Genomic DNA, 49,459 nt, shown 5'->3' with positions numbered 1-49,459 from the left:
CCAGATGGTGATCATCGCCACCGGCGGCTACGGGCGGGTCTACTTCTCCTGCACCGGCGCCCACACCCAGACCGGCGACGGCAACGCCATGGTGGCGCGCGCCGGCCTGCCTTTGCAGGACATGGAGTTCGTGCAGTTCCACCCCACCGGGATCTACGGCGCCGGCTGCCTGATCACCGAGGGCGCGCGCGGCGAAGGCGGCTACCTGACCAACTCCGAGGGCGAGCGCTTTATGGAACGCTACGCGCCTTCGGCCAAGGACCTGGCCAGCCGTGACGTGGTCAGCCGCGCCATGACCATGGAAATCCGCGACGGCCGCGGCGTAGGCGAGGCCGACGACCATATCCACCTGCACCTTGAACACTTGGAGCCGGCGCTGCTGCACGAGCGCCTGCCCGGCATCTCCGAATCCGCGCGCATCTTCGCCGGCGTCGACGTTACCAAGGAGCCGATCCCCGTGCTGCCCACCTGCCACTACAACATGGGCGGCATCCCGGCGATCTTCAGCGGCGAGGTGGTGACCGAAAGGGACGGCAACCCCAACACCGTGGTGCCCGGCCTTATGGCCATCGGCGAGGCGGCCTGCGTCTCCGTGCACGGCGCCAACCGCCTGGGCTCCAACTCGCTGCTCGACCTGGTGGTCTTCGGCCGTTCGGCGGCCAAGCGTTGCGCCGAGATCCTGACCCCCGGCGACACCCAGCGCCCGCTGCCGGAGGATGCCGGCGACTCTGCCCTCGACCGCCTCGACCGAACGCGCCACGCCAAGGGCGAGACGCCGACGGCGGAGCTGCGCCTGGAAATGCAGCGCGCCATGCAGAGCCACGCCGCCGTCTTCCGCACCGGCGAATCGCTCTCAGAAGGCGTCGGCAAGCTGGACCAGGCCTGGCAGAAGCGCGGCGACATCGCGGTGACCGACCGCTCGATGATCTGGAACTCCGACCTCGTCGAGACCCTCGAACTGGACAACCTGATGTTCCAGGCCAAGGTGACCATGGAATCGGCGGCCCAGCGCACCGAAAGCCGCGGCGCGCACGCCCGCGAGGACTTCTCCGAGCGCGATGACGCCAACTGGATGAAGCATACGCTGGCCTGGTGCGGCGAGGACGGCAAGGTGCGCTTCGGCAGCCGCCCGGTCAGCCTCAACACCCTGACAAACGAGGTCCAGACCTTCCCGCCCAAGGCGCGCGTCTACTAGGGCGCGTGCCGGGGCCGGGATCGACGGACCGCCCTTTAGCCTTTCCCGAAGTCTGAGAAGAGAAAGATTTCGATGGTCGAGTTTGCGCTTCCCGCCAATTCCAAGATCGGCAGCGGCAAGACCTGGCCGAAGCCGGCCGAGGCCGCGAAGACCAAGACCTTCCGGGTCTATCGCTGGAACCCCGACGACGGTGAGAACCCGAAGGTCGATACCTACGAGCTGGACCTGGAATCCTGCGGGCCGATGGTTCTGGACGCGCTGATCAAGATCAAGAACGAGATCGATCCGACGCTGACCTTCCGCCGCTCCTGCCGCGAGGGTGTCTGCGGCTCCTGCGCCATGAACATCGACGGCACCAACACGCTGGCCTGCACCAAGTACCTCAGCGAGATCAAGGGCGAGGTGAAGGTCTATCCCTTGCCGCACATGCCTGTCGTGAAGGACCTGGTGCCGGACCTGACCCAGGTCTACGCGCAGTACGCCTCCATCGAGCCCTGGCTGAAGACCGAGACCCCGGCGCCGGAGCGCGAGCGCCCGCAGAGCCCGGAAGAGCGCGCCAAGCTGGACGGCCTCTGGGAGTGCATTCTCTGCTTCTCCTGCTCCACCTCCTGCCCCAGCTACTGGTGGAACGGCGACCGCTATCTCGGTCCCGCCATCCTGCTGCAGGCCTACCGCTGGATCGCCGACAGCCGCGACGAGGCGACGGGCGAGCGCCTGGACCAGTTGGAAGATCCCTTCCGGCTCTACCGCTGCCACACCATCATGAACTGCACCAAGACCTGCCCGAAGGGCCTGAACCCGGCGAAGGCCATCGCCGAGATCAAGAAGCTGATGGTGGAGCGCAAGGGCTGAGGCGCGCTGGCGGTTTAGTTGTCCAGAGGCCGCGTACAATCCTGGCGTTCGGCGCTGCGGCGCACTACTTCTAGGGCATGATCCTGATCCTGCGAACGGTTCTTGCGGTGGTGATCGCCGGGGCCGCCGGGACGCTGGCCAACGCGGCGGCGGCCGGCCTGTTCCTGCGTCCCGACCTCTTCGAGCGTCTGGCCGTGGTGCCGAACCGCTACGTCATCGCCATCGCCTTCGTCGCCGCCGTGCCACTGATCTACCGCCTGCTGCGCGGCGCCTGGGGCGCCGTCGTCGCGCTGGTGCTGCTGACGCTGGCGCCCTCGCTGCTCGCCAAACTCGGCCTCGGCGCCATGACCCCCTGGTCCACCGTGCTGGCGCTGAACTTCGTCTACGGTCTCGTCGCCCTCATCGCCTACCGCCTGGTGCTGCGCTGACGACGGTGATCAGCCGAAAAGTGGTCCGCCGTGTTCGGTCTCTAGTGGCCCTTTTGCGGGACCGCCCGGCTGCCTAGTCTGCGCCGCCGCACCGCAGTCAGACCGGACCCCGTCCCATGTTCGTCCCCAAGGCTTTCCGCCTCGACGACCGTCGGCAGATCGCCGCGGTCATCGAGGCCTTCAACTTCGGCCTCCTGATCACCGCCCCCGACGGCGTGGCGCAGGCAAGCCACCTGCCGTTCCTTTATGACCCGGCGCCCAATCCCGACGGCGGGCCGGAGGGCACGCTGCTGGCCCATCTCGCCCGCGCCAATCCGCAGTGGCGCGACTTCGAGGCCCTGGCCGCCCGCGGCCAGCAGGCGCTGGCGGTCTTTCAGGGCCCGCACAGTTACATCTCGCCGACCACCTACGGCGGTGGGCCGCCGACGGTGCCGACCTGGAACTACGTGGCAGTGCATGCCTACGGCATCCCGCGGATCGTCGACGACCCGCTCGCCCTGCGCGGCATGCTCGACCGCCTGGTGGCCCTGCATGAGGACGGAGCGCGGCAGCCCTGGTCGACGCAGGGCTTGGAGGACGGCTTTATGACGGCCATGATGCGCGGGGTCGTCGCCTTCGAGATTCCGGTGGCGCGGCTTGAGGCCAAGGCGAAGCTCAGCCAGAACAAAAAGCCGGAGCAGCTTGCCGCCGCGACCGCCGTGCTGGAGACGGCGGAGGACCCGCTGGCACGCCAGACCGGCGCCTGGATGCGCGCCGCCCATTCGCGCCTTGAGGAGAAGGTCCGAGCCGAGCATGACGCCAAGCGAGACCCCGAGCGAGAACAGGGAGCCGAAGGACCCGGCTGAGCCGCCCCGCGAGCGCCTGTCGCGCGCCTCGCGCTTCTGGCTGGGCTGCACCCTCGGCCTCCTGGGCCTCGCCGCCGTGGCGTTCTTCTTTCCCGGCGACCCGCCGGAGGCGGGACTGGGCCGCATCGCCGCGTCCTTCGATCTTCAGGGCCATCGCGGCGCCCGCGGACTGATGCCGGAGAACAGTCTGCCGGCCTTCGAGGCGGCGCTGGCGCTGGGCGTCACCACCCTGGAACTGGACACGGTGATGACCGCCGACGGCGCGGTGGTGGTGCATCACGACCGCCGCCTGATGCCGGAGCGCACCCGCGATGCGGCGGGCAACTGGCTGGAGGAGGAGGGCGCCGCGCCGGTGATCGGCCTCACCCGGGCAGAACTGGCGGCCTACGACATCGGCCGCGCCCGCCCGGGCAGCCAGGTCGCACGGCGCTATCCCGAGCAGCAGGGCATGGACGGCGTCGCCATTCCCAGCCTGGCCGAAGTGCTGGCCCGGGCCGAGGCGCTGAGCGGCGGTCAGATCCGCTACAACATCGAGACCAAGATCTCGCCGCTGTCGCCCGACGATTCGGCGGAGCCGGCAGCCTTCGCCGCCGCGCTGGTGGAGACGATCCGTGCCGCCGGCGTCGCCGAGCGGGCGGCGGTGCAGTCCTTCGACTGGCGCACGCTTCTGCGGGTGCAGGAGATCGCGCCGGAGATCGAAACCGTCTATCTCACCGCCGAGCAGTCCTGGCTCGACAACCTGGACCGCGGCGCGCGCCAGACTTCGCCCTGGATCGGCGGGCTGGCCATTGACTGGTCCGAGGTGACGCCGCCGGCGGCGGTGAAGGCGGCCGGCGGCGCCGTCTGGTCGCCCTTCTACCGCGACCTGCGCGCGCAGGACCTGCGGGAGGCCCAGGCCCTCGGCCTGCGCGTCGTGGTCTGGACGGTGAACGATCCGGACGACATGGCGTCCCTCATCGATCTCGGCGTCGACGGCATCATCACCGATTACCCGGACCGCGCCCGCCGCGTCATGGAACAGAAAGAGATGCCGCTGCCGCCCGCCTTCCCGGCAGACTGAGCCGCGGCAAGCGGTCCTCTATCGTTTGCACCGCGGCCCGGTTAGACTCCGCGGCAGGTTTGTCGGGGGAATCGTTTTCGATGCGGGTTTTGATAACCGGTGCCAATGGCTTCATCGGTGCCCAGTTGACAGCCGCGCTCATTGCTTCGGGGCACCAGGTCGTGGCGGCGGTGCGCGATCCAGCCAAGCTCGCGGCCCGCTTTCCGGACATCGAGACGATTGCCGCCGACATGAACCACGACACCACGGCGGCTGTCTGGCGCGAGCGTTTGGGGGGCGTGGACGCCGCCATCAACTGCGCCGGTGTGCTGCAGGGCGGGCGCGGACAGGATATGGAGGCGATCCATCACCTGGCGCCGGCGGCACTGTTCGACGCCTGCCGGGAAGCCGGTGTGAAGCGCGTGATCCAGATCTCCGCCATCAGCGCGGACGCGGAGGCCGGGACAGACTATGCACTCTCCAAAAAGCGCGCCGATGACCATCTGAAGGGCCTCGATCTCGACTGGATCGTGCTGCGGCCCTCGCTGGTCTACGGCGAAGGCGCCTACGGCGGTACCGCCATGCTGCGCGCCCTGGCCGCTTTCCCCGGGGTAACGCCGCTGGTGGGCGGCGGGACTCAGCCCTTTCGACCGCTGCACGTCGAAGACCTCGCCCGGACGGTGATCGCCTGCCTGGAGCGGTCCGATCTGGCGCGCCGCGTGCTGGAGCCGGTTGGGCCCCGGATCGAAACCTTGAAGTCCATCGTCGCCCAATACCGGGCCTGGCTGGGCCGCCCACCGGCGCGGCCGCTGCCGATCCCGCTGTCCCTGGTCCGCGCGCTTTGCCGCCTGGGGGATCTTTTCGGCCGCGGGCCGCTGTCCTCCAACGCGCTGGCCCAGATGGAATACGGCAACGCCGGGCGGGAGACCGGCTTCGCAGAAGTCATCGGCTTTCAGCCGGCGCCGCTTTCTGAACGTCTGCAACAGCGCCCGGCCCAGACCCAGGACCTCTGGCATGCCCGCCTCTACCTTTTGCGCCCGCTGCTGCGCGGCGTGCTGGTGCTGCTGTGGCTGGCTTCCGGCCTGTTGGGCCTGGCAACCCTCAAGGCCTTCGCCCTTCCGTTGCTGACCGGCTTCGGTCTGCCGCCGGCGTTGGCGACGGTCACAGCCATCTCCACCTCGCTGCTCGACCTGGTAATCGCCGCCCTGCTGGCGGTCAACTGGCGCCCGCGCCTCACGGGGCTGCTGCAATTGGCGGTGATCGCCAGCTACACCGCGGTGCTGACCCTGGCCGCCCCGGCGTTGTGGGCCGACCCTTTCGGACCGCTGCTGAAAAACCTGCCGATCCTCGTGCTCGTGCTGGTGCAGATGGTCCTGGCGGAAGAGCGGTGATGGATCCCTACGTTTTCGTGCGCGGCCTGCACATCTTCAGCGCCTTCATTCTCTTCGGCACCGGTCTGGGCACCGCCTTTCACATGTATGTGGCCTGCCGCAGCGGTGCCGTCGCCGGCATTGCGCGCGTGACCCGCCAGGTGGTGCTGGCCGACAGGCTGTTCACCCTGCCGGCGGGCTTCATCCAGCTCGCGACCGGGCTGTGGCTGATCCACCTGGCCGGCCACGACCTGGCCGCACCCTGGCTGCTGCTCAGTTATCTGCTTTACGCCACGGCCGGCGCCGCCTGGCTGGTGGTGGTGAAGCTGCAGTTGGACCTGCAGCGTCTGGCCATCACCGCAATGGATCAAGATTCAGACCTGCCTGATCGCTTCTGGCGGGCTTTCGCGCTCTGGGTGCGCCTCGGCTGGGTCGGTTTTGTCAGCCTGATCGGCGTCTTTGTCCTGATGGTCGCCCGGCCCGCGCTGTGGTGACCGGCTGAAGGACCTCAGCCGAGCGAGATGTCACCGGTGATTTCGTGGCTCAGGTCCAGGCCCTCGATGGAGAGTACAATCTTGGCCTTCAGGGTTTCGGAGCCGCCGAGCTTGCCGCTGTCGATGGCGCTGCGCACGGCCCCTTCGATCTCGCGCTGGGAGGTGACGCCGACTTTCTTCAGGAACTTGCGCAGCTCCATGTTGAAGGTCTCTTCGTCCATGACCTGACGACTCCTTTTCGGAAATGAGTTTGCCTTGGTCCCCTTGATAGCGGCCCGGCCCCCAAGCGCCAAGTCTTCTCGGGCCAAGCCTTCTCGGACAAGATGCCGCGGAGCGCTTTGCCAGCAGCGGCGCTTTGAGGGATACTGGGACAAATCGAAACCAAGAGGCGCTCGCATGAAGGCGCCTTGCCCAGGGAGATGACGCATGCAGCTGACCGACGCCCAGCGCGCGGACTTCGACCGCGACGGCTATGTTTTTCTGCCCCAGGTGTTTTCGGAGCAAGAGACCGCAGTGCTGCGTTCCGAAGCGGAGCGGGTCTTCGCGCTGGAGCGCGAGGAGGTCTGGCGCGAAAGCTCCGGCGCCGCGCGCACGGCCTTCGCCGCCCAGACCTACAGCGAGCCCTTCCGCCGCCTGGGCCTGCATCCGCGGCTGGTGGAGCCCGTCATGCAGTTGCTGGACGGGCCGGTCTACCTGCACCAGTACAAGGTCAACGCCAAGGCCGCCTTCGACGGCGAGGTCTGGCAGTGGCACCAGGACTACGGCACCTGGGCGCGCGACGATGGGATGCCGGAGGCGCGGGCGATGAACATCGCCCTCTTCCTCGACGCGGTGACGGCGGTCAACGGCCCGCTGATGTTCATCCCACGCAGCCACAAGCAGGGCGTCTTCGAGGCCGGGCACGACCTGGAAACCACCTCCTATCCGCTCTGGACCCTGGACCGGGAGACGGTGACGCGGCTGGCCGAGGAGGGTGGCATCGTCGCGCCCACCGGGCCCGCGGGCTCGGTGCTGATGTTCCACTGCAACCTGGTGCACGCCAGCCCGCCCAACATCAGCCCCTGGCGGCGCACCATCGTCTATCTCTCGCTCTGCCACGTCGACAATCACATCCGCCAGTTCAAGCGGCCGGAATGGGTGGCGCACCGCGACTTCGCACCCATCGCGCCGCTGGCCGACGACTGCCTGTCCGAACTGGCGGCGGGCGCGGCGGCTGAGTAGCGCGCCAGCGACGAACCCGGCAGCGAACAACCCGAAGGAACTCTCCGATGAACCTGCACAGCCTTCTTGCCCGCCGTGCCGCGGCGGATCAGCCCTTGCGGATCGGCCTGATCGGCGCCGGCAAGTTCGGCGCCATGTTCCTCTCCCAGGCCGGGCGCACGCCCGGGTTCCATGTGGCGGCCATCGCCGATCTGTCGCCGGAGCGGGCGCGCGCTTCCTTGCAGCGCATCGGCTGGCCGGAGGAACAGGCCGGTGCCGGGACCATCGATGCGGCCCTGGCCCAGGGCACGACCTGGATTACCGACGACGTCGAGGCACTGTTCGGGACCGATGCGATCGAGGTCGTCATCGATGCCACCGGCCATCCCGCAGCCGGCATCCGCCATGCGCGCCTGGCCTTTGCCCACGGCAAGCACATCGTCATGGTGAACGTGGAGGCCGACGCCCTGGCCGGGCCCCTGCTGGCTGCGGAGGCGGAGCGGGCCGGCGTGGTCTACAGCCTTGCCTACGGCGATCAGCCTGCCTTGATCTGCGAGATGGTGGATTGGGCGCGCACCTGCGGGCTTCCCGTGGTCGCCGCGGGCAAGGGCACCAAGTACCTGCCGTCCTACCACAGCCTCACGCCCGACGACGTCTGGGAGCGTTACGGCATTTCCCCGGAGGACGCGGCGCGCGGCGGCATGAACCCGCAGATGTTCAACTCCTTCATGGACGGCACCAAGTCGGCCATCGAAATGGCCTCGGTGGCCAACGCCACCGGCCTCACGCCCGCGCCGGGCGGACTGGAGTTCCCGCCGGTCGGTGCCGACGACCTGGCCAAGGTGCTGCGGCCGGCGGCGGAAGGCGGCTGTCTCGCCCACAAAGGCCAGGTGGAAGTCGTCTCCTCCCTCGCGCGCGACGGCGGCGCAATCGACCGCGACCTGCGCTGGGGCGTCTACATCGTTTTCGAGGCGCCGAGCGACTACGTGAAGCACTGCTTCAGCGAGTATGGCCTGGCGAGCGATCCGGAGGGGCGCTACGCGGCGATGTACAAGCCCTATCACCTGATCGGCTTGGAGCTCGGCATCTCGGTCGCCTATGCCGGCCTGCTGGGGCAGCCGACAGGCGCGCCGCGCGGCTGGAACGGCGATGTGGTCGCCACGGCCAAGCGCGACCTGAAGGCGGGAGAGACGTTGGACGGCGAGGGCGGCTACACGGTCTGGGGCAAGCTGATGCCGGCGGCCGACAGCCTCGCCAGGGGATGTCTGCCGCTCGGCCTTGCGCAGGGCATCACGCTGGCGCGGCCGGTGGCCGAGGGCGCGGCGCTCTGTTGGGACGACGTGGTCGTCGATGCGAATGACCCCAGCGTCGCTTGCCGCCGCGACATGGAACGGCACTTCGCTGCGCGCGGGACACAGGCCGCGGAGTAGTCGGTGCCCTGTTCAGATGGTCGCTGCGGCTGTCGTCGGGTCAGTTCGCGCTGACAGTTTACCTAGGACAGGAGGCCTGACGGCGTCGCTCCGCAGCTTGTCCGCGGCGGCGCGGAGCCCCATATGTTTCTTAGAAGCAACAAGGCTTCTTAGGTTCGGCAGAAGCCGGGAACCTACAGCGGGTGGTCTGCTTGTGAACGGTGGACCGGACCTCGCAACGGTCGCAGATAGGGCCGGCACATAAGGGTTTCGCCTGATACCAAAGACTTAGTGCCCGTCTCCGATGGGCTCTGTGCGCCGCCGGAAGAGGCGGGGCCATGTGGCAAAACCCACCGCATCTCCGCAACGATGACGGCATGATGGGTTCTCGGTCGGGAATATACCCGCCGACTCGGCGTTGTCCCTGTGAGATCCGAACGAAGACATATCGCGGACAGGCAGGCACCGCCGAAAACGAGGAAGGAGACAGTATCATGCGCAAGAAGAACGCACATCCGGGGGGACTGATGAATCGCCTGGGCGCGTCGGTCTTCGCGCTCACGCTGTCAGCCCCTCTCGTGCTCGCGGCCCTGACTGCCGCATCCGATCCCGCCGAAGCGCAGGGCCCGCAGTGCGCGCCGCGCGAGGCGATCCTGAAGAGCCTCTCCAAAAACTATAAGGAAGCGCCGGTCAACATGGGCGTGACCTCGACCGGTTCGCTGCTTGAGGTTCTGGCCAGCCCGAGCGGTAGCTGGACCATCCTGGTGACCGTGCCCGGCGGGCCGACCTGCATGGTCTCGTCCGGCGAAGGCTGGCGTGACTCGCCCGTCCAGGTCGCCCAGGAGCCGGCGGTCTAAGACGCCGGAAAACCACATTACCGATCGAAGCATGCTTCGAGACGGCGCTTCGCACCTCCTCAGCATGAGGGCTTAGACTGATCCTCATCTTGAGGGGCGGAGCGGAGCCTAGAAAGATCGGCGGGTGGTTGCCTGATCAAGCGGCCGTGTCGTAAGCGGTGACAGATCGCGCCAAGCCATCGAAGAGGTCGAGCATGCAGCTGCGCCAGACGCGCAAGGCGCCCTCCTCTGCGGCCAGGATATCCTGGTCGCAGACGGAGCGGGCCCACTGGAACTCGGCAAAAACCAGGTAGTCGCCATAGGCCGGGCGCTCGCCGCAGAAAAACGGCGATTCGTTCAGCCGCTGGCGCAAGGGCTCCAAAACCGGATCGAGCGCTTCCAGAAAGACGGCGCGCTTGGTCGCCAGGGCTTCCAGGCTTTCGCCATAGCGCGTCTCGCGGGTCTGGCGGTAGTAGGTCCGGTCGTCCGGATGCGCCGCCGCCAGCGCGTAGGGCGCGAGGATCGGGCTCAGCGCCTTCTGCAGGCCGTGGTCCACCCAGAGGTTGACGAAGCGCGCCATGGCGCGCCCGCCCGAACCGTCGAACAGCGAGGGGGCGTCGGGGTAGGTGTCTTCCAGATAGCAGGCAATGTTCCAGGAATCGCTGACCACCGCCTCGCCATCGACCAGCACCGGCACCTTGGCCTGTCCGCTGAAAGCGATAAGGTCCGCCTCTGTGAACTTGACCGTGCGGTAGTTCGGCTTCAGGCCCTTGTGGGCCAGCGCCAAGCGCGCCCGCCAGCAATAGGGACTGGGCCGCCGGTCGTCGGCGCAAAGCCTTTCATAGAGTTCCAAAGCCATGGTCTTCGCCTGCCGCCGTCGGGAAAGGATGTCCGGCGGATCGTGGCGAAGTGAGCGAGTCTTGCCAAGCTCGATTTGGCCAAGCTCGATTTGGCCAAGCTCGATTTGGCCAAGACCGGAGTGGGCCGGCGGCGCTCGCGGTCAGCGCGCCATGGTGGCGCGGTCCCAGTCGGCGTAGTCCGGCGAACCTTCGACGCGCACGGCCCCTTCGTAGCCGAACTCGATCATCTGCACGGTCACTGAGCCGTGGTCGGCGAAGATCACGGCGTAGGACTCCGGCAGGTCGCTGTTGGAAAGAAACGTCGCTTCGCTGTAGTTCGGCCAGCCGGCGTGGTTGGTGCCGCGCGGCGCGCTGGTCGGGATACCGCGGAACGATCCCGACAGCGGCAGGTGGCAGTGTCCGTGGAAGATATGAGCGATTTTCTCACGGTGCGCGGCGACCACATCGCCAAAGGCCTCCGCGTCCAGCAGCATGATCTTGTCCATCGGCGGAATGTGGGTCGGCGCGGGATTGTGGTGCATGAAGAGGAAGACCTGGCGCTCCGCCTCGGCCAGGCGGTTATGCAGCCAGGCCAGTCGCGCCGAGTCGTAGTGCCCGGCGTGCGACTCCGGGCCCCAGGTGTCGATGACGATGGCGTCCCCTGCAGAGAGCGCAAGGACCTGCTGCACATGGCCGTCCTCGTCGGCAAGCTCCGGGAAGACTTCCAGAAAGGTCGGGCGGTCGTCGTGATTGCCGATGCAGAGGTGGATCGGCAGGGGACAGCGCTCCACATGGCGGCGCAGCAGTTCGTAGTCGGCCTTTTCGCCCCAGTCGGAAAGGTCGCCGGTGATGAACACGGCTTCGGCGTCCGGATGTTGCTCGGCCGCATGGTTCAGCGCCTTGGCGAAGTTGGCGTTGGGGTCTCGCCCGGCGATGGTCTGGCCGGGGATGGTCAGATGAATGTCGGTCAGTTGTAGAAGTTTCATGGCGGTCTCCCGGGACGGCGCTTGACAGACAGGGGCGGTCGGCCGGACCCATGGGTCCGGCCCAGTCGGCTTTTCTGCCGGCGCCCCTGCCAAGTGAAAGAGCAAGGCAACGTCTGGGTCAGTTCAGCAGGTCGCCCACTTCTTCCGAGAGTTCTTCCTGAAGCTCTGTCATGTCGTCGTGATCGCCGACGACGATCCCCTCGATGCCGTCATAGATCACCTGGGTGATCGCCAGTCCGTTGTCGCCCGGATAGGCCTGCCACTCGCGCAGCAGCGGCAACTGGTCGACGGCGGTCTGCTTGTTGGGGTTCTGCTGATAGAAGTCCGCCAGAATGATTTCGTTGGCGGCCTTGTTTGGCGGCATGTAGCCGGTGGTGCGCGCCACGTCCGCCGCACCTTCGCCTGACGTGATGAACTTCAGCCACTTCCAGGCGGCTTCCAGTTCCGCCGGATCTTCCGAGGTCGAGACCAGCATGGCCGAGTTGCCGCCGGCCGGCAGGCCCTTGGGCGTGCCCTCGATGCCGGGGAAGGGCCCGGTTTTCAGTTCGAAGTCGCCTTGGGAGCGTTCCACCGCGCCCAGCGCCGAGGTCGACCAGAACATCATGCCGATCTCGCCGGCGGAAAACGACGAGAGCGCGGCTTTCCATTCCAGGTTCTGCATCTCGCAGCCACGGAAGATCTTTTTCATGGTCTCCAGAGAAGTCAGCGCCTCGGCGCTGTCGAGGGAGACCTTGGTGCCCTCGACGGTGGGTTTCTCCTGGGTCCACATCAGCGCCTGCAGGAACCAGTTGCCGGTGATGTTCCAGCCCCAGAAGACCGGGTTTCTGACGCCATTGGCCTGCATGGTCTCGCAGGCGGCCACCACCTCGTCCCAGGTCTGCGGCAGTTTGTCGATGCCGCCGGCCTTCAGCACGTCCATGTTGTAGTAGCCGACGGGCAGGGAGACCGAGAACGGCAGGCCGTAGACCTGGTTCTCGAAGGTGCCGAGGTCCAGCATTGCCTTGTGATAGCCGTCCTTCTCGAAAGCGGCTTCTTCGGCGATGAAAGGCTCCAGCGAACGGGCGATACCCTTTTCCACCAGGATGGCCTGACGGTTCAGGCCCTGCATGGTGACGTCGGGCAGGTTGCCGGCGACGGCTTCGCGCAGAATGGTGTTGGTGCCGTCCTCGTAGGATTCGTAGGTGGCGCGGAACTTGATCTCGATGTTCGGGTTCTCGGCGTAGAACTTGGGCAGGATCCTTTCATAGGTCACATCGAAGAGATGGCTGTAGGGATAGCCGAATTCGACGACGATCTTGTCTTCGGCCAGGGCCGGTCCGCTCAGCAGTCCGACGACCGCCACGGTGGTCAACAAAGCTTTCATGCGTTATTTCTCCTCCTATCACAGAGGCGGCGGAGGGTGAGGCTGCCACTTCGCTCCCTTCGACCGCCCGATCGATCCCGCTTCGGCGGGAACCTTGCTACCCGGGGGTGCGGCTTTGCCGTACCCCCGATCTTTGTTCGGCGTCATTTCATTCCGGTCAGCGTAATCCCCTCGATAAAGCGGCGCTGGGCAATCAGAAAGGCGACGATCAGCGGCGTGACGATGATGGTCGCGGTGGCCATCATGGGGCCGAAGAAACTGCCGTCGGCGTCGCCCTTGAACTCCCGCAGACCCAATGGCGGCGTAAAGAGATCCCGATTGCCGGTGACCACGATGCGCGGCCAGAAGTAGTCGTTCCAATGGGCGACGACGGAAAAGATGGCGAAGGCCAGCAGCGCCGGCACTGCCGTCGGCAGCATGACCCGCCAGATGATGGCGAACTCGTTCATGCCGTCCATGCGCGCTGCGTCGATCAAGTCGTCCGGCACGGTCAGGAAGAACTGGCGCATCAGGAAAATGCCGAAGACCGAGATGGTCCAGGGAATGACCAGGGCGGCATAGGTGTTGGTCAGCCCGACCTTGGCGAGCATGATGTAGAGCGGCAGGGCGATGGCATGCACCGGGATCAGCAGGCAGAACAGCACCATGGAGAAGACGACCTCGCGGCCGCGCCAGCGCAGCTTCGCCAGGGCATAGGCGCAGGGCAGGGCGACGAGAACCTGGATAAAGAAGATCGAAGCGGTGACGATGACGCCGTTCAGCAGGTAGCGCAGCAGCGGCGCCTCGGAAAACGCCATGGTGTAGTTGAAAACCGCCGGGCGCCGCGAACAGGCTGCGCGCAGCTCGGCCATCAAGGCGGCCTGGATTTCCGAATCCGTGCTGCCGGGAAAGCGCTCCGCAGCGGCGGCGATGGCCGCGCGGTCCGGTTCGCCGCGCTTCACGCAGCGCTCGTCGATCATCATCGCCTGGCTGCCGAAGAAGCCGCCCTCGTTGCGCTCGATCTCGCCGGGGGACTTCAGCGAATAGGACAGCATGACGTAGAACGGCAGGATGACGATCAGCGCGCCGACGATCAGCACGGCATGCTTCCAGGTCTCGGCGGCGGAAAAGCGCGTCATGCGTAGTGCACCCGGCGTTCGATCAGCCAGCGCTGGATCAGGGTGAGGAAGAGGACGAAGACGAGGAAGATGATGGTGACCGCCGAGCCCAGGCCCATGAGGTTCTGCTGGATGCCTTTCTCGAAGATGGCGAACATCATCACGTAGACGGATTTCGAGGGGCCACCGCCCTGCGGATAGAAGGCCTCCACCGTATCGAAGACCTGGAAGCTGCGGATGCAGGTGATGGTGACGACGAAGACGGTGGTCGGCCCCAGCATCGGCCAGGTCACCAGCCGGAAGCGTTCCCAGCCCGAGCGCGCGCCGTCCATCTCCGCGGCGTGGTAGAGCTCGCGGGGCACGGAGGTGAGCCCGGCCAGATAGAGCACCATGTTGAAGCCGAAGCCCTGCCAGACGCCGATGAAGGCGACGGTCCAGATGGCGTAGTCCTTGTCGCCGAGCCAGAGCGGGAAGTTGCGCGCACAGCCCTGGGCGAAGAAGGGGATTGCCTCCAGCGCCGTGCCGCAGCTCATGGCCAGGGTCTCGTTCACCAGACCGACGGTCGGGTGCAGCGTGAATTCCCAGACGATGGCCATGGCCAGCAGCGCGGCCATGACCGGCAGGAAGTAGATCGTCTTGTAGAAGTCGCCGAAGCGCTGCAGGGAGTTGATCAGCAGCGCCGCGCCGAGACCCAGCCCGACCGCCAGCGGCACCACCACGGCTACATAGGTGAAGGTGGCAACGAACATCTTCTGAAAGGAGGAGCGGCTGACGATGCGGTCGTAGTTCTTCCAGCCGATCCAGTCGGCCGTGGTGTTGCCAAGGCTGTAGTCGGTGAAGGAAAGGGTGGCGGCCACCAGGATGGGCGCGATCAGAATCACGATCATCAGCACCACGGCCGGTGCGACGAACCAGATATGGGCGAAGGAGCGTGGCATCAGGACCCGGCCGCGGCTTCGCGCTGCGGGGCGTTTTGGGCGGTGTTGGCCGGGCGGACGAACGCCTTTGCGGCGCGCGCGACAGCCGCTAGGCCGGTGTCGGCGTCCTGGCCGGCGGTCTCGTCGCGGAAGCGCAGGCGCCGCCCGTCTTCGGCGAAGACCAGGGCCTTGTCGTGCCTGGGCACGGCGTGGACCCGCGCCCCCAGGCTGTAGTCCCGCGCCTCTTCGACGCCGGCGCGCACCACCAGCCGCAGGGTGCCGAGATCCAGGTGCAGATAGACATCGGCGCCCAGGTTTTCGCGATAAATCAGGCTGCCGGAGAGTGTGTCGCTGCCGGCCTGCGGCGACAGGGCGAAGTGCTCCGGCCGCAGGCCCGCCGTGACCTCACGGGGGGGCTGACCGGGCTCGGCGGCGAGCCGGCGCGTCAGCGCGATGCCCAGGCAGTGGACCCGCCCTTCGGCATCAGCCGCGCCGGGCAGCGCGTTGATCTTGGGCGAGCCGACGAACTCCGCCACCCGCAGGTCCGCCGGGTCGTCGTAGACGATCTGCGGGCGGTCGAGCTGCAGGATCTCGCCGCCCATCATCACCGCCATGCGGTCCGACATGGTCAGGGCTTCGGCCTGGTCATGGGTGACGTAGATGAAGGTCGTGCCCAGGCTGCGGTGCAGCTCGGCCAGTTCGGCGCGCATATGCACCCGCAGAGCGGCGTCCAGGTTCGACAGCGGCTCGTCCATGAGAAAGGCAGTGGGCTTGCGCACCATGGCCCGGCCCAGGGCAGCGCGCTGGCGCTGACCGCCGGAAAGCTGGCCCGGCTTGCGGTCGAGCAGCGTGTCGAGGCGCAGGACCTCGGCGGTTTCCGTCACCTGGCGGCGCAGGTCGGCGTACTTGGCGCGGGCCAGCAGCGGACCCAGCAGGGGCAGGCGCTCCCGGAAGGCAAGATCGCGCAGGCGCAGCGGCACCAGCATGTTCTCGGCGACGGTCAGGTGCGGATAGAGCGCGTAGGACTGGAAGACCATCGCCAGGTTGCGCTCCGCCGCCCGCACGCCGTTCACCAGCCGCTCGCCGATGCGCACCTCGCCGGCGCTCTGGGCCTCCAGGCCGGCGATGATCCGCAGCAGGGTCGACTTGCCGCAGCCGGAAGGGCCGACAAGCGTCAGGAATTCTCCAGCCTCGATGGAGAGATCGATCCCTTTCAGGACCTCGGTGCTTCCGAACGACTTCTGGATTTCAGTGAGACGAATGGTCGCCAACTGGATGCCCCCCGCGGATGGAAACGCCGTTGTTCCGATGCGCAGGGAATACCAAACTAGATTGAACTTGATGTGACATCATATTAGTCACGCTAATATGAGCTTTGAACGCGGTTTTCCCTGTCGGGCAATCCGCCGCTCGAAAGTTCAGCGGGAAGGCAACAAAGCCATGAAGCCGAGCCCCTACCAGATCACCGCCTTCACGGCGGCGGCCCGAGAGCGCAGCTTCTCCAAAGCCGCGGAGTCGCTCGGTGTCACCCAGTCGTCGATCACCCAGCATGTGGCCAAGCTCGAGAAGATCATGGGCACCCTGCTCTTTGTGCGGCGGCGCGACGGCCTGGAACTGACCCCGGCGGCGGAGGAACTCTTCCAGATCTCCGACCGCCTGCGCACGCTCGAGCAACTGGTGGACGAGAAGGTGGCGAGCTACGGCGCCCTCTCGGATGGCCATCTCAGGATTATCGCCAACGCGCCACGCCCGGCTTTGCCGGTGATCGCGGCCTACACCCGCCTCTATCCGCAGGTGCGCATCGAGTTCAGCCTCTATAGCTGGACCATTGCCATGCAGAAGCTGCATGAGCGCGACATGGACATCGCCATCATCACCGAACCGCAGGCGGTGGAAGGCGTCTCCATCCATGAGATCAACCAGACGCCCTATAAGGCCCACCTGCGGCGCGACCATCCGCTGGCCGACCGCAAGGTGTTGTCCCTGCACGACCTGGCGGAGGAGACGGTGATCATGCCGGAGGACGGCTCCTTCACCCAGCGGGTCGTCTCGGCCAAGACGCGCGAACATGGCATCGAACTCGTCCGGGTCATCAAGACCTCGACATTCCCGGTCGTGAAGGAGGCGGTTCTGCATGGCGTGGGGGTCGGCATCGTCCTGGAGGACAGCCTTTTTCCCTCCCGTCACCTCGTCACGGTGCCGCTGAAGGAAATGCCGGAGGTCTACCGTCACTGCCTGGTCACGCCGCCCTACAAGCAGGACCTGCGTCTTGTGCGCAGCTTTCTGGATGTGGCCCTGCAGTGAGCGGCGCCTGATCCGGCAACTGGCCCGGCAACTGGCACGGCAACTGGCCCGTTGGGGCGGGTCGATGTGGTCCTTGCTGCGGTCCTTGCTGCGGTCCTTGCTGCGGGCCTTGCTGCAGGGTGGGGGGCTGGGCTACCTTTTCCGCTTCCAATCGGCCGCGATTGCCGCCTGACGGCCCTGTTTTTCGCAACCTGAGCGACGCTCTTCCTGGCGGAGGCCATTCGCGCGCCTATGCAGAAAGCATCTTTCTACAACGCTTCCCTCTACAGCCTGACCGTTCTGATCTGGGGGTCGACCTGGATCGCCATCGAGTACCAGATCGGCGTTGTCTCGCCGGAACTCTCGGTGGCGTACCGCTTTGCGCTGGCCTCTGCACTGGTTTTCGCCTGGGCCTGGGCCGCCGGCTACCGCCTGCGCTTTCCCTGGCGCCGCCATGGCCTGCTGCTGGTGATGGGGGCCTGTCTGTTCTCGACGAACTTTTTTCTGTTCTACCATGCGGCCGCCCATCTCACTTCCGGCCTGATGGCGGTGGTCTTTTCTATGGCGGTCGCCATGAACATCATCAACGGCCGTCTGCTGCTGGGCCGCCGCTCGGAGCGGCGCACGCTCATCGGTGCGGCGCTCGGGGTCGCGGGAATCGTGGCGCTGTTCTGGCCCGAGGTGCGCAGCATCGACCTCAGCGACAGCGGTGTCGTCGGCCTGCTTCTGTCCCTGGCGGGCACCTTCTGCTTCTCGCTGGGCAACATCGCCTCGGCCCGGGCCCAGGCCATGGACCTGCCGGTATTGTCCTGCAACGCCTGGGGCATGGCCTACGGCGCGCTCATCATGATGGCCCTGGCGCTCGCCGGCGGCGCGCCCATCACCTTTGACCCGCGGCTGCCCTACGTCGCCTCCCTGCTCTATCTGGCGGTTTTCGGCTCGGTCCTGGCCTTCGGCGCCTACCTGACCCTGCTGGGCCGCATCGGCGCCGACCGGGCCGCCTATGCCACGGTGCTGTTCCCCCTGGTCGCGCTGTTGATCTCAACCGTCGTGGAAGGCTACGTCTGGACGCCGGTCGCACTGGCCGGCGTGGCCTTGGTTTTGTGCGGCAACCTCCTGGTTCTGCTGCCGGCGCGCGCCAGGCTGTCCAAACCTGCCGCAAGCCAGTCCTCTCAATAAGTGTCGGGAGCGCATGAGATGTCCGGAACCCTGCTCGTCACCGGCGCCAGCCGGGGCATCGGCGCGGCGGTGGCCCGCCTCGGCGCCGCGCGCGGCTACGCCGTCTGTGTGAACTATGCCGCCTCTGCGGAGGCGGCGGAGGCGGTGGCCGGGGAGATCCGGGAAAGCGGCGGCACGGCCCTGGCGGTGCAGGCCGACGTAGCACAGGAAGACGAGGTCGAGCGTCTCTTTGCGACCCTGGATGCCGATCTGCCGCCGCTCAGCGGCCTGGTCAACAATGCCGGCCTCGCCGGCCTGGTCAACCGCCTGGAGGACGCGCCGGCGGAGACCATCCGCCATGTCATGGACCTCAATGTGCTCGGCAGTATCTGGTGCGCGCGCGCGGCGATCCGGCGGATGGCCCGGCGGCACGGCGGCAGCGGCGGCGCGATCGTCAACATCTCTTCCGGCGCGGCGACCCTCGGCAGCCCCGGGGAGTATGTCTGGTATGCCGCCTCCAAGGGGGCGGTGGACAGCCTGACCATCGGCCTTGCAAGGGAGAACGCCGCGGAAGGCATTCGCATCAACGCGGTGGCGCCTGGTTTCGTGAATACCGGGATCCATGCGGCTTCCGGGATGCCTGACCGCCTGGAGAAAATCGCCCCCACCATGCCCATCGGCCGCGCGGCCGAGCCGGAGGAGATTGCCGAGGCCGTGCTCTGGCTGCTTTCCGATGCGGCGTCCTACACCACCGGCACCGTCCTGCGTGTTGCCGGCGGACGCTGAGGGCTTTCACCACCTCCGCTCTTAGTCAGCGCATCGCCTCTCGTGATCATTAGTAGACAGTGATACGCGATTGGGTGCATCCTTCTTCCCAAGTGATTGGGGGATCATGAAGAAGGGGGGGAAGCCAGTGTCACGGTTGATCTTGTCATGGGCGCTTGGCGCCGTGATCTGGGCAACGACAGCGGGCATACCGCCGGCCTTGGCCCAGGATGGATTCTACGTCGGCATAAGGGGAATCGGCTCTCTCGGCGAGGTGGATGTCAGTTCCAACGGCTTCGGCGGCGCCGAGTCGGTCGATAACGACGATGACCACGTGCTCGGCGTCGGCGCCATCGTCGGGTATCGCTGGCAGGACATTCCGTTGCGCACCGAGATCGAGGGCGGCTATCGCTTCCGCTTCGACATGGACGTGCGGGATTCCGGGCCGCCGACAGTCGACTACGAAACCAACATCGCGACGACGACTGTCTTGCTGAACGCCTACCTGGAGTGGCGCAACGAGTCTGATTTCACGCCCTTCGTTGGCGGCACCATCGGCTGGGCCCGCAACATGGCCGAAAACAAGCGCACCGTTCTCGGGACCTCCGCCAGCCAGTCCGACGATGCTGATGAAGACAATCTCGCCTGGGGCGTAGCGGCCGGCGTCGACTGGCTGTTTCTGGACAACGTCTCGGCGGAACTCGCCTACCGCTTCATCAATCTCGGCGACGTCGATGGCGGCAGCTTCGCCGGCGGCGACAGCGTCGAGGCCGAGGACTACATCTCGCACGACGTGATGCTCTCGGTGAGTTACCGCTTTTAGGGCGGCTGCCGCATCCGGAACGGGCGCCCGTCTCTGGCCCGTCTCTGGCCCGTCTCTGGTCCGTCTCTGGCCCCGGCCCTTTTCCAACGGCCGGCTTTGCCGTAAGAAACGGCGCCATGGTGCAAGACCGGCAAGACGACAGCGCAGAGTCGAAAGACTCCGAAGCCGAAGGCTCAGACGTGAAAGATCCGGAAGCAAAGGGCTCTGCCGGGCCCCTGGCCGCCTACCGCGCGCGCCGGCGAGCCGGTGAGCTGCGCCACGATCCAGGCCAGGAACTGGCAGCGGAAAAGCTGCAGAGCCTGCACAACGCCCTGCGCCACTACGAGCCGGCGGCCGGTGCCGGCGGCTGGAAGGCGCGCTTCGGTCTGGCCCGGCGCCGCACCGAGCCCCCCATGGGCCTCTACATTTTCGGTGGGGTCGGCACCGGCAAGTCGATGCTGATGGACCTCTTCTTCGACGGCGCCCCGCTGGAGAGGAAGCGCCGTGTCCACTTTCACGCTTTCATGCAGGAAATGCAGGAGCGCCTGCATAGCTGGCGCCAGGACGACGCCAATGCCGACAAGGCCGACCCCCTGCCGGAACTGGCCGGCGAACTGGCGCAGGAGGTCTGGCTCCTCTGCTTCGACGAGTTTCATGTCGTCAACATCGCCGATGCCATGATCCTCGGGCGGTTCTTCGAGACGCTGTTCGAGAAGGGGGTCGTCGTCGTGGCCACCTCGAACTGGCCGCCCGACCGTCTCTACGAAGGCGGGCTGCAGCGCGAGCGTTTCCTGTCCTTTATCGCGCTGGTGAAACAGCGCCTCGACGTTCTGGAACTGGACGGCGGGATCGATTACCGCCAGCAGCGGCTGAAAGACATTGCGGCCTATCATGCGCCGCTGGGACCGAAAGCCGATGCGGCGCTCGACAGGGCCTTCGCCGAGCTGACCGAGGGGGCCAGGGCCGCGCCGGATCAGGTGCTCTTCAAGGGCCGGGAGATCCCGGTGCCGCTGGCCGCCCGCGGGGTCGCCCGCTTTTCCTTCGCCGATCTTTGCGAGCAGCCCCTGGGGGCCGGCGACTATCTGGCCATCGCCGGGCTCTATCACACGCTGGTGCTCTCCGGCGTGCCGCGCCTTTCGGAGGATAAGCGCAACGAGGCGCGGCGTTTCATGACCCTGATCGATGCGCTCTACGAACACCGGGTCAAGCTGATCGTCGCCGCCGAGGCGCCGCCGGAGCGGCTCTATCCCTCAGGCGACGGCTCGACGGAATTTCAGCGCACCGTCAGCCGCCTTCAGGAGATGCGTTCGGCCGATTACGTTGCCGCCGCGCACATGACCTGAAAGCCGCGCCATAGCAGGACGCCGGGGCGCCTTGCCCCGCCCCTGAAATCGCGCTAGGTAAGCCCCGCCCGCGGCGGATATCCGAGAACAAAAACGGGCGGCGGGCGCGCATCACTCCGGACAGGTCTCATCCATCAGGGAAACATCACCATGGCTCGCAACAAGATCGCGCTCGTCGGCGCCGGTAACATCGGCGGCACTCTGGCCCTCCTCGCCGGCTTGAAGGAACTGGGCGACGTTGTCCTCTTCGACATCATCGACGGGGTGCCGCAGGGCAAGGCCCTGGATCTTGTCGAGTCCTCCCCGGTCGAAGGCTTCGATGCCAAGTTCGTCGGCGCCAGCAAGTATTCGGCGATCAAGGGCGCCGATGTGGTCATCGTCACCGCCGGCGTGGCCCGCAAGCCGGGCATGAGCCGCGACGACCTGCTTGGCATCAACGTCAAGGTGATGAATGCGGTCGGCGAAGGCATCCGCAAGAACTGCCCCAAGGCCTTCGTGATCTGCATCACCAATCCGCTGGACGCCATGGTCTGGGTGCTGCAGCAGGCCAGCGGCCTGCCGGCCAGCCGGGTGGTCGGCATGGCGGGCGTGCTGGATTCGGCGCGCTTCCGGTACTTCCTGGCCGAGGAAATGAGCGTCTCGGTTGAAGATGTCAGCGCCTTCGTCCTCGGCGGCCATGGCGACACCATGGTGCCCATGGTGCGTTATTCCACCGTTGCCGGCATTCCGCTGCCGGACCTCATCAAGATGGGCTGGATCACCAAGAAGCGCCTGGACGAGATCGTGCAGCGCACCCGCGACGGCGGGGCGGAGATCGTTGGTCTGCTAAAGACCGGCTCGGCCTTCTACGCGCCGGCCTCTTCCGCCATTGCCATGGCCGAGTCCTACCTGAAGGACAAGAAGCGGGTGCTGCCCTGCGCGGCTTACTTGAACGGCCAGTATGGGATCAAGAATCTCTACGTTGGGGTTCCCTGCGTGATCGGGGCCAAGGGCGTCGAGCGGATCGTCGAGCTGGACCTGAACAAGTCCGAACAGTCGATGCTGAAGAAGTCGGTGGGCGCGGTCAGCGGCCTGGTCGACACCTGCAAGAGGATGATGAAGGCCGCGCCCGCGAAGAAGGCACCCGCAAAGAAGGCCGCCGCCAGGAAAAAGGCCTCGGCCTGAACCGGGCGGGCGCCGCGTTGCCGGCCGCGTCGCTGGTGACGGTGCCGGAGCTCCCGGAGCCCCCGGAAATCGCAATCTTGGCGGGTTTTCTGCCGGTTGCGCTGCCTCGCCGGGGTGCTAAGGTACGGTCGAAAGCGGCACGAAAGGCCGTGTCTCGGTGACTTCGGCGGGGGGCGTCGGGGTGCGGGACGGCACGGTGGCTGGGACCGACGTTATGCAATACATCTGGACAGAGCGCTGTTGCTTCGGCTGTCCCGGCTCCTCCAACCACACTAAAGACGGCGGGTCATGAATATTCATGAGTATCAGGCCAAGGCTCTCTTGGCGAAGTTCGGCGTTGCGGTTCCCAAGGGCGGGGTCGCTTTCACGCCGGAGGAAGCGGAAAACGCGGCGCGCGAACTGGGCGGGCCGATCTATGTCGTGAAATCGCAGATCCATGCCGGCGGCCGCGGCGCCGGGCGCTTCAAGGACGATCCCGACGGGCAGGGCGGCGTGCGGGTCTGCAAGTCGCTGGACGAGGTGCGCGAAAACGCCCGCAAGATGCTGGGTCACGTGCTGGTGACCAAGCAGACCGGACCGGCCGGCAAGGAGGTCAAGCGCCTCTACATCGAGGATGGCTGCGACATCGCCCGGGAGCTGTACCTGGGTATGCTGGTGGACCGGGCAACCAGCCGCATCACCATCATGGCCTCCACCGAGGGCGGCATGGAGATCGAGGAGGTGGCGGCGGCCACGCCGGAGAAGATCCTGAAGCTGGCCATCGATCCGGCCGAGGGCTTCATGCCCTATCACGGCCGCCAGATCGCCTTCGGCCTGGGCCTGGAGGGCAAGCAGGTCGGCGCGGCGGTGAAGTTCCTCGCCGCCATGTACAAGGCCTTCCTCTCGCTCGACGCCTCGATCGTCGAGACCAATCCGCTGGTGGTGACCGGCGGCGGCGAGGTGATCGCCCTGGACGCCAAGATGAACTTCGACGACAACGCGCTGTTCCGCCACAAGGACGTGGCCGACATGCGCGACGAAGACGAAGAAGACGCCATGGAGCTGGAGGCGGCCCGCCACGATCTGAACTACATCAAGCTCGATGGCCAGGTCGGATGCATGGTCAACGGTGCCGGCCTTGCCATGGCCACCATGGACATCATCAAGCTCTACGGCTCCGAGCCGGCCAATTTCCTGGACGTCGGCGGCGGCGCCACCAAGGAGCGGGTGACCGCCGCCTTCAAGATCATCCTCTCCGACAAGAACGTCGAGGGCATCCTGGTGAACATCTTCGGCGGCATCATGCGCTGCGATGTCATCGCCGAGGGCGTGGTCGCGGCAGCGCGCGATGTGGAGCTCCACGTGCCTCTTGTGGTGCGTCTGGAGGGCACCAATGTTGAACTGGGCAAGAAGATCCTGGCCGACTCCGGTCTGCCGATCGTCTCGGCAGACAACCTGGCCGACGCCGCCGAAAAGGTGGTGAAGGCGGTGAAGGAGGAGGCAGCGTAGCATGGCGGTTCTCGTCGACAGGAATACCAAGGTCATCTGCCAGGGCTTCACCGGCGCCCAGGGCACTTTCCATTCCGAGCAGGCGCTGGCCTACGGCACCGCCGTGGTCGGCGGCGTCACCCCGGGCAAGGGCGGCACCACCCATCTTGACCTGCCGGTCTTCAACACCGTGGCCGATGCGGTTGAACAGACCGGCGCGAATGCGAGCGTGATCTATGTGCCGCCGCCGTTTGCGGCCGATGCGATCCTGGAGGCCATCGATGCCGAGGTGGAGCTCATCGTCTGCATCACCGAGGGCATCCCGGTGCTCGACATGCTGCGCGTTAAGCGGGTATTGGCCGAGTCGAAATCGCGCCTCATCGGGCCCAACTGCCCGGGCATCATCACGCCCGAGGAGTGCAAAATCGGCATTATGCCGGGCCATATCCACGCCTCCGGCAAGATCGGGGTGGTTTCGCGCTCCGGCACGCTGACCTACGAGGCGGTCGCGCAGACCACGGCTGCCGGCCTGGGCCAGACCACCTGCATCGGGATCGGCGGCGACCCGATCAACGGCACCAACTTCATCGACTGCCTGGAGCTCTTCCTCGCCGATCCGCAGACCGAGGGCATCATCATGATCGGCGAAATCGGCGGCAGCGCCGAAGAAGATGCCGCGGAATTTTACAAGGCGTCAAAGATCAAGAAACCTATCTGTGGTTTCATCGCCGGCGTGACCGCGCCGCCGGGCCGGCGTATGGGCCATGCCGGCGCCATCATCGCCGGCGGCAAGGGCGGCGCCGACGACAAGATTGAGGCGTTGAAGTCGGCCGGCTTCCTGGTTGCGGATTCGCCGGCCAGTTTGGGATCGACAATGCTGCAGGCCATGGCCGCCTAGGCAGCGCAGAGAGAAGGCGGCCCGGTCCGGTTTCGCCCCGGCCGGGCCGGGACAGGCAATGACCATCTACTCACCGTCCCAGGCGGCGGTTCTCGCGGATCTCTATCGCCAGTACAGCCAGGCGCCCGGGTCCGTGGACCCGCAATGGCAGGCGTTCTTCGGCGACCTGGACCCGGAAGCGAAGGCCATCATCGAGAAACTGAACGGCGGTGCGGCCAACGGGGCGGCCGCGGAAGCCGTCGCCGGGGCGGGAGCCAGCCCGGCTGTCGGGGCCGCGACCGGGGCCGCAGCCGACGTCAGCGATGCCGGGGTCAGGGCGGCCACCCTGGATTCGATCCGCGCCCTCATGCTGATCCGCGCCTACCGCGTGCGCGGCCACCTGGAGGCCGACCTCGACCCGCTGGGGCTGAAGCCGATCGATCCCCATCCCGAACTCGATCCCAAGAGCTATGGCTTCACCGAGGCGGACATGGACCGCCCGATCTTCATCGACAACGTGCTGGGTCTGGAGACCGCGAGCCTGCGCAAGATCGTCGAGGTCGTGCGCGCCACCTACTGCGGCACCATCGGCGTGGAGTTCATGCACATCCAGGACCCGGCCCAGAAGGCCTGGATCCAGGAGCGCATCGAATCGATCCGCAACCAGCCGGACTTCACCGTGAACGGCAAGCGGGCCATCCTGGAGCGCCTGACAGCGGCGGAGACCTTCGAGCAGTTCCTCAACAAGAAGTACACCGGCACCAAGCGCTTCGGCCTGGACGGCGGCGAGTCCATGATCCCGGCGCTGGAGCAGATCCTGAAGCGCGGCGGCCAGCTCGGCCTGAAGGAAGTGGTCATCGGCATGCCCCACCGCGGGCGCCTTAACGTGCTGGCCAACTTCATGGGCAAGCCCTTCTCGGCAATCTTCTCGGAGTTCGAGGGCGGTGCCGCCCATCCCGAAGACGTCGGCGGGTCCGGCGACGTGAAGTATCACCTCGGCACGTCGTCCGACCGGGAGTTCGACGGCAACGTCATCCACCTCTCGCTGACCGCCAACCCCTCCCACCTGGAGGCCGTGAACCCGGTGGTGGTGGGCAAGGTGCGCGCCAAGCAGGAGCAGGGCAAGTACAAGGACCGCAGCGAGGTCATGGCGCTGCTGATGCACGGCGACGCCGCCTTCGCCGGCCAGGGCCTGGTGCCGGAGACGCTCGATCTCTCCGAGCTCAAGGGCTACCGCATCGGCGGCACCATCCATTTCATCGTGAACAACCAGATCGGCTTCACCACCAATCCGGTGAACTCGCGCTCCGGACCCTACTGCTCCGATGTGGCGAAGATCATTCAGGCGCCGATCTTCCATGTGAACGGCGACGATCCGGAGGCGGTCACTCATGTGGCGCGCATCGCCACCGAGTTCCGCCAGACCTTCAACAAAGACGTCATCATCGACATGTTCTGCTATCGCCGCTTCGGTCACAACGAAGGCGACGAGCCGGCGTTCACCCAGCCGCTGATGTACAAGGCCATCGCCAAGCATGCGACCACGCGTCAGGTCTACGGCCAGAAGCTGGTGGCGCAGAACACCTTTACCCAGGACGAGGTTGACGGCCTGGTACAGCAGTTCACCGAGCGCCTGGAGCAGGACTTCCAGGCGGCCAAGGCCTACAAGCCCAACAAGGCCGACTGGCTCGAAGGGGCCTGGTCCGGTCTCGACGTCGCCCGCGGCTACGACCCGCGCCGTGGAAAGACCGACGTGCCGCTGGAAACGCTGCAGGAAGTCGGGCTTTCCCTGACCAAGGTGCCGGTCGACTTCAAGCTCAACCGCAAGATCGCGCGCCAGCTCGATGCCAAGCGCAAGATGATCGAAAGCGGCGAGGGCATCGACTGGGCGACCGCCGAGGGCATGGCTTTCGGCACCCTGCTGGTCGAGGGCCATCCGCTGCGCCTCTCCGGCCAGGACAGCAACCGGGGCACCTTCTCCCAGCGCCATGCCGCCTTCATCGACCAGGAGACGGAGGCAACCTACAAGCCGCTGGCCCATATCCGCGACGACCAGGCGCGTCTGGAGATCGTCGACTCGCCGCTCAGCGAACTGGCGGTGCTCGGCTTCGAATACGGCTTTTCCCTGGCCGAGCCGCGCGCGCTGGTGATGTGGGAGGCGCAGTTCGGCGATTTCGTCAACGGCGCTCAGATCATCATCGACCAGTTCATCGCTTCGGGCGAATCCAAGTGGCTGCGGCTCTCCGGCCTCGTGATGCTGCTGCCGCACGGCTACGAAGGGCAGGGGCCGGAACACTCCTCGGCCCGCATCGAGCGCTTCCTCCAGCTCTGCGGCGAGGACAACCTGCAGGTCGTGAACTGCACGACGCCGGCCAACTACTTCCATGTGCTGCGGCGCCAGCTCCATCGCGAGTTCCGCAAGCCGCTGATCGTCTTCACGCCGAAGTCGCTGCTGCGCCACAAGCGCTGCGTCTCCAAGCTGGACGACTTCGGCCCCGGAAGCTGTTTCCACCGGGTGCTCTACTGCGACGACCTGCCGAGCCCGAAGAAAGAGGCCAAGCAGCTGGTGATCTGTTCCGGCAAGGTCTACTACGACCTCGTCGAAGAGCGCGAGAAGCGCGGCGTCAAGGACGTGCACTTCCTGCGCCTGGAGCAGCTCTATCCTTTCCCGGCCGACGGCCTGATGCAGGAATTGGAGCCCTATAAGCATTGCGATCTGGTGTGGTGCCAGGAAGAGCCCCGCAACATGGGCCCCTGGGCCTTCGTGTCGACCTTCATCGAAGAGGTCGCGGAGGAGGTCGGCTTCAAATGCCCGCGGCCGCGCTATGCCGGCCGCCCCTCAGCCGCCTCTCCGGCGACCGGCTCGCACAAGCGCCACGTCGCCGAGCAGGCGGCCTTGATCGACGATGCCTTTACCCTCGGCAAGAAGGCCATGGGCCGCATCCAGTCGCGCAAGGCCGCGGTCGAGGCGCGGCAGAAAAAGAGCAAGGGCGAGGCCGCCGAGTAGGCCGCGCCCTGCGGAGCGGACCCGCCGACGAGCCAGACACGCTGCGGCCTGGCGGCAGAAGAGAAACGAGACGGATATGGCGACAGATATCGTGGTGCCCACCCTGGGCGAGTCGGTGAGCGAGGCAACCGTGGCGCAGTGGCTGAAGCGGCCCGGCGAAGCGGTTGCGGTCGACGAGCCCCTGGTGGAGCTGGAAACCGACAAGGTGACGCTCGAGGTCAACGCAACGGCCGCCGGCGTTCTGGCCGAGGTCATCGCCGGCGAAGGCGACAATGTTGAAGTGGGCGCGGTCCTGGGCCGGATCGGCGAGGGCGATGGCGCGGCAGCCGCGAGCCCGACACCTGCAAGCGCGACACCGGCCAAGACCGAGGCAGCGCCTGCGCCTGAAGCCGCGCCTGCCCCGGTCGCAGCCGCTCCTGCGGCCCCTGCTGCCGGCAATGGCGGCAGCCTGGACATCGTCGTTCCGACACTCGGCGAATCGGTCAGCGAGGCGACGGTCGCCCAGTGGCTGAAAAAGGCCGGCGAGGCGGTGGCCGCCGACGAGCCCCTGGTGGAGCTTGAGACCGACAAGGTCACGCTCGAGGTCAACGCGCCGACGGCCGGCAGCCTGCAGTCGATCGCCGCCGAAGAAGGCGCCACGGTCGAGGTGGGGGCGCTGCTCGGCGTGATCTCCGCGGGCGGTGCCGCCGCAGCCGCGGCTCCTGCCGCTGCCCCTGCTCCCGCACCTTCTGCCGCGCCTGCTGCAGATCCTGCCCCGGCCCCCACCCCGGTCCAGGGCGGCGCTGCGCCGATCATGCTCGATCCGGCGGCGGCCTCGCGCACCGGCGGCAAGATCACCAAAACGGACCTGGAAGCCTTTCTCGCCGACTCCGCGGTCGGCAATCTGGGACCTGCGGTGCGCAAGCTGATCGAGGAGAACAGCCTCGATCCCGCTGTCATTCCGGCCAGCGGCAAGGACGGCCGCCTGACCAAGGAAGACGTCGTGAACTTCCTCGACGGCAGGACCCAGCCGCTTCAGCCGCCCGTTCCTCCCAGCGCCCCGGCCAGCGCCCCCACCAGTGCTCCGGCCCCTGCTTCCGTACCCCTGCAGGCACCTGCGGCAGGGACACCTGCCGCCGCGGGGCCGCGCGAGGAACGGGTGCGCATGCCCAAGCTGCGCCAGACCATCGCCCGCCGCCTGAAGGAGGCCCAGAACACGGCGGCCATGCTGACCACCTTCAACGAGGCGGACATGTCGGCGGTGATGGCGCTGAGGGCCCAGTACAAGGACAGCTTCGAGAAGAAGCACGGCGTGAAGCTGGGTTTCTCCTCCTTCTTCACCAAGGCGGTGGTGGGCGCGCTGCAGGAACTGCCGGCGGTCAACGCGCGCATCGAGGGCGACGAGATCGTCTACAATCATTTCTACGATATCGGCATGGCGGTCTCCACGCCCAACGGGCTGATGGTCCCGGTGATGCGCGACTGCGACAAGAAGAGCTTCGCCGAGATCGAAAAGTCCCTGGGCGAACTGGCGGCCAGGGGGCGCGACGGCAAGCTCGGCATGGACGAGATGACCGGCGGCACCTTCACCATCACCAACGGCGGGGTCTTCGGCTCGATGATGTCGACGCCGATCCTCAACATGCCCCAGTCGGCTATTCTCGGCCTGCACAAGATCCAGCAGCGCCCAGTGGCGGTGAACGGCCAGGTCGAGATCCGCCCGATGATGTACCTGGCCCTGTCCTACGACCACCGCATCATCGACGGCCGCGAGGCGGTAACCTTCCTGGTGCGGGTGAAGGAAGCCATCGAGGATCCGCAACGCCTTCTGATCGGGATGTAATGCCCTTGGCGCAACGGGCCGGGTGGGTCACTCTGCGGCGATGAGCGACGACGATTTCAACGAGTCCCAGCTGCGCCGGCTCAAGCGGCTGCTCAGCCGGTCCGGCGGCAGCGACTATGAACTCGACCTCACTGGCCTGGATCTTGCCCATTCCATCGGCTCTATCGATCGCATGGTCGAGCGCCAGCGCTTCCGCAGCGAGGAGCGCCGGGTGACCATCCTGATCGACCCGGCGACGCCGAACAGCGGGGAAACGCAGTTCGGCCATCTCGGCCGTCACTTGCTCGACCTCCTGCGCCGCGGCCTCATCGCCCGCATGGCCCCGCTCGACCCCGACCGGGCCGCCGGCTTCGACGTCGAATTGCCGGCCGGCAAGGAGCCACCGCTCGAGGAGACAGCGGGCGGGGAGACAGCGGGCGGGGAGCCAAACGGCGACGGCTCCCTGGTCGACCTGGCTCCGGAGCCCGAAGACGATCCCACACCCGGCGGGTCTTGAGCGCCCGGTCTCAAGGGGTCGGCGGTGGCGGTGCAGATTTCTGCGATGACGTGTTTTTCGATGTCGGTCACCTGCGCGCGGCGAGGGTGTCACCCCCACCCCAACCCTCCCCCATCGAGGGGGAGGGGGAGTGTTTGCGGCGGCCTATCCACTGCCCCTCCCCCCTTGATGGGGGGAGGTCGGGAGGGGGGTGAGCCGCAGGCCCGCTGTCTGCAAGCCATCCCGGGCCGCGGCGGCCTCAGTCCAGGGTGCGCTTGTAGCGCAGCATGGCGATCGTGCCGACGGCGAGGATGAAGAGGCCGATGGCCAGGAAGGCGCCCTGCATGTCGGCGTAGCCGGCGCCCTTCAGCATTACCCCGCGCACGATGCGCAGGAAGTGGGTCAGCGGCAGCGCCTCGCCGATCACCTGCGCCCAGGCGGGCATGCCGCGGTAGGGGAACATGAAGCCCGACAGCAGGATGGACGGCAGAAAGAAGAAAAAGGTGAGCTGCATCGCCTGCATCTGCGACTTGGCGATGGTGGAGAAGGTGAAGCCGAGGGCCAGGTTGGCGACCAGGAAAAGCACGACGCCGCAAAGCAGCAGCCAGAGCGCACCGGCGAAGGGCACGTCGAAGAGGTAGCGCGCGGCCAGCAGGATGATCGTGGTCTGCACGGCACCGACCCCGATGTAGGGAGCGATCTTGCCGATCATCACCTCCAGGGGGCGGGCCGGCATGGCCAGCAGGTTTTCCATGGTGCCGCGCTCGGCCTCGCGGGTCATGGCGATGCCGGTGATCATCACCAGGGTCATGGTGAGGATCACGCCCAGCAGGCCCGGCACGATGTTGTACTGGGTGATGGCCTCCGGGTTGTAGCGCGCGTGCACCACCACCTCGACCGGACCCGCGCTGGGGGCGAGGTGGGCGAGGGCGCCTTTCAGGTCATGCCGCAGGGCGCGGTTGACGATCTCTTCGGCGCGCGCCACCGCGTTGGAGGAGGCCGAGGGGTCGGAGGCGTCGGCCTCGATGAGGAATTGGGGGCGCTCGCCGCGCACCAGGTCCTCGGTAAAGCCGGCCGGGATCGACACGACGAAGGAGACCTCGCCGCGCGCCAGCAGGGCCGCGCTCTCCCGCGGGTCGTCGGTCTCGAAGACCAGGTCGTAGTAGCCGGAGGTCTCCAGCGCCGTCAGCAGGCTGCGCACGATGGGGGTGCGCTCCTCCACATGCACGGCGGTCGGCAGGTCCTTGGGATCGGTGTTGATGGCATAGCCGAAGAGCACGAGCTGCAGCACCGGGATCGCCAGCATCATGGCGAAGGTCATGCGGTCGCGGCGCATCTGGATCAGCTCTTTCATGAAGACCGCGAGGATGCGCGAGAGACTGGCAGTAACAGCGTTCATCCCCGGGGCTCTCATCCATGGTCTCGCTGGTCGCCGCCGCTGCGCGCCATCAGGGTGATGAAGACATCCTCCAGGCTGGGCTCCACCTCTTCCCACACGGCGCCATCGCGGCCGATGCCGTCGATGGCCTGCTCAAGCGCGCTGCGCTCCGGGCCGCTGACGTGGAGGGCGGCGCCGAAGTAGGCGGCATGCTCGACGCCGGGCGCGCCGCGCAGCCGCTCGGCCAGGTCGCGCACGCCGGCACCGCGGGCGCGGAAGGTGACGAGGCCGGACCCGGCGATGATCTCTGCCACCGGCCCTTCGGTGACCAGCCTGCCGTGGGCCAAGTAGACGATGCGGTCGCAGCGCTCGGCCTCGTCCATGTAGTGGGTGGAGACCAGCACCGTCAGGCCTGCGGCCGAAAGACGGTGGATCTCGTCCCAGAAGTCGCGGCGTGCCTGCGGGTCGACGCCGGCGGTGGGTTCGTCGAGCAGCAGCAATTTGGGTTCGTGCATGGTGACGGCGGCGAGCGCCAGGCGTTGTTTCCAGCCGCCGGAGAGGGCACCGGCGAGCTGGTGCTGGCGATGGCTGAGGCCGAGGGTCTCCAGCGTCTCGTCGACCCGGCGGCGCAGGCGCGGCATCTGATAAAGGCGCGCCACGAACTCCAGGTTCTCTCGGATGGTGAGGTCCCCCCAGAAGGAAGACTTCTGGGTCATGTAGCCGGTGGCCAGCTTGATGCGTGCCGACTCTTTGAGGATGTCGAAGCCCAGGCAGCGGCCTTCGCCGGCGCTGGGCCGCAGCAGGCCGCAGATCATGCGGATGGTGGTGGTCTTGCCGGAGCCGTTGGGGCCGAGGAAGCCCCAGACCTGGCCCCGCGGCATCTGGATGTCGACGCCGTCGACGGCGGTCTTGTCGTCGAAGCGCTTCACCAGGCCGCGCACGTCGATGGCGAGGTCCGGCCGGGCGGTCACGGCAGCCGCACATCGACCGGCAGGCCGGGCCTGAGGGCCGGGCCGGCGAGATGCGCCTCCACCAGGAAAACCAGCTTGTCGCGGGAGTCCGCGCTATAGATCACCGGCGGCGTGAACTCGGCGTCGCGGGCGATGTGGGTGATGCGGGCGGTGAGTGGTCCGGTTTCTCCGTCGACGAGGATCTCCACCTCTGTGTCCAGGGCGATGGCGGGCAGTTCGGCCTGGGGGACGAAGAAGCGCACCTTGGAGGCATCATCCGGCAGCAGTGCCAGCACCGGATCACCCTCCCGGACGTATTCGCCCGTGCGGTGAAAGACTTCCTCCACCGTGGCATCGACACGGGAGAGCACGCTGCGCTGGGCAAGCCACCACTCGGCCTGGGCCAGGGCGGCAGCGGCAGCGTCGCGTTCGGCGGCGGCTGCTTCGCGGGCGCCGTCGCGGGCAGCCAAGTTGGCGACCCGGATGTCGGCCTGGATGGTCCGCACCCGGGCCAGGGCGGCTTCGTACTCGGAGGTCACCTGATCGCCGCGGGCTTTGGGGGCGGTGCCGCGTGCCACCAGCTCCATCCAGCGCGTCTGTTCCAGCCTGGCGAGCTGCAGGTTCGCCTCGGCCTCTTCAAGCTGGGCCTCCAGGGCCAGGATCTCTTCCGCGCGCGCGCCGGTCGAAAGGTCGCGGACCTGGGCCTCGGCCTGGCGCAGGCGGTCTTTGGCCTCGGCCACCTCGGCATGCTGGCGGTCCTTGTCGAGTTCGAACAGCAGCTCTTCGCGCACGACGCTGTCGCCTTCGCGCAGAGGGGCCGCCACCATCCAGCCGGAAACCGGCGCCGCCACATAGATCAGCTCCGCCTCGACATAGCCGGTGAAGCGCCCGGCCTCCGCCGCCGGCTCGCAGGCGGCCAGGGTCGTCAGCAGGGCCGCCGCCAACAAGGCCGGCGCCAGAAGGCGCGCCGCTGTCGGCCGGGCCGTCACGCTGCCGCTCCGCTGCCGGGCGCAAGGGCGCGCAGCAGCATGCGTTCGTGCTCGGCGAAGAGGGCGTCGAGATCCACCTTCGCTTCCGGGTCGATTTCGAAGACCACCCGCCAGATGGCCGAGAGGATCACCGGCGCGACCACGAGGCGGGCCGTCAGCTTCGGGTCCTCGACGGCCAGTTCGCCGCTTTCCTGGCCGCGGGCGAGGATGCCGGCGACGATGCCCAGCACGCGGTCGACGATCTGGGTCCGGTAGCGGCGCACGACGTCGGGGAAGGCGCGCGAATCGGCAAGGATGACCTTGGCGACGCGGGGCAGCGGCGTGTCCCGGATCAGCCGGGGCGCCAGCGTCATCAGGGCGTGCAGCGCTGCGGCGGCGGAGGGCGCGGCGGCGGCGGCGCGCTCCAGCCGCTCCACATTGGGGGCGGCGATGGTGTCGATCAGCGCGGTGAAGAGGGCTTCCTTGGACTCGAAGTAGAGATAGAGCGCGCCCTTGGAGAGCCCGGCGCGGCGCGCGATGTCGTCCATGCGGGCGGCGGCAAAGCCGCGCTCGAAGAATTCGTCCAGGGCGGCGGTCAGAAAGGCCTGACGGCGTTCGTCCTTGGCCTCCAGGGTGCGGGCGCGCAGCATGGCTTCTCCAAATAACTGACTGGTCAGTTATTTAATGCCTCTGCCTGCGGAGTTCAAGGCCGACCGCGCCTTGATTGTGGGAATCCTTTGAAATCAGCAGGTTGCCGCGTAGGCGGCTCTCAGGCAAAGAAGCGCAGGGCCGCGGCGACGATGGCTTCCGGGGCATCTTCCTGCATCAGGTGGCCGGAGCCGGGGATGCGTTGAAGGGTCGCGCCGGGGATCATCGCCTGCAGCGCCTCGCCCCGCTCCAGGGGGATCCAGGCATCCTCCTCGCCCCAGAGCAGCGCGACCGGACAGCGGATCTCGCCGTACCGCGGCTCCACCTCATCGGTGTAGCGCAGCTCCATCTGGACGATCTGCCGGTAGAAGGCCGGCTGGCCGACGGGCCCGCGCCAGGGCGCGCGGTAGGGCTCCAGCGCGCCGTCGGAGAGATCGCGGTGGACGGCGCTGCGCAGATAGGCGGTCAGCAGCGCCTCGTGCAGGTAGGGCGGCAGGCCGGTGAAGGCCTCCTCATGCCGGCGCGTGTGCTGCACGAAGGGCGAGCCCCAGGGGCGGACCGCCACCGGGTCGATCAGCAGCAGTTTTTCGTAGTCGCAGCCGTTCAGCAGGTGGGCGCGCAGGCTGGTGGCGCCCCCGAAGTCGTGGGCCAGAACCTTGGGGCGGTCGAGGCCCCAGTGGTCCAGAAGCGCCGCCAGCACCCGGTTCTGGACGCCCAGGGAGACATCCTGTCCTTCGTGCATGGTCGACTGGCCGTAGCCCAGCAGGTCGAAGAGATGGACGCGAAAGCTGCGGGCCAGTTCGCGCGCGATGCTGCGCCAGACGTAGGAGGAAAAGGGCGTTCCGTGGACGAGGACCAGGGGCTCGCCCTCGCCCATGATGTCGTAGGCGACCTCGTCGCCCTCGAAGGGGAAGCGCCGGCTGAGAGACCAGTCCGTCATGGCTCGTTCCTAGCTCCGTTCGGCGCGCAAAAGCGAAACCCCAAGGCCAACGAGCAGGGCACCGGTGATGCGGTTCTTCCAGCGCTGCACCGCCGGGCGCGCGACCAGCCGCGCCAGCCTCCGCCCCGCCAGGGCATAGAGCCCGAGGGCGGCCATGAAGAGCGCGAGGTAGCTGCCGCCCAACAGCAGCAGGTCGAGACTGCCGCCCGCCGGGGCGAACTGCGGCAGCAGGGCGAAGTAGAACAGCAGGCCCTTGGGGTTGGTGGTGGAGGTCAGGAAGGCCTGCAGGGCGAGGGCCCGGTAGCGCAGACCCGGCAGCGCCGATGCGGGCCCGATGCTTGGGACAGTCAGGCGCGTGGATGCCCGCCAATAGGACATCCCGAGCCAGATCAGATAGGCGGCGCCGACGAGCCGCAGGACCGAGAAGGCGGTCTGCGAGGCCAGGATCACGGCGGCAAGGCCGAGCACCGTGACCGCGATCAGCACCAGGTTGCCCAGCAGCGCCCCGAGGATGAGGCTGAGCGGCCGGCGCGGATCGCCTGTAAGCGCGTGGGACAGAACCAGCAGCGTCGAGGGCCCCGGCGCCAGCGCCAGCAGGGCGGCCGTGGCGAGGAAGAGCAGGTAGGCTGCGGTGTCCACGGCGACGGCGGCCTCAGGCGACCTTGCCGCCGGCGCTGCGCTCCGCCAGCGCGCGCTGCAGGGCCAGGACGCCTTCGACAATCTCCTCCTCGCTCAACGCCATGGCGCCTTCGCGCACGGTGATCTCGAAGACGCCGAGGCCATCGTAGGGAGAGACCAGCGGTTCGTTGAAAAGCCAGAGGCCGCTGGCCTCGGCAACGTCCAGGGCGGCTTCCATCAGATCGGCGCTGCCGGTCTCGAGGATCACCAGCAGGGCGTTGGCCTGCGGCGGATCGGGGGAAACCCGCACCCCGGGCAGAGTGGCGAGCGCGCGGGCGATGGCCTTGGTCTTGTCGTGGTAGGCCGCCATGCGTGGCAAACGTTCGTCGAGGCCTTTCATCGCAGCGGCAACATAGGGAAAGAGGTGTATCAACTGTCCGCCGCAGCGCTGGCGCCAGAGGCGCACTTCGGCAACGACATCCTCCGGCCCCGCGAGGGCGCCGCCAGCGAGCCCGCCGAGGCCCTTGTAGAAGGACACGTAGAGGGAATCGAAGGGGGCGGCGATCTCCGCCGGACTGCGCTCGTAGAAGGGCTGGCTCTCCCAGATCCGCGCCGCATCGGCATGCAACGGCAGGCCGCGCGTGTGTGCCAGCGCCGCGAAGGCCTCCACATCCTCCCAGGGATGCAGGCGGCAGCCGAGGCGGCGCAGCGGGATCTCCAGAGCGACGGCACCCAGAGGCTCGGCGATGGCTTCCAGGTCTTCCGGCTGCGCCAGCCGGTTGGGTACGCCCAGGGCGGTGCCCTGCAGCCCGTAGACCCGTTCCGCGGCCTCGGCCTCTTCCGCGATGATGTGGCTCTGGGGGTGCAGGGCGATGGTGGGGCAGCCCTTGCGGTCGGCCCAGACCCGGAGGGCGGCGTTCTGCAGCATCTTACCGCTGGGCCCGAACACGGCGGCCGGCTTGCCGAGCATGGCTGCAATGCGCTGCTCGAAATCTTCGATCACCGCCCCCTTGCCGTAGAAGTCCGCCTCCGCGTCCTCGGGCAGAACCTCGGCCAGGGCGGCCAGCGTGCGGCGCGGGTTCAGCGGCGGGTCGTGCGACAGGAAGCGGTCGCAGGCCCGGCGCAGGGTTTCCCTGTCTCGGCTCTTGTCTCGGTTGGCGATCATGCGCGTCCTCTGGTTCAACTGCCTTTCTTTGGGCTGGCTCTGGTCCGGATGCCGCGCTCCAGAGTGGTGAGCTTACCGCAGCCTGGCCCCCTCTCCACCCCGGCGCGAGATTCCGGCGCGAGATTCCGGCGCGAGAGCCGTGCAATTCCGAACCCACTATAGGGCCTGAAGGGCCGCGGGCACCATGCATCCGCGGCAGGGCAGGCTTCCGCCTGCGGCAGCCCTTCCGGCCTTGTCCGTCCTGGCCCGATGCGGCAAGCTGCCAAGGCATTCCGCCCTTTTCAGGTGCCGCGAGGGAAAGCGAGACCATGAGCGATACGCAGTATGATCTGGTGGTGATCGGCGGGGGGCCCGGCGGTTATGTTGCCGCTATCAGGGCCGCGCAGCTCGGCCTCAAAACGGCCTGCGTCGAAGGCCGCGGCGCGCTGGGCGGCACCTGCCTCAACATCGGCTGCATTCCCTCCAAGGCGCTGCTGCAGTCCTCCGAAAAGTACTCGGACGCCGCGAAGCACTTTGCCGAGCACGGCATCACGGTCAAGGGCCTGGGTCTCGACCTGCCGGCGATGATGGGCCGCAAGGACAAGGTGGTGAAGGATCTCACCACCGGCATCGAGTTCCTCTTCAAGAAGAACAAGGTGGACTACATCAAGGGCTGGGGCTCCATTCCCGCGGCCGGCAGCGTCAAGGTGGCGCTGAGCGATGGCGGCGAGCAGCTTCTCAATACGAAGTCGATCCTGATCGCCACGGGTTCGGAATCGACGCCGCTGCCCGGGGTCGACACCGACGAGCAGCAGGTCGTCACCTCCACCGGTGCGTTGTCCCTCGACACGGTGCCGGGCCACATGGTGGTGATCGGCGCCGGCGTCATCGGGCTGGAAATGGGCTCTGTATGGTCGCGTCTGGGTGCCGAGGTGACTGTCGTGGAGTTCCTCGACCGCATCCTGCCGGGCATGGATGCGGAGATCGCCAAGCAGACCCAGCGCGTGCTCACCAAGCAGGGGCTGAAGTTCAAACTGGGCACCAAGGTGACCGCCGCGGCCAAGGCCAACGGCGCCGTCACCCTGACCCTCGAGCCCGCCAAGGGCGGCGAGGCCGAAGAGATGAAGGCCGACGTGGTGCTGGTCGCCATCGGCCGGCGCCCCTTCACCGAGGGTCTTGGCCTGAAAGAACTGGGGGTGGCCATGGACAACCGCGGCTTCATCCAGGTCGACACGCATTTCCAGACCTCGGTGCCGGGGATCTATGCCATCGGCGACTGCGTGCCGGGCCCGATGCTGGCCCACAAGGCCGAGGAAGACGGCGTCGTCGCGGTCGAGGGTCTGGCCGGTCAGTCCAGCCACATCGACTACAACCTCGTGCCGGGCGTGGTCTACACCTGGCCGGAAGTGGCCGGGGTCGGCAAGACGGAAGAGCAGTTGAAGGAAGAAGGCGTCGACTACCGGGTCGGCAAGTTTCCCTTCACCGCCAACAGCCGCGCCCGCGCCGTGGGCGACACCGACGGGCTGGTGAAGATCCTGGCCGACAAGCGCACCGACCGGGTCCTGGGCGTGCACATCCTGGGGCCGCTGGCCGGCGACATCCTGGCCGAGGCGGTCACCATCATGGAGTTCGGCGGTTCGGCCGAGGATATCGCGCGGACCTGCCACTCCCACCCCGGCATGGGCGAGGCGGTGAAAGAGGCGGCGCTCGCCGTCGACGGGCGGCCGATCCACATCTGAGGCGGAGGCCCCCCTGAGCGGGAGATCCGCTGCCTTCAGCGGCCGCGGGCAGAACGTCGGAAGGCCCCCGGGCCGATGCCGAAGGCCGCCTTGTAGCGGCGGCTGAAGGCGGGCAGAGAGGCGTAGCCACAGCGCTCGGCGATCTCCGCCGTCGATAGAGCGCTCTCCGCCAGCAGCCGGCGCGCCTTCAACAGGCGCCATCGGGTGAGATAGCCGATCGCCGTCTGACCGACCATCTTCGCGAATTTATCGGCAAAGCGTGCCCGCGACATGCCGGCGGTCCTGGCCAGCGCGGCCAGGGTCCAGGCCTTTGCGCAGTCCCTGTGTATGGCCAGCAGGGCCTTTGAGAGCTGCGGATCGGCCAGCGCGGCCATGTATTGCGAGGCGTATTCCGAGGCCTGCGGCTGTCCGGGTTCGCCGCTCTGCCGCATCGCCTGAATGAAGAGGATCTCCAGCAGCCGTGTGAGGATCCCTTGCATGCCAGCGCCGGCCAGTTCGCTCTCCAGATCGAGCAGCCGCAAGGTGGCGCGGGTCCAGGGCTGGTGGCCAAGGTCCTGCGGGCGCAGCACCATCAGGGATGGCAGGTTGGCGAGGACCGGATGGTCGATCTCCTCGTCGAACTGACAGAAGCCGCAGAGCAACTCGGCGCGCCCGCCGCCCGCGCCGTAGCGCAGTACGCCATCGTCGCCCGGCGGGGCTGCAGCCAGCACGGCAGGCAGCGGCAGCGGCGCCCGCTCGGCCGTATCGGACAGCACATGGGCGCCGCCGTTGGGCAGAATGACAAGCTCCCCCTCACCAAGCTGGGCCACGGCGCCTCCCGTTTCGGCCCGCACCCAGCAAGTGCCGCGGCGTAGGAAATGAAAGCGCACAAGGCGCCGCTCCGCCGGCACCTCGACGGCAAAGGGGCCTGCCAGGTCGGCGCGGAAGTAAAGCTCGCTGCGCAGCCGCAAGGTCGTGAAGACATCGCTCAGAAGGTCGTGATTATCCATTTCGCATCAATACTGAGACGATCTGATAAGAAAACTGGACGGACAGACAGTTACGCCAGCGGCCGTTTGGGTCAAGCTCCGATCCAGCCGCCTCCCAAGAGACTGCCTCCCTGAGACTGCCTCCCTGAGACTGCCTCCCTGAGACTGCCCGAACGGTGCTGCAATGGACGCAAACCTGATCCTGGCCCTGGCCGGCTTTGCCTTCGTGACTTCGGTGACGCCGGGCCCCGGCAACTTCCTGCTCCTGGCCTCCGGCGTGAACTTCGGGTTTCGGCGCAGTCTGCCGCTGGTGCTGGGCATCAGCTTCGGCTTTCTTTTCATGGTTCTGGTGATAGGACTGGGCCTTGGCCCCGTCCTGCAGCGTTATCCTCTTGCCGCCGCGGTTCTGAAGATCGCCTGCCTGGCCTACGTCTTCTGGCTGGCCTGGAAGATCTTCCGCAGCGCGCCGGCGCCCGGCGACCCAGAGAGCGCCGCAGGGCAGCCGCTGCGGTTTCTGCAGGCCGCCTTGCTGCAGTGGCTCAATCCGAAAGCCTGGGCTGTGGCTCTGATCGTTACCGTTTCCTACACCGCCGGCGGCGGATCGACGTCGGACTACGTGGCGAGCCTCGTTCTGGTGATCCTGCTCTTTGGCGCCGTGAACCTGCCCAGCATCAGCCTCTGGGCGATCTCGGGCGTTGCCTTGCGCCGCCTGCTGGACGATCCGCTGCGTCTGCGGCGGTTCAACGCGGCGATGGCGATTCTGCTGCTGCTGTCCATGGTGCCGGTCATCCTGGACGTCTCGATCTTTTAGAGCGGCGCCAGTAGCACGGGGTCAGTAGCACGGGGTCAGTAGCACGGGGGTCAGTCGGCTGCGCCCATCCGGGCGGTGGCGCCGATTCCCAGGAGGCCCGGCAGCGCTCTCATATCGGTGAAGGTCTGGCCGCCGGCTGCGGTCAAGGCGTCTGAATCGGTCTCCGCCGCATAGGCCAGCACACGCATGCCGGCGGCGATCCCCGCCGCGGTGCCGAGCAGGCTGTCCTCCACCACCACGCAGGTCTCCGGCATCTGCCCCATCTGTTCGGCGGCGAAAAGGAAAAGGTCGGGATGCGGCTTGCCGCGGGCGACCATGGTGGCCGAGAAGATGCGCCCCTCGAAGTGTTCTTTCAGACCGGTCAGGCCCAGGGTCAGGTCCATCTTCTCGAGATTGCCGGAGGAGGCCACGCAGATCGGAACGCCGCTCGCCCGGATGGTCTCGATCGCTGCAGCGACGCCGGGCACGGGCTGCAGCTCGGCGCGAAAGGCTGCGTCGCGCCGGGTCTCGAAATCGGCCTTCCAGTCCGGCGGCAGCGGGCGGCCGAGCCATTGCTCCACCGTGTCGATGACACGCTGCAGGGTGCCGCCGACAAAGCGGCTGCGGCAGTCCTCATAGGTGATCGGCAGGCCTGCGGCGGTAATGCATTCGGCCATAATGCGGTTGGCGATGGTTTCGCTGTCGACCAGCACGCCATCGCAGTCGAAGACGACAAGAGCGGGAAGCATGGCTTCAGTATAGCGGATCTGCCTAGGGATTCCGATCCTTTCCGCAAGGCCGGCCCCAGAGCCGGCCCCAGCCCTCTGTTTCGGCGCGCTTTGACCCGGTCCGGCAGCGCCCGGCACCCCGCCCGGCCCCTCTTTGAACCGCCGGAGCCGGTTGGGACGACACACCAGCGGTCCAGGTAACCCCTCCCTCTGATGCACCGCCCTAGGGGAGCGGCGAACAGGTGCCGTCGTTCCGTCTCGTCATCATGGAAAGGAAAAAGAGATGACTGATATCAAGAACACCGTCTCCGAAGAGGAGGTGCGTTCCGCGCTCAAGTTCGCGATCGGCAGCAAGTCGATCATTCTCGCCTATGTGCTGTGGTTCTTTCTCGGCGCCCTGGGGGTCCATCGCATGTATCTCGGCAAGATGATCTCCGGCGTTATCATGGCGATCCTGACGGTGGTCGGTTGGTTCACCCTGCCGTTCGTCGTCGGCATGCCCATCCTCGGCGTGGTCTTTCTGTGGTGGGTCGCCGATGCCGTGCTGATTTTCCTGGCGGTCCGCAAGCAGACCGATATCCTCGACAGCATCGGCAAGTAACGCCCGCCGGCTCCTTTCCCGGCTCCCAGTCCCGGGCGCCAGGCATTTTCTCGGCAGCGCTGCCGCAAAGCGGCCAGAGCGGATCCGGGTCGATCCATCAACCCGGATCTGCTCAAGGTGCTAAAAATAGAGCGGATTCACATGTTTGGACGGAACCACGGCGTGGTTCCGTCCAAACATGATCCGCTCTAGGCTTTAAGCGATTCGTTGCGTCGGGGCACTGCCGGGAACAACCGCTATGGTGTGGGGATCGGAGCTGAAAGGCTGGCGGCTGGTGGCGTTGCTTTGCCTGACCCAGGTCCTGGGCATGCTGAGCAACGCCACCTTTCCCGCGCTCATTCCGGTCTTTCAGCCGCTCTGGTCGCTGAGCAACACCGAGGCCGGCTGGGTCAGCGGCGTCTACTACGCGGGCTACACGGCGGCGGTGCCCGTGCTTGTCACGCTCACCGACCGCCAGGATGCGCGCAGCATCTATCTGCTGTCCTGTCTGCTGGGCGGTCTTGCAGCCCTGGGGTTCGCCGTCTTTGCCGACGGCTTCTGGACGGCCATGGCATTCCGCTTCTGCGGCGGCATCAGCCTGGCCGGGACTTACATGGTCGGCCTGAAACTGCTGTCCGATCGTCTGCCGGAGGAAGGGCGCGCCCGCTCCGTTGCCGTCTACACGGCCCACTTCGGCATCGGCGCATCGCTTTCTGTTTTTGCCGCGGGGGAGGTGACGGCTCTGGCCGGCTGGTCCTGGGCCTTCGTGGTCGGCGCCGCAGGGTCCTTCGCATCCCTTCTGCTGATCGCCGTTTTTGTGCGGCCGCTGCCGCACCACGAAGAAGCCCCGTCCTCGCCGGCGGCGGTCTTCGATTTCCGTCCCGTGTTCCGCAATCGCCCGGCGCTGGCCTACACCCTGGGCTATGCTGCCCACATCTGGGAGCTTTTCGGCTTTCGCGCCTGGTTGGTCGCCTTTCTGGTCTTCGCCTTCACGTGGCAGCCGGTCCTGGCCGAAAGCAGCTGGACGCCGACCCAGGTGGCGACGGTCTTGCTGCTGCTGGGGCTGCCTGCCTCGATCCTGGGCAACGAAGTGGCCACCGTTTTCGGGCGCCGCCGCGTCGTCTCCCTGGTCATGGTCGGCTCCGGCGGGATCGCGCTTTTCCTCGGCTTCATCGCCGCCGTGCCGCTGTGGCTCCTCGCCGCGGTGCTGCTGATCTACAGCGTTCTTATCATGGCGGATTCCGGAGCACTGACTGCCGGCGCGGTGATCGCCGCAACGCCGGAACGGCGCGGCGCCACCATGGCGCTGCATGCCCTGCTGGGCTTCGGCGCCGGCTTTCTCTCACCGCTGGCCTTCGGCGTGGTGCTGGACCTTGCCGGCGGCGCCGGGGCCGGTCTGGCCTGGGGCTTGGCCTTTGCGCTGCTCGGTCTCGGCGTTCTGGCCGGCCCGGTGATTCTCTATCTGATCGGCCGGCAGGGTTCCCGGCAGCAAGGCTGAACGCCTTCAGCGCACTTTCGCCCGAGGATGAGCGCGGTCGTAAACCTCCAGCAGGCCGGCGACATCGACATCGGTGTAACGCTGGGTGGTGGAGAGCGAGGCGTGACCGAGAAGTTCCTGGATGGCGCGCAGATCGCCTCCGCCGGCCAGGAGGTGAGTGGCGAAGGAGTGGCGCAGGGCGTGCGGGGTGGCGCCTTCCGGAAGGCCGAGCAGACTGCGCAGGGCTGCCATCTTTTCCTGGACCCTCCGCGGGCCGAGGGCACCGCCGCGGGCACCGCGGAACAGCGGTGCTTCGGCGTCCCCGCCGAAGGGACAGGCAGCCAGGTAGTCGGCGACGGCTTCGCCCACCATCGGCAGCAGCGGCACCATGCGCTGCTTGTTGCCCTTGCCGGTGACCAGCAGGCTCTCCTGGCCGGGCTTCGGCGCCTCGCCCCGCCTCAGCGCGAGCGCCTCGCCGATGCGCAGCCCGCAGCCGTAGAGCAGCAGCAGCACCGCGCAGTCGCGCTTGCCGGCCCAGTCTGCATCGCTCAACTCCGCCACGCTGTCGACCACCTCACCGGCTTCGGCGGCGGTCAGCGCCCGCGGCACCGCCTTGCGGACCTTGGGCGTCCGCAGGGTGGTCAGGGCGGCGTTCTCGGCGAGGCCGCGCCTGGTCAGCCAGCGGAACAGGCCGCGCAGGCTCGACAAGGCCCGCGCGGTGGAACTGCGCTCCAACCCCTCGGCGGCGCGGGACGCCAGCCAGGCGCGGAAGTCGCCGGCGGTCAGCGCCGAGAGATCCTTCAGGCACGCCGGCTTGCCGCGGTGTTCGGTGAGGAAGACGAGGAAGTGCTGCAGATCGCGCTGGTAGGCCAGGAGCGTGTGCGGCGAGGCGCGCCGCTCGTCCTTCAGCCAGGTCTGCCAATCGCGAAGGGCTGCCTGCAGGTCCGGCGTCGCCGCCGTCAGAACCCCCTGCAGTTGGGTCTCGCGGCGCTTGATGCCGGGTTTGCCTAAAGCCTTGGCGGCAGGTTCAGCCATGACCGGAACGAGACCTCCAGCACCTGCGACAGGAAGCTCAGAAGTTCGGTCCCCTGGCCGGCGTGAAAGGCACCGGCCTGGCGGGAGCCGAGCGCCAGCAGCGCCGGCGGAGTCGTCTCGCTGATGTTGAGGCGGATCAGGGCATCGGACTGCACGATGCCGGCGGCGCCGTCGAAGATGGCCGGATCGCCGCTGATGTTGTCGCGCAGCAGCAGGGTGCCGCTGGGGCCGAGCAGGGCGTCGATGCTGCCCGCTTCCAGACAGTAAACACCGGCGGTGGGGCGCCAGGTGCTGCCCTCGCCGGTCTTCTCGACGCCGATGGTGACCACATCCAGGTCCAGGATCGCCGCCATGTCGGTGGTGATGGTCTCGACGAACTCCTCGAAGCTGCGCGCGTTGAGGATTGCCAGGACCGAGCGGTGGACCCGGTTCTGGATCGAGAGGTTGTTGCGTCCTGCCGAGAGCAACTCGTCGCGCAGGGAGGTCAGGTTGCCGACCTTGTCGCGCAGGCGCTGGACCTGAACCTGCTGCAGGTCGATCACGCCGTCGCCCTGGGCACGCGCGGGCGGTTCCTGACTGTCCAGAAGGTCTGGATTGTCCGCCAGGAACTCCGGATGGCGGCGCAGATAGGCCGCGACCTGGTCGCCGGAAACTGCCTGACCCGCCTTCGATGTGGCTGTCCTCGAGGCGGCCTTGCCGTCGCGGTCCGGAGTCTGGTCAGCACCGCTCTTCGCGGCGCCGTTCGCCCCGGCTTTGGTTTCGCGGCTTTTGCCGCGGCCCTCCTTACCCTGGGTTTCGCTTTCAGGCACTGCGGCGCTCGGCGCTGTCGTCGCGCTGCAGGATGGACTGGCCTGTCTTCGCCCAATCGGCCAGGAAGGCCTCCAGCCCCTTGTCGGTCAGCGGGTGCTTGTACATGGCGCGCAGCACCGCCGGCGGGATGGTGGCGACATGGGCGCCCATCTTGGCGGCCTCGATGATGTGGCCGGAGTTGCGCACCGAAGCGACCAGCACCTCGGTGGTGAAGTCCGGATAGGCCTCGTAGATCTCGACGATGTCGGCGATCAGTTCCAGTCCGTCGATGCCGGTGTCATCGAGGCGGCCGACGAAGGGGGAGATGTAGGTGGCGCCCGCCTTGGCCGCGAGGATCGCCTGGGCCGCAGAGAAGCAGAGCGTCACGTTGACCTTGGTGCCTTCGTCGGAGAGCGTCTTGCAGGCCTTCAGACCGTCGACGGTCAACGGCGCCTTGACGACGATGTTGGGGGCCAGCGCCGCCAGCTTGCGGCCCTCGCTGACCATCTCGTCATAGTCGACGGCGGTGACCTCGGCGCTGACGGGGCCCGGCACGACCTCGCAGATCTCGTGCAGCACCTCGAAGAAGTCGCGTCCGGTCTTTGCGACCAGCGAGGGGTTCGTGGTGATGCCGTCCACCAGTCCGGTGGCCGCCAGATCGCGAATCTCCGCCACATCGGCGGTGTCGATGAAGAACTTCATGCTGTCCGGTTCGTCCTCTTCCTTGCCGGGTTTGCTGCCGGGGGTCCAGCCTGCCGGGCGATGGCCCTTCCCTTTGGCGTCGGCTAGAGTGTAGCCCATGCCCAAGCGCCTTGCCAGCACTGCCACCCTTGCCCTGGAGGATGGCGCAGGAGAGACACAGCCGCGGCGGGCGGCGGTGCTGCTGCCCCTGCCGCTGGCCGGTGCCTACGACTATTTGGTGCCCGAGGGTTTGGAGGTGGAACCGGGTTCGGTGGTGACGGTGCCGCTCGGTCAGCGGGAGCTCTTCGGCGTGGTCTGGGATCTGCTGCCGGACGACGGCCGCGCGGCGTCGGACGGCGGGGGCGGGAAGGTCCTGCCGCTGGAGCGGCTGCGGCCGGTGATCGGCACCTGCCCCGTGCCGCCGCTGACGGCGGTTGCGCGGCGCTTTCTCGCCTGGGTGTCGGACTACACCCTGGCGGCACCCGGTGCGGTGCTGCGCATGGCGCTCAGTTCGCCCTCGGCGCTGGAGCCACCGCGCCCCGTCACCCTCTACCGCCGCGCCGAGCGGCCCCTGCCAAGCGAGCTGCGGCTCACGCCGGCCCGCCGACGCGTGCTGGAAGAGATGGCGGAATCGCCGGCACGCCCGCTCGCCGAGATCGCCGCGGCGGCCGCTGTCGGGACCTCGGTGGTGAAAGGGTTGGAGAAAGCCGGCGTCGTGGAGGCGGTATCGGTGCTGCGCGAGGCGCGCTTTGCGGCGCCCGACCCGGAGCGTTCCGGGCCGGCCCTCTCGGACAGTCAAAGCGCGGCCGCGGCGGCGCTGCGTCAAACGATTGCCGCCGACGCGTTCTCCGTCACGCTGCTGGACGGCGTAACCGGCTCCGGCAAGACCGAGGTCTACTTCGAGGCTCTGGCCGCCGCCCTGGCGACGGGCCGCCAGGCCCTGGTGCTGCTGCCGGAGATTGCGCTCTCGGCCCAGTGGCTGGAGCGCTTCGAGGCGCGCTTCGGTGTGGCCCCGGCCCTGTGGCATTCAGACCTGACCTCGGCCCAGCGCCGCGCCACCTGGCGGGCGGTCGCCTACGGCAACGCGCCGGTGGTCGTGGGCGCGCGCTCGGCGCTCTTCCTGCCGTTTCCCGACCTCGGCCTTATCGTCGTCGACGAGGAACACGAGTCCGCCTTCAAACAGGAAGACGGCGTGCCCTACCACGCCCGCGACATGGCCGTGGTCCGTGCCCAGCTCGGCGGCATCCCCGCCATCCTCGCCTCGGCGACGCCGTCGCTGGAAACCCTGAACAACGTAAAGGCCGGGCGCTATGCGGAGCTGAGCCTGCCGGAACGGCACGGCGGCGCCCGCCTGCCGGAGATATCTCTGGTGGACCTGCGGAGCGACAAGCCGCCGCGCCTGGAAACGCCCGGCGGCGGGCAGGCCTGGCTCTCCACGGCTCTGCGCGCGGCGATCGCCGAGACCCTGGACGCCGGCGAGCAGGTGCTGCTGTTTCTCAATCGCCGCGGCTATGCGCCGCTCACCCTCTGCCGCGCCTGCGGTCATCGCCTGCAGTGTCCGAACTGCACGGCCTGGCTGGTCGAGCACCGCCTCGCCGGGCGCCTGCAATGCCACCACTGCGGCTTTTCCGGGCGTCTGCCGCGCAACTGCCCCGAGTGCGGCAGCGAGGGCAGTCTGGTGGCTTGCGGGCCCGGCGTCGAACGTCTGGCGGAGGAGACGCGGGTGCTCTTCCCCGAAGCCCGCAGCGGGCTGATGACCAGCGATACCCTGACCGGACCCGACGCCGCGGCGGACATGGTGCGCGCCGTCCAGCAGCACGAGATCGACCTGCTCATCGGCACCCAGATCGTGGCCAAGGGCCACCACTTCCCGCAGCTCACCCTGGTCGGCGTGGTCGACGCCGACCTCGGCCTCTTCGGCGGCGATCTGCGCGCCGCCGAGCGGACCTACCAGCTGCTTCACCAGGTGGCCGGCCGCGCCGGCCGGGCCGAGCGGCCGGGCCGGGTGCTGCTGCAGACCAGCGAGCCGGAGCACCCGGTGATGCAGGCCCTGGCCGGCGGCGGGCGCGATGCCTTCCTGGCCGCCGAGTCCGAGGCCCGGCGGGAGGCGGGCCTGCCGCCCTTCGGACGGCTCGCCGCGGTCATCCTGTCGAGCCCGGACCCGGGCCAGGTCGATGCCGTGGCCGCGGCCCTGGCACGCAGCGCGCCGCGACAGCCGGGGCTGACGGTTCTCGGGCCCGCGCCGGCGCCGCTGGCGGTGCTGCGCGGGCGCCACCGCCGCCGCTTTCTGGTGAAGGCGTCCCGCGGCTTCCGCCTCCAGGCGGCGCTGCTGCCCTGGATTCAGGCGATAAAGCCGCCCTCGAACTTGCGCCTGCAGGTGGACATAGACCCCTACAGCTTCCTGTAGCCGCCCGTCCTCCTGTCCATCCTCTTGTCCATCCTCCTGGGCCGAAGCGGTGGTGGGCCGCGAAATTACCCTGCGCGGGCCGCGATGCTTTGCGTTAGAGTTCCCGCAATCACCGCAGCGCTGAAGAGTTCCGGCAGTCGATCGCTCGCTGTGGTTGGGTGATGCCGTCTCGCGCATCGGGACAGCAAATCGGCAGCCGGCGCCTTCGAAGCCGAGAACGGCCCAGCCAGAAAGGGAGAACGAGATGAGCAAAGCAGCCAGTGCAGCACCAGCCAGCGCACTGCCGGAAGGCATGCACAGCATCACCCCGCACATCGTGGTGAAGGACGTGCCGGCGGCCATCGCCTACTACGAGAAGGTCTTCGGCGCCCGCGAGGTGCTGCGCATGCCGGCCCCCGACGGCAGCATGGTCATGCACGCGGAGATCGAGATCGGCGATTCCCGCATCATGTTGGCCGAGGAGATGCTGGATTTCGGCAACACCTCGCCGCTCAGCCTGGGCGGCACCGCCGTCAGCCTGCATCTTTACGTCGAGGATGTCGACGCCACCTACGAGGCCGCGGTGGCCGCCGGCGCCGAGGGCTTGAACCCGCCGGTCGACATGTTCTGGGGCGATCGCTTCGGGCGCATCGTCGACCCCTTCGGCCATTCCTGGGGCCTCGCCAAGCACCTGCGCACCCCCAGCATGGAGGAGATGATGGAGGGTATGCACGCGGCCATGGGGGAGGCGCCGGAACCGGCCTAAACCCTTTGGCTTTAGGGGATTTCCGGCTGTCGCCGAGGTTCCTTGCAACGCCCTTTCAGCTATGATACCAAACCCGCGCTCGTCGGCGGGAACCCCGCCGTGTGCAAGGCCCAGGCGGGATCGGACCTCTTCCACGTATTCCACGTAACCGATTTCCGGATAATGGGTTAGCCGCGCGGGCAGGGGTAACAAGGACTTTCGAGGAAATCGGGCTTGGCTGGTGATAACACGAGCTTGAGCGACCTGGCAGGGCGCTATGCCTCCGCGTTGCTTGATCTGGCCGATGAGCGCAAAGCGCTCGATGAGGTCGCCGGGGACCTGCAACAGCTGCGCAGACTCATCGCCGACAGCGGCGATCTGCAGCGTCTGTTGTCCTCTCCGCTGTATTCCCGCGCGCAGCAGAGCAAGGCCATCGCCGCGGTGATGGACCAGGCCGGCATCGGCGAATTGACCCGCCGGTTCGTGCTGGTCGTCGCCGACAACCATCGTCTCTTCGCGCTCTCCGCGATGATCGAAGGCTATCTGGCCGAACTGGCGCGCCGGCGCGGGGAGGTGACGGCAGAGGTCACTTCGGCCCGCAGCCTTTCCGAAAGCCAGCAGGCAGCCCTTCTCGATGCCCTGCGCTCGACGGCGGGCAACAAGGTGAAGCTTGACCTCAAGGTCGACCCCGCCCTCATCGGCGGTCTCGTCGTCAAGGTCGGCAGCCGCATGATCGACTCGTCCCTGCGCAGCAAACTGCAAAGACTTCAACTCGCCATGAAAGGGGTCGGATGATGGACATCCGCGCCGCGGAAATCTCCGCCATTCTGAAAGACCAGATCGAAAACTTCGGCAACGAGGC

General features: G+C 67.4%; 47 protein-coding genes. 28 read left to right on the top strand and 19 right to left on the bottom strand.

Features of this window, described 5'->3' with window-relative positions; genetic code table 11:
• The 7 genes from Q0982_RS13295 to Q0982_RS13265 form a co-directional block, all read left to right on the top strand.
• Positions 1-1,195, top strand: a 1,195-nt coding sequence (locus Q0982_RS13295; protein WP_299396344.1) for an FAD-binding protein, incomplete at its 5' end; no start/stop codon positions are given.
• A 72-nt stretch (positions 1,196-1,267) separates the two neighbouring features.
• A complete protein-coding gene (locus Q0982_RS13290) occupies positions 1,268-2,047 on the top strand; it encodes a succinate dehydrogenase iron-sulfur subunit (RefSeq protein WP_299396342.1) in 780 nt (259 codons plus the stop codon).
• Between the two features lie 77 nt (positions 2,048-2,124).
• Entirely contained in the window at positions 2,125-2,475 is a 351-nt protein-coding gene (locus tag Q0982_RS13285) for a hypothetical protein (RefSeq protein ID WP_299396341.1), read from the top strand.
• Between the two features lie 116 nt (positions 2,476-2,591).
• The gene (locus tag Q0982_RS13280; protein ID WP_299396339.1) at positions 2,592-3,320 is read left to right on the top strand and encodes an FMN-binding negative transcriptional regulator; all 729 of its coding nucleotides are present in this window, start codon (positions 2,592-2,594) and stop codon (positions 3,318-3,320) included.
• Complete coding sequence (locus Q0982_RS13275; RefSeq protein ID WP_299396338.1) at positions 3,268-4,380, top strand: glycerophosphodiester phosphodiesterase; 1,113 nt, start codon at positions 3,268-3,270, stop codon at positions 4,378-4,380. The genes Q0982_RS13280 and Q0982_RS13275 overlap by 53 nt, the downstream gene beginning before the upstream one ends.
• A gap of 80 nt (positions 4,381-4,460) precedes the next feature.
• The gene (locus Q0982_RS13270) at positions 4,461-5,750 is read left to right on the top strand and encodes an NAD(P)H-binding protein (protein WP_299396336.1); all 1,290 of its coding nucleotides are present in this window, start codon (positions 4,461-4,463) and stop codon (positions 5,748-5,750) included.
• Entirely contained in the window at positions 5,750-6,223 is a 474-nt protein-coding gene (locus tag Q0982_RS13265; RefSeq protein ID WP_299396335.1) for a DUF2269 domain-containing protein, read from the top strand. Before Q0982_RS13270 ends, Q0982_RS13265 begins: the two co-directional genes overlap by 1 nt.
• A gap of 14 nt (positions 6,224-6,237) precedes the next feature.
• Here Q0982_RS13265 and Q0982_RS13260 read toward each other — a convergent pair whose 3' ends face one another.
• Positions 6,238-6,444, bottom strand: coding sequence for a DUF6494 family protein (locus Q0982_RS13260; RefSeq protein WP_299396334.1), 207 nt, complete (start codon positions 6,442-6,444; stop codon positions 6,238-6,240).
• Between the two features lie 205 nt (positions 6,445-6,649).
• Between Q0982_RS13260 and Q0982_RS13255 the strand changes: the two genes are divergently transcribed.
• From Q0982_RS13255 to Q0982_RS13245, 3 genes are all read left to right on the top strand, one after another.
• A complete protein-coding gene (locus tag Q0982_RS13255) occupies positions 6,650-7,444 on the top strand; it encodes a phytanoyl-CoA dioxygenase family protein (RefSeq protein ID WP_299396333.1) in 795 nt (264 codons plus the stop codon).
• A gap of 47 nt (positions 7,445-7,491) precedes the next feature.
• The gene (locus tag Q0982_RS13250) at positions 7,492-8,853 is read left to right on the top strand and encodes an NAD(P)H-dependent oxidoreductase (RefSeq protein ID WP_299396331.1); all 1,362 of its coding nucleotides are present in this window, start codon (positions 7,492-7,494) and stop codon (positions 8,851-8,853) included.
• A gap of 473 nt (positions 8,854-9,326) precedes the next feature.
• On the top strand, positions 9,327-9,689 hold the full coding sequence (locus tag Q0982_RS13245; RefSeq protein WP_299396330.1) for a hypothetical protein: 363 nt from the start codon (positions 9,327-9,329) through the stop codon (positions 9,687-9,689).
• A 136-nt stretch (positions 9,690-9,825) separates the two neighbouring features.
• Here the strand turns inward: Q0982_RS13245 and Q0982_RS13240 are convergent, their stop codons facing one another.
• The 6 genes from Q0982_RS13240 to Q0982_RS13215 form a co-directional block, all read right to left on the bottom strand.
• Positions 9,826-10,527: a glutathione S-transferase N-terminal domain-containing protein gene (locus Q0982_RS13240; RefSeq protein WP_299396328.1), complete on the bottom strand. Its 702-nt coding sequence runs from the start codon at positions 10,525-10,527 to the stop codon at positions 9,826-9,828.
• A 141-nt stretch (positions 10,528-10,668) separates the two neighbouring features.
• Positions 10,669-11,493, bottom strand: a complete 825-nt coding sequence (locus Q0982_RS13235) for a phosphodiesterase (RefSeq protein ID WP_299396327.1) — start codon at positions 11,491-11,493, stop codon at positions 10,669-10,671.
• Between the two features lie 118 nt (positions 11,494-11,611).
• Positions 11,612-12,856 (bottom strand): extracellular solute-binding protein, encoded by a 1,245-nt coding sequence (locus tag Q0982_RS13230; protein WP_299396325.1) that lies wholly within the window; start codon positions 12,854-12,856, stop codon positions 11,612-11,614.
• Positions 12,857-12,999: 143 nt separating this feature from the next.
• Complete coding sequence (locus Q0982_RS13225) at positions 13,000-13,974, bottom strand: carbohydrate ABC transporter permease (protein WP_299396324.1); 975 nt, start codon at positions 13,972-13,974, stop codon at positions 13,000-13,002.
• Positions 13,971-14,891 carry a carbohydrate ABC transporter permease gene (locus Q0982_RS13220; protein WP_299396323.1) on the bottom strand — a complete coding sequence of 307 codons (921 nt, stop codon included), beginning with the start codon at positions 14,889-14,891 and terminating at the stop codon, positions 13,971-13,973. The genes Q0982_RS13225 and Q0982_RS13220 overlap by 4 nt, the downstream gene beginning before the upstream one ends.
• Entirely contained in the window at positions 14,891-16,141 is a 1,251-nt protein-coding gene (locus tag Q0982_RS13215; protein WP_299396322.1) for an ABC transporter ATP-binding protein, read from the bottom strand. Before Q0982_RS13215 ends, Q0982_RS13220 begins: the two co-directional genes overlap by 1 nt.
• A gap of 169 nt (positions 16,142-16,310) precedes the next feature.
• Between Q0982_RS13215 and Q0982_RS13210 the strand changes: the two genes are divergently transcribed.
• The 11 genes from Q0982_RS13210 (at position 16,311) to Q0982_RS13160 (ending at position 30,054) form a co-directional block, all read left to right on the top strand.
• Positions 16,311-17,174, top strand: a complete 864-nt coding sequence (locus tag Q0982_RS13210; protein ID WP_299396321.1) for a LysR family transcriptional regulator — start codon at positions 16,311-16,313, stop codon at positions 17,172-17,174.
• Positions 17,175-17,405: 231 nt separating this feature from the next.
• Positions 17,406-18,332 carry a DMT family transporter gene (locus Q0982_RS13205; protein ID WP_299396320.1) on the top strand — a complete coding sequence of 309 codons (927 nt, stop codon included), beginning with the start codon at positions 17,406-17,408 and terminating at the stop codon, positions 18,330-18,332.
• Positions 18,333-18,350: 18 nt separating this feature from the next.
• On the top strand, positions 18,351-19,097 hold the full coding sequence (locus Q0982_RS13200) for an SDR family oxidoreductase (protein ID WP_299396319.1): 747 nt from the start codon (positions 18,351-18,353) through the stop codon (positions 19,095-19,097).
• Positions 19,098-19,224: 127 nt separating this feature from the next.
• Complete coding sequence (locus tag Q0982_RS13195; protein WP_299396316.1) at positions 19,225-19,899, top strand: outer membrane protein; 675 nt, start codon at positions 19,225-19,227, stop codon at positions 19,897-19,899.
• A 116-nt stretch (positions 19,900-20,015) separates the two neighbouring features.
• Positions 20,016-21,221 carry a cell division protein ZapE gene (gene zapE, locus Q0982_RS13190; RefSeq protein WP_299396313.1) on the top strand — a complete coding sequence of 402 codons (1,206 nt, stop codon included), beginning with the start codon at positions 20,016-20,018 and terminating at the stop codon, positions 21,219-21,221.
• Between the two features lie 150 nt (positions 21,222-21,371).
• The gene (mdh, locus tag Q0982_RS13185; RefSeq protein WP_299396311.1) at positions 21,372-22,385 is read left to right on the top strand and encodes a malate dehydrogenase; all 1,014 of its coding nucleotides are present in this window, start codon (positions 21,372-21,374) and stop codon (positions 22,383-22,385) included.
• Between the two features lie 288 nt (positions 22,386-22,673).
• Positions 22,674-23,873, top strand: coding sequence for an ADP-forming succinate--CoA ligase subunit beta (gene sucC, locus Q0982_RS13180; RefSeq protein WP_299396308.1), 1,200 nt, complete (start codon positions 22,674-22,676; stop codon positions 23,871-23,873).
• Position 23,874: 1 nt separating this feature from the next.
• Entirely contained in the window at positions 23,875-24,750 is an 876-nt protein-coding gene (sucD, locus tag Q0982_RS13175) for a succinate--CoA ligase subunit alpha (protein ID WP_299396307.1), read from the top strand.
• Positions 24,751-24,808: 58 nt separating this feature from the next.
• Entirely contained in the window at positions 24,809-27,736 is a 2,928-nt protein-coding gene (locus Q0982_RS13170) for a 2-oxoglutarate dehydrogenase E1 component (protein WP_322097022.1), read from the top strand.
• Complete coding sequence (gene odhB / locus Q0982_RS13165) at positions 27,636-29,558, top strand: 2-oxoglutarate dehydrogenase complex dihydrolipoyllysine-residue succinyltransferase (protein WP_322097021.1); 1,923 nt, start codon at positions 27,636-27,638, stop codon at positions 29,556-29,558. The genes Q0982_RS13170 and odhB overlap by 101 nt, the downstream gene beginning before the upstream one ends.
• Before the next feature lie 40 nt (positions 29,559-29,598).
• Positions 29,599-30,054, top strand: coding sequence for a hypothetical protein (locus Q0982_RS13160; protein ID WP_299396302.1), 456 nt, complete (start codon positions 29,599-29,601; stop codon positions 30,052-30,054).
• 238 nt (positions 30,055-30,292) lie between these two features.
• On the opposite strand, the gene Q0982_RS13155 is transcribed toward Q0982_RS13160, so the two are convergent.
• The 7 genes from Q0982_RS13155 to Q0982_RS13125 all read right to left on the bottom strand — a co-directional run bounded on the left by Q0982_RS13155 (position 30,293) and on the right by Q0982_RS13125 (position 36,718).
• Positions 30,293-31,432 carry an ABC transporter permease gene (locus Q0982_RS13155; protein ID WP_299396300.1) on the bottom strand — a complete coding sequence of 380 codons (1,140 nt, stop codon included), beginning with the start codon at positions 31,430-31,432 and terminating at the stop codon, positions 30,293-30,295.
• An 11-nt stretch (positions 31,433-31,443) separates the two neighbouring features.
• Positions 31,444-32,382 carry an ABC transporter ATP-binding protein gene (locus Q0982_RS13150; protein ID WP_299396297.1) on the bottom strand — a complete coding sequence of 313 codons (939 nt, stop codon included), beginning with the start codon at positions 32,380-32,382 and terminating at the stop codon, positions 31,444-31,446.
• The gene (locus Q0982_RS13145) at positions 32,379-33,350 is read right to left on the bottom strand and encodes an HlyD family secretion protein (protein WP_299396294.1); all 972 of its coding nucleotides are present in this window, start codon (positions 33,348-33,350) and stop codon (positions 32,379-32,381) included. The genes Q0982_RS13150 and Q0982_RS13145 overlap by 4 nt, the downstream gene beginning before the upstream one ends.
• Positions 33,347-33,979 carry a TetR/AcrR family transcriptional regulator gene (locus Q0982_RS13140; RefSeq protein ID WP_299396292.1) on the bottom strand — a complete coding sequence of 211 codons (633 nt, stop codon included), beginning with the start codon at positions 33,977-33,979 and terminating at the stop codon, positions 33,347-33,349. The genes Q0982_RS13145 and Q0982_RS13140 overlap by 4 nt, the downstream gene beginning before the upstream one ends.
• 119 nt (positions 33,980-34,098) lie before the next feature.
• On the bottom strand, positions 34,099-34,917 hold the full coding sequence (locus Q0982_RS13135; RefSeq protein WP_299396289.1) for an alpha/beta fold hydrolase: 819 nt from the start codon (positions 34,915-34,917) through the stop codon (positions 34,099-34,101).
• A gap of 9 nt (positions 34,918-34,926) precedes the next feature.
• Complete coding sequence (locus Q0982_RS13130) at positions 34,927-35,556, bottom strand: LysE family translocator (RefSeq protein ID WP_299396287.1); 630 nt, start codon at positions 35,554-35,556, stop codon at positions 34,927-34,929.
• 13 nt (positions 35,557-35,569) lie between these two features.
• Positions 35,570-36,718, bottom strand: coding sequence for a low specificity L-threonine aldolase (locus Q0982_RS13125; RefSeq protein WP_299396285.1), 1,149 nt, complete (start codon positions 36,716-36,718; stop codon positions 35,570-35,572).
• A 290-nt stretch (positions 36,719-37,008) separates the two neighbouring features.
• Here Q0982_RS13125 and lpdA point away from each other — a divergent pair, with 290 nt between their 5' ends.
• Positions 37,009-38,418: a dihydrolipoyl dehydrogenase gene (gene lpdA, locus Q0982_RS13120; RefSeq protein ID WP_299396282.1), complete on the top strand. Its 1,410-nt coding sequence runs from the start codon at positions 37,009-37,011 to the stop codon at positions 38,416-38,418.
• 35 nt (positions 38,419-38,453) lie between these two features.
• On the opposite strand, the gene Q0982_RS13115 is transcribed toward lpdA, so the two are convergent.
• Positions 38,454-39,407, bottom strand: coding sequence for an AraC family transcriptional regulator (locus Q0982_RS13115; protein ID WP_299396280.1), 954 nt, complete (start codon positions 39,405-39,407; stop codon positions 38,454-38,456).
• Between the two features lie 163 nt (positions 39,408-39,570).
• Here Q0982_RS13115 and Q0982_RS13110 point away from each other — a divergent pair, with 163 nt between their 5' ends.
• Positions 39,571-40,197 carry a LysE family translocator gene (locus Q0982_RS13110; RefSeq protein ID WP_299396277.1) on the top strand — a complete coding sequence of 209 codons (627 nt, stop codon included), beginning with the start codon at positions 39,571-39,573 and terminating at the stop codon, positions 40,195-40,197.
• A 50-nt stretch (positions 40,198-40,247) separates the two neighbouring features.
• Here Q0982_RS13110 and Q0982_RS13105 read toward each other — a convergent pair whose 3' ends face one another.
• Positions 40,248-40,925, bottom strand: a complete 678-nt coding sequence (locus Q0982_RS13105) for an HAD family phosphatase (RefSeq protein WP_299396276.1) — start codon at positions 40,923-40,925, stop codon at positions 40,248-40,250.
• A 262-nt stretch (positions 40,926-41,187) separates the two neighbouring features.
• Between Q0982_RS13105 and Q0982_RS13100 the strand changes: the two genes are divergently transcribed.
• Both Q0982_RS13100 and Q0982_RS13095 read left to right on the top strand, forming a co-directional pair.
• Positions 41,188-41,505 (top strand): TM2 domain-containing protein, encoded by a 318-nt coding sequence (locus Q0982_RS13100; RefSeq protein ID WP_299396273.1) that lies wholly within the window; start codon positions 41,188-41,190, stop codon positions 41,503-41,505.
• A 238-nt stretch (positions 41,506-41,743) separates the two neighbouring features.
• Entirely contained in the window at positions 41,744-42,982 is a 1,239-nt protein-coding gene (locus tag Q0982_RS13095; protein WP_299396271.1) for a nitrate/nitrite transporter, read from the top strand.
• Between the two features lie 6 nt (positions 42,983-42,988).
• On the opposite strand, the gene Q0982_RS13090 is transcribed toward Q0982_RS13095, so the two are convergent.
• The 3 genes from Q0982_RS13090 to fsa are packed head-to-tail and all read right to left on the bottom strand — an operon-like array spanning position 42,989 to position 45,487.
• Positions 42,989-43,996, bottom strand: coding sequence for a tyrosine recombinase XerC (locus Q0982_RS13090; protein WP_299396268.1), 1,008 nt, complete (start codon positions 43,994-43,996; stop codon positions 42,989-42,991).
• Positions 43,969-44,805, bottom strand: a complete 837-nt coding sequence (locus tag Q0982_RS13085) for a DUF484 family protein (RefSeq protein WP_299396266.1) — start codon at positions 44,803-44,805, stop codon at positions 43,969-43,971. Before Q0982_RS13085 ends, Q0982_RS13090 begins: the two co-directional genes overlap by 28 nt.
• Positions 44,798-45,487: a fructose-6-phosphate aldolase gene (gene fsa, locus Q0982_RS13080; RefSeq protein WP_299396345.1), complete on the bottom strand. Its 690-nt coding sequence runs from the start codon at positions 45,485-45,487 to the stop codon at positions 44,798-44,800. The genes Q0982_RS13085 and fsa overlap by 8 nt, the downstream gene beginning before the upstream one ends.
• A gap of 97 nt (positions 45,488-45,584) precedes the next feature.
• Between fsa and Q0982_RS13075 the strand changes: the two genes are divergently transcribed.
• From Q0982_RS13075 to Q0982_RS13065, 3 genes are all read left to right on the top strand, one after another.
• Positions 45,585-47,873, top strand: coding sequence for a primosomal protein N' (locus Q0982_RS13075; RefSeq protein ID WP_299396264.1), 2,289 nt, complete (start codon positions 45,585-45,587; stop codon positions 47,871-47,873).
• A gap of 244 nt (positions 47,874-48,117) precedes the next feature.
• Positions 48,118-48,618 carry a VOC family protein gene (locus Q0982_RS13070; protein ID WP_299396263.1) on the top strand — a complete coding sequence of 167 codons (501 nt, stop codon included), beginning with the start codon at positions 48,118-48,120 and terminating at the stop codon, positions 48,616-48,618.
• Positions 48,619-48,831: 213 nt separating this feature from the next.
• The gene (locus tag Q0982_RS13065; RefSeq protein WP_299396260.1) at positions 48,832-49,392 is read left to right on the top strand and encodes a F0F1 ATP synthase subunit delta; all 561 of its coding nucleotides are present in this window, start codon (positions 48,832-48,834) and stop codon (positions 49,390-49,392) included.
• Positions 49,393-49,459: the final 67 nt, after the last annotated feature.

This window comes from Pelagibius sp., assembly GCF_028281305.1.
Lineage (GTDB): Bacteria > Pseudomonadota > Alphaproteobacteria > Kiloniellales > Kiloniellaceae > Pelagibius.
The sequence above is the reverse complement of the archived record's forward strand: the minus strand, read 5'-3'. Positions and strand labels throughout refer to the sequence as shown.

Coding starts and splice junctions, on each gene's coding strand:
- Q0982_RS13290 (WP_299396342.1), top strand. CDS start 1,268: ATGGTCGAGTTTGCGCTTCCCGCCAATTCCAAGATCGGCAGCGGCAAG.
- Q0982_RS13285 (WP_299396341.1), top strand. CDS start 2,125: ATGATCCTGATCCTGCGAACGGTTCTTGCGGTGGTGATCGCCGGGGCC.
- Q0982_RS13280 (WP_299396339.1), top strand. CDS start 2,592: ATGTTCGTCCCCAAGGCTTTCCGCCTCGACGACCGTCGGCAGATCGCC.
- Q0982_RS13275 (WP_299396338.1), top strand. CDS start 3,268: ATGACGCCAAGCGAGACCCCGAGCGAGAACAGGGAGCCGAAGGACCCG.
- Q0982_RS13270 (WP_299396336.1), top strand. CDS start 4,461: ATGCGGGTTTTGATAACCGGTGCCAATGGCTTCATCGGTGCCCAGTTG.
- Q0982_RS13265 (WP_299396335.1), top strand. CDS start 5,750: ATGGATCCCTACGTTTTCGTGCGCGGCCTGCACATCTTCAGCGCCTTC.
- Q0982_RS13260 (WP_299396334.1), bottom strand. CDS start 6,444: ATGGACGAAGAGACCTTCAACATGGAGCTGCGCAAGTTCCTGAAGAAA.
- Q0982_RS13255 (WP_299396333.1), top strand. CDS start 6,650: ATGCAGCTGACCGACGCCCAGCGCGCGGACTTCGACCGCGACGGCTAT.
- Q0982_RS13250 (WP_299396331.1), top strand. CDS start 7,492: ATGAACCTGCACAGCCTTCTTGCCCGCCGTGCCGCGGCGGATCAGCCC.
- Q0982_RS13245 (WP_299396330.1), top strand. CDS start 9,327: ATGCGCAAGAAGAACGCACATCCGGGGGGACTGATGAATCGCCTGGGC.
- Q0982_RS13240 (WP_299396328.1), bottom strand. CDS start 10,527: ATGGCTTTGGAACTCTATGAAAGGCTTTGCGCCGACGACCGGCGGCCC.
- Q0982_RS13235 (WP_299396327.1), bottom strand. CDS start 11,493: ATGAAACTTCTACAACTGACCGACATTCATCTGACCATCCCCGGCCAG.
- Q0982_RS13230 (WP_299396325.1), bottom strand. CDS start 12,856: ATGAAAGCTTTGTTGACCACCGTGGCGGTCGTCGGACTGCTGAGCGGA.
- Q0982_RS13225 (WP_299396324.1), bottom strand. CDS start 13,974: ATGACGCGCTTTTCCGCCGCCGAGACCTGGAAGCATGCCGTGCTGATC.
- Q0982_RS13220 (WP_299396323.1), bottom strand. CDS start 14,891: ATGCCACGCTCCTTCGCCCATATCTGGTTCGTCGCACCGGCCGTGGTG.
- Q0982_RS13210 (WP_299396321.1), top strand. CDS start 16,311: ATGAAGCCGAGCCCCTACCAGATCACCGCCTTCACGGCGGCGGCCCGA.
- Q0982_RS13205 (WP_299396320.1), top strand. CDS start 17,406: ATGCAGAAAGCATCTTTCTACAACGCTTCCCTCTACAGCCTGACCGTT.
- Q0982_RS13200 (WP_299396319.1), top strand. CDS start 18,351: ATGTCCGGAACCCTGCTCGTCACCGGCGCCAGCCGGGGCATCGGCGCG.
- zapE (WP_299396313.1), top strand. CDS start 20,016: ATGGTGCAAGACCGGCAAGACGACAGCGCAGAGTCGAAAGACTCCGAA.
- mdh (WP_299396311.1), top strand. CDS start 21,372: ATGGCTCGCAACAAGATCGCGCTCGTCGGCGCCGGTAACATCGGCGGC.
- sucC (WP_299396308.1), top strand. CDS start 22,674: ATGAATATTCATGAGTATCAGGCCAAGGCTCTCTTGGCGAAGTTCGGC.
- sucD (WP_299396307.1), top strand. CDS start 23,875: ATGGCGGTTCTCGTCGACAGGAATACCAAGGTCATCTGCCAGGGCTTC.
- Q0982_RS13170 (WP_322097022.1), top strand. CDS start 24,809: ATGACCATCTACTCACCGTCCCAGGCGGCGGTTCTCGCGGATCTCTAT.
- odhB (WP_322097021.1), top strand. CDS start 27,636: ATGCCTTTACCCTCGGCAAGAAGGCCATGGGCCGCATCCAGTCGCGCA.
- Q0982_RS13160 (WP_299396302.1), top strand. CDS start 29,599: ATGAGCGACGACGATTTCAACGAGTCCCAGCTGCGCCGGCTCAAGCGG.
- Q0982_RS13155 (WP_299396300.1), bottom strand. CDS start 31,432: ATGAACGCTGTTACTGCCAGTCTCTCGCGCATCCTCGCGGTCTTCATG.
- Q0982_RS13140 (WP_299396292.1), bottom strand. CDS start 33,979: ATGCTGCGCGCCCGCACCCTGGAGGCCAAGGACGAACGCCGTCAGGCC.
- Q0982_RS13135 (WP_299396289.1), bottom strand. CDS start 34,917: ATGACGGACTGGTCTCTCAGCCGGCGCTTCCCCTTCGAGGGCGACGAG.
- lpdA (WP_299396282.1), top strand. CDS start 37,009: ATGAGCGATACGCAGTATGATCTGGTGGTGATCGGCGGGGGGCCCGGC.
- Q0982_RS13115 (WP_299396280.1), bottom strand. CDS start 39,407: ATGGATAATCACGACCTTCTGAGCGATGTCTTCACGACCTTGCGGCTG.
- Q0982_RS13110 (WP_299396277.1), top strand. CDS start 39,571: ATGGACGCAAACCTGATCCTGGCCCTGGCCGGCTTTGCCTTCGTGACT.
- Q0982_RS13105 (WP_299396276.1), bottom strand. CDS start 40,925: ATGCTTCCCGCTCTTGTCGTCTTCGACTGCGATGGCGTGCTGGTCGAC.
- Q0982_RS13100 (WP_299396273.1), top strand. CDS start 41,188: ATGACTGATATCAAGAACACCGTCTCCGAAGAGGAGGTGCGTTCCGCG.
- Q0982_RS13095 (WP_299396271.1), top strand. CDS start 41,744: ATGGTGTGGGGATCGGAGCTGAAAGGCTGGCGGCTGGTGGCGTTGCTT.
- Q0982_RS13090 (WP_299396268.1), bottom strand. CDS start 43,996: ATGGCTGAACCTGCCGCCAAGGCTTTAGGCAAACCCGGCATCAAGCGC.
- fsa (WP_299396345.1), bottom strand. CDS start 45,487: ATGAAGTTCTTCATCGACACCGCCGATGTGGCGGAGATTCGCGATCTG.
- Q0982_RS13075 (WP_299396264.1), top strand. CDS start 45,585: ATGCCCAAGCGCCTTGCCAGCACTGCCACCCTTGCCCTGGAGGATGGC.
- Q0982_RS13070 (WP_299396263.1), top strand. CDS start 48,118: ATGAGCAAAGCAGCCAGTGCAGCACCAGCCAGCGCACTGCCGGAAGGC.